This window comes from Achromobacter sp. MYb9 (assembly GCF_002975275.1).
In the GTDB taxonomy this organism is placed as follows: domain Bacteria; phylum Pseudomonadota; class Gammaproteobacteria; order Burkholderiales; family Burkholderiaceae_B; genus Achromobacter.
Genome location: NZ_PCOQ01000012.1, coordinates 1 through 57,142 on the forward strand (window position 1 = coordinate 1; position 57,142 = coordinate 57,142).

Here is a 57,142-nt window from a genome sequence, read left to right on the forward strand (position 1 = left end):
TTGCTCCAGCATGCGCTTGACCGGCGGCGTGGCCTCGGCCGCGCCCGCGCCGATCAGCAGCGAAATGACGATGAAGCGATCACGCCCCGCGGCCCAGGGCCAGGCCTATGCCGACGCCGCCATGCCCGAACCGGTGGCCGAGGCCATGGAGGTGTCTACGGCGCAGATGCAAAACGACGCCACCAGTGCATCGTTCCAGATCAAGAATCCGGCTACCGTTGCATCGGACAATTCGTCGCAGCGCGTGGCGATCACCACCGCCAAGCTGCCGGCCACGCTGCAATACCAGTCCACGCCCGCGCTGCGCGAAGCGGCCTTCCTGACGGCGCTGGCCAGCAACAACACCGATTTTCCGTTCCTGGCCGGGTCGTTGAATACCTTCCTGGACGACGCGTTCGTGGCCTCGAGCCGCATCAAGGCGGTCATGCCGGGCGAAAAGGTCGAACTGGCCATGGGCGCCGACGATGGCATTTCGATCAAACGCCAGCTAGTGAACCGCTTTACGGAAAGCACCGGCTTTTCGGGCAGCGGCAAACGCGTGACCTATGAATACAAGATCACGGTAAAGAACAACAAGGCCACCAAAGAGCAGATCGTGTTCAAGGACCGCCTGCCGGTTTCGCGCAATGAAAAGATCGTAGTCAAGCTGTTGTCGCCGGCCGACCGCGAAGTCAAGCGCGAAGAAGACGGCAAGCTGGCCTGGGAATGGGAACTTGAGCCAGGCAAATCGCGCGAGACGGTGCTGAAGTTCTCGGTGGATTATCCGGGCGACATCGACGTATCCGGTATCTGAATTCCCGAAAAGGCGCCCTAGCGCATCTGGAACGCTTCCTGGTGAAACAACTGGCGCACCGGCATTCCCTGCCGGTGCAGTCCGTCTTTCAGCGAATCGGCGAAGCCTGTCGGTCCGCAAAACCAGACACCGGGCCAAGGCGTTCCCGCCGTGCGTCCTGCGAGCAGGCCCGCTGCCGTCAGCGGCCCTTTCTCGTCGCTGTACCACACACGCAGCGTCACGCGCGGAACCCGCGCGCAAAGGGTTTCCAGCGTTTGGGCAAACGGCGCCTCGGCCGCATTGCGCGCGCAGTAGTACAAGGTGGCCTGCGGCGCGCGGTCTGGTTCGGCCTGCAACGACTCCAGCCACGAGATGAACGGCGTCACGCCGATGCCGGCGGCCACCCATATCTGCGGGCGGCCGTCATCGCGCAGCAAGTCGAAGCAGCCATACGGCCCTTCCACCGTCACCGCCTGCCCCTCCTTCAGGCTGGTTTGCAGGCGGCGGGTGTAATCGCCCAGCGCCTTGATCGAAAACCGTACGCGCCCCGTGCCGTCGTCGGCGCCCGATACCGTGAAGGGATGCGCGCCTTCAAGGCGGTTTGCCGTCAGAAAGGCGAACTGGCCGGCGCGATGGCGCCAATCGCCTTCGACCTTACAGGTGAGCGACAGGATATCCTCCGACAGCGGATCAACGTACAGTACCGTCGCCCTGTGGCGCCGGGCCCGGCCGATGTTTCCGGTCAACGCCCAGAGCGCGCACGCACTGCCCACGGCCGTCGCTAAGGCGACGAGCCATCCCGCGGGTTGCGCCCACCACGCGGCGGGCGTCAGCACCACGCCATGAAACGCCGTCACCAGGAACACGACGGCCGCTATGCGATGGATGTGGCGCCACAGGTGATAGGGAAACCGTCGCCATAGCGTAAGCGCCACCACGATCACCAGGATCCAGACCGCCCATTCCCCGATGTCCTTGGCGGAGCCGCGGAACACGTCCAGCCAGGCGGCTTCGCGCGGCGTCTTGGCGACCGGATTGAACGCCATGAGCAGCAGCGGCTTGCCAATTTTGATCAGATAATGCGCCGCGGCAAGCGCGGTCGCCAGGATGCCGCTCCATTTGTGCAGCCGGTACATCTTGTCCAGGCCGCCCAAGCGGGACTCGATCCACTGCGGGCGCACCGCCAGCAGCATGATCAGCGCCATCAACGCGTATGCGCCGAGGCCCGTCAACAGGATGAGTTGGTCGCGTGCGGTCCAGATCGTGATGCCAGCCGGCGGATGGGTCCAAAGCGTGCCTGCCCAGGCCAATAGGGACAACAGCAGGACGGCGCCAAGCGTGCGTCGCATCGATTCAATTCTCCAGGGAAAGCCCGAGCACAGCGCCCATGGTAGCCCCGTATGCACCCCGTATGCACCCGAATTCGACGCGGCGCGCCCGGGCATTGATCGTCATCAATGCCCGGGCGCGCCGGTGAGCCGGCGACCCGCCTTCCGCTTCAGTGCCGGCGGCAGAATTCGACGAACGCGTCGGTGTCCAGCGGAACCGACAGGCCGTAACCCTGCGCGACGTCGCAGCCCAGCTCGCGCAGCAACTGCACGTCGCGGTCTTGCTCGACCCCTTCGGCCACCACGCGCCGCCCCAACACGCGGCCCATCTCGATCGCCGCCGCCACCACCGCGCGTGACGCCGCTTCCCGGTGCATGTGCACGATGAAGTCGCGGTCGATCTTAAGCTCGGTAAACGGCATGGCCGAAAACAGCCGCATCGACGCAATGCCCGCGCCGAAATCGTCCATCGCCAATTCAAAGCCCCGTACCCGCAGCAGGTTCAGCACCGATGACAGCGCCAGCCAATCATTGACGGGCTCGTCCTCGGTCAGTTCGATCTTCACCAGCCGTGCCGGCAATCCCGCCTGCGCCACACGCTTTTCCAGCAGCGTGGGCAGGTCCCGCGTGCACAACGTGGACGACGACGCATTGATGGCAATCGGCACCGCGATGCCCTCGGCATGCATCCGCTGCAAGACCTCGATGACGCGGTCCACCACCCGCAAGAACAGCATCCGATCCATGCCCAGGCGGTGCGCGGCGGGCACGAAGTCGACAGCGGAAATCGGCCCCAATTCGGGGTGTTCCCAGCGGGACAGCGCTTCAGCCGCCAGCACTTCACCGGTGGCCAGGCTCATCTGCGGTTGCAGCACGACGCTCATGCCCACGCCGGTGATCAGGGCGCGCCCCAGTTCGGCCTCGATCACTTCCCGCCGGACCGATTGCAGCCGAGGCAAGCTCACGTCTTCGGCCGACAGCAGCGTGGTTTTGATCGCCTGCTGCATCGACGCGCGCGATACGGGTTTGGACAGGGCCTGCGCCGACGGGCAGCCCGCCTGCAACGCCAGCCGCACATGCGACTGCAGCAACTCGTCGCTCAGGCTGCTGATCCAGATGATGGGCGGCATGGCTTTGAGCCGCCCGACGTCGACCAGCCGCCGCAGCTCATTGGGCAAATGGGTGCCGTCGCCATCGCCCATGACGATGTCGCTGATCACCAGGTCGTAGAACTGGCGGCCCAGCGCGCCGACGGCTTCGGTGCTGCTTCCCACGCCAGCGACCCGGCGATGGCCCAACGCCAGCAGCATGTTCTGCAAGTAGGCGCGCTCGACCGGGTGGTCTTCGACCAAGAGAATCCGTCGAGCGGCTCCGGCGTCGGTTTTAGGCATCACGTTCCGTCCTAGCTTATAGGGCGGGCCTTTGCAGGCGGCCGCTTGAAATCCCTAGACTCCATCCTACGGCATCTAACGGCGATCTGTCGTCATTGGCAACGGGTTAGTGCCATTTCGGTGCCGATAGACGTAGGTTTTAGGGCGTCTACCGCCGATAGGTCCGGCCCGTTGCCGTCCGGCGTGCCCGCCATCGGCCAGACGGACGCCACCGCCCGGCGCACCTGCCCGCCGCCAGTGCGATAATGGCCGTCTTTACGCATCTACGGCACGGAGCATCCCCTTGACCCGCATTGACGACCCCCAGCACGACCGCGAGGTCGGCACGGCCGACTCGACCCAGGACAACACGCGCACCGACGACACGCGCATCAGCGCCGTGCGTCCGCTGATCTCGCCCGCGTTGCTGCAGGACGAACTGCCCGTTTCCCCCGCCATCCAGACGCTGGTGGAGGCAAGCCGCGCGCAAATCGCCGACGTCCTGCACGGCCGCGACGACCGGCTGCTGATCGTGGTCGGTCCCTGCTCGATCCATGATCATGGCCAGGCCATGGAGTACGCCCGTCAATTGCGTGCCGCCGTGGACCAGCACCAGAAAGACCTGCTGATCGTCATGCGGGTCTACTTCGAAAAGCCCCGCACCACCGTCGGCTGGAAAGGCTATATCAATGACCCGCGGCTTGACGGCAGCTTCCGCATCAATGAAGGCCTGCGCCGCGCCCGCGAACTGCTGCTGGACATCAGCGGCCTGGGCCTGCCCATTGCCACTGAATTCCTGGATTTGCTCAGCCCGCAGTACATCGCTGACCTGATCGCCTGGGGCGCCATCGGCGCGCGCACCACCGAAAGCCCCAGCCACCGGCAACTGAGTTCGGGTTTGAGCTGCCCGCTGGGCTTCAAGAACGGCACCGACGGCGGCGTGCAGATCGCGGCGGACGCCATGGTGGCCGCCAGCGCCAAACATGCCTTCATGGGCATGACCAAGATGGGCATGGCCGCCATTTTCGAAACGCGGGGCAACCAGGATACGCACGTGATCCTGCGCGGCGGCAAGCAAGGCCCCAATTACGACGCGGCCAGCGTGGACGCCTGTTGCGCCGCGCTGCGCGCCGCCGGCCAACGCGAACAGGTCATGATCGACTGCTCGCATGCCAATTCCAACAAATCGCACCTGCGCCAGATCGACGTGGCCAATGACATCGCCGCGCAACTGGCCCAAGGCGACACGCGCATCACCGGCGTCATGATCGAGAGCCATCTTGAAGAAGGCCGCCAGGACTTGAAGCCGGGCCAGCCGCTGCGTCGCGGCGTGTCGATCACCGACGCCTGCCTGGGCTGGACCCAGACGGAACCGGTGCTGGAAACCCTGGCACTGGCCGTGCGCAAGCGCCGCGAAAAAAATCTGGCTTAAGCCCCCGGGTCAACGGCGCAAGCCGTAAAGCGCCGGGTCCATCTCCGGCGCCTGTCCCGTCATCAGGCTGGCCAGCAGCTTGCCGGTCACCGGACCCAGCGTAAAGCCGTGATGCGCATGGCCAAACGCCATCCACAATCCGGCATGCCGGGGCGCTGCCCCGATCACCGGGCGCATGTCCGGCATGCAGGGGCGGCACCCCATCCACGGTTCACGCTCGACCGCGGCGCCCAAGGGCAGCAACTGGCCCGCCAGCGCTCGCGTGCGCTGGATCTGGACAGGAGACGGCGGCGCATCGCGTGCGGCGAACTCGGCGCCCGTGGTCAGCCGCACGCCGAGCGTCATCGGCGTCACCACGAAACCGCTGTCGATATCCGCCACCGGGTGCGACAACGCCGCCCCCTCTTCCAGCGCGAAGTGCTGGTGGTAGCCTCGCTTGACCGCCATCGGAATGCGATAGCCCAGTGGACGCAGCACATCCGGCGACCACGGCCCAAGCGCCACGACCACATCCCGGGCTTCGATCAACCCGTCCTCGCCCTGCACTTGCCAGCCCTTGTCCGGCGCCGGCTTCAGACTGCGTGCGTCGCCGCGCGCAAAGTGCCCGCCGCGCTGCTGGAACAGCGCCGCATATCCCTTCGTCACGGCGCCCGGATCAGACACGTTGACCGGGTCCAGCCAATGCACCGCACCCACCATCCGTGCCGACAGCGAAGGCTCCAACGCCGTCAGCGCCTGGCGGTCCAGCACCCGGTAATTCAGTCCATAGGATGCCAGCGCGTCGGCTTCGGCGACGGCGCGCGCAAGGCCTGCTTCGGTGCGCACGCCATCGATCCAGCCATTGCGGCGGAACAGGTGCGAGACCTGTGCGTCGTCCCTCAATGCATCGTGCTCGATCACGCTGCGCTCGATCAGCGGCAGCATCGCGTCGGCCGCGCTGGCCAGCCGCGCCGGCGACGAATGCCACCAATAGCGCAGTAACCACGGCGCCACGCGCGGCAGGAAACGCGGGTGATAACTGACGTCGGGCGTGTTGTTTCGCGCATAGCGCCACACGCTGCGCCAATCGCGCGGAAAGGCGTAGGGAATGACGCTGGCGCGCTCGATCAGGCCGGCATTGCCATAGCTGGTTTCTTCACCCGGGCCGCGTCGGTCCAGCAGCGTCACGGAACGCCCGCGCGCCACCAGATGCAGCGCGGTGCAGACGCCGATGATGCCTGCCCCAAGAACCACAACGTCTGTTTTCATCGCCCGGATTCTGCGCCTGCCGGACGTGTTCGGCAAGCCTCGGCAGGCGTAGAATCCCACGCGGCACTTGGCCGCTCCAGGACACTGACATGCCCCTTCCCTTGCTGCAACCCGTCACCCTTGAAGGCGACGTCGTACGCCTGGAACCGCTTACCGCCGGCCATGCCGACGCGCTGGCCGCCGTCGGCCTGCATCCGGAACTCTGGCGTCTGCAACCCGAACCGGTCGCCACGGCCGAGGACATGCGCCGCTACGTCGACCGCGCCCTGATCGCCCAGCGCGAAGGCGCCTGCCTGCCGTTCGCCATCGTGCAACAACGTTCAGGGGAAGTCATCGGGGCCACGCGTTATATGGATATTGCGCTGCCGCACAAGCGCCTGGAAATCGGCGCCACCTGGCTGACGCCTGCCGCCCAACGATCCGGCGCCAACACCGAAGCGAAATTTCTCTTATTGCAGCACGCCTTTGAAACAATTGGTATCATACGCGTAGTGTTCAAGACGGAGCTTGGCAATGCGCAGTCGCGGCAAGCCATTCTCCGTCTCGGCGGCGTCGAAGAAGGTGTGTTCCGCAAGCACCTGATCACGCAGTCGGGCCGCACCCGCGACATGGTCTATTACGCCATCCTCGACGAGGACTGGCCGACGGTCAAAGCGCGCCTGCTGGCGCGCATGCGCCGCCCGCAATAGCGTTGCGCGTTACGTTCTTTTCGCAGCCGGCCCCATGTCCCGCAAGGACCGGGGCCGTTACCGCAGGACCGGCGGGCCGATGGCGCCCTTTCCTTCCCCGCCTTTTTCAAGTCAGGTATGGACCCCTCTCCCCTCGTCCCGGCCGCATCCTCCCAGACGCGCCCAACTATTTTTCTCTACACCGAAGAACAGCGAGGCAACCAGTTGGTCGAATCGCCTGTCATCGGCATGCTGTCCGATGTCTCGGGCTCGGATAAGCTCGTGGTGGTGCAAGATCCGCACAGCGGCTTGAAGTTCATCTACCGTGTCGACCACGAAAGCAGCAACCTGGATGCCGCCGCCATTACCGAGCAGGAGGCGGCTTCGTTCAACGGCAAGACATCCGTGCAGATCAATGCCATGTCGTATCGGTTGGGCACCGTCGAGAACGCCATGAAACTGCTGCGCGGCAAAACGCAATGGATCCAGGACAAAGGCGCCGTGCTGTCGGTGTTGCTGCAGAACGCCGCCGCCCGCAAGACCCGGTTCTCGTCGGTACGCATCGAGCGCGACCGCATGCGCAAGGTGCCGCAAGGCGTGCCTGTGGAATATTTGCCTACATAAATCGGATGGCGCCAGCCGGGCGAGGTTTATCCACAATTTCTGTGGATAAACCTGCGTGCGATGCACGACAGGCGGCCATTCAGGCGATGGCGCACGGCCTGCGCATTTTTTGACCAATCCAGATTCCTGCCGCACGCGGATGTCATCCCACGAGTTTGGCGCGCCGCAGCAATCGGCGATGATGATATTCTCCGCAAGCGCGACGATACAAAACGTATCGCGCCCCGTCCGGACGTGCGCTCGCGCACCGCGGACTCCCCAAAGAAGATGCCGTAGCACATGACAAGAGCGAAAAGCGTGCTTGCCCTTGGAGCGCCTCGCGTGCAAGCGCGGGGGGATGCCGCGCCGTGACAATCATCATCGTCGATGACCACGGAGACTGGCGCGACACCATCGCCGAGTACATCCACGATCTCGGGGTGGATAAAGCGATCCTCACCGCCGGCTCGCTGGCCGAGCTGGACCAACTGCTGCTGACGGTCACGCCGGGCATTCTGGTGCTGGACGCCATGCTTCCCGACGGCGATGCGCTGACCCGCGTTTCGCATCTGCGCACGACCTACCCATCGATGGGCATCATCATGCTGACCGGCCGGCTGCTCAGCGAAGACAAGGTGTCGGGACTGAGCCTTGGCGCCGACCACTATCTGACCAAGCCCGTCAATCTGGCCGAGTTGGGCGCGACGCTTGTCGCGCTGTCGCGCCGGCTGCGCGTCGTGCCGCCCGCGGCGGGCAACGGCCCGCAACCCGACGCCTGGCGTTTCGATCCTTCGCGCCGGACGCTGGTGTCGCCCGCGCAAGTCTGCGTCGACATCACCGATACCGAAAGCCGCCTGATCGGCGCACTGATCCAGGCCGCGCCGCTGCCGCTATCGCGCACCCGGTTGGTCGAAGCACTGGGCGCCAGCGCCGACGCCTACGACACCCACCGGCTTGACGCGCACATGCACCGGCTGCGCCGCAAGCTGCGTGCGCAGGCCGGCGGCGACATGGGCATTCGCACCGTGTATGGCGTAGGCTACGTCTGCACGACACCGGTACAGATCGTCGACACCCTCAAGCCCTGACCAACCGCTTATGACGCTACCTATCCGCCCCCGCCGCTCTGTCCTCTATATGCCGGGCGCCAACGTGCGCGCGCTGGAAAAAGCCCGGCATCTGGACGCCGACGCGCTGATCCTGGACCTTGAAGACGCCGTCGCGCCCGACGCCAAGGCGCAAGCCCGCGAACAAGTCGCGCATGCGCTTCGCACGGGCGGCTATGGCCGGCGCGAGTGCATCGTGCGCATCAACGCGCTGGACACGCCATGGGGCCTCGACGACGTCAACGCCATCGCGCAGGCCGGCGCCGACGCGGTGCTGCTGCCCAAAGTGCAGGCGCCCAGCCAGCTGGCCGCGCTGGCGCAGGCGCTGGACGCCGCCGGCGCGCCGCCGGATCTGCCCTTGTGGGCCATGGCGGAAACCCCGTTGGGCTTCCTGCGGCTGGACGCGATCGCGGGCGGCCATCCGCGATTGGCCGCCATCGTGGTGGGCACGTCGGACCTGGTCAAGGACCTGCACGCCCGTCATACGCCGGCGCGTGAAGAAACGCTGCTGGCGCGTTCCCTTGCCGTGATGGCTGCCCGCGCGCACGGCCTGGCCGTACTGGATGGCGTCCATCTGGACCTGCAGGACGACGCCGGCCTGGTCACGGCCTGCCGCCAGGGCCGCGATCAGGGTTTTGACGGCAAGACGCTGATCCACCCCAGGCAGATCGCGGCGGCGAATGACGCGTTCGCCCCCACTGAAGCGGAATTGGCCAGCGCCCGCAAGCGTCTGGACGCCTGGCGGGCCGCGCAAGCCTTGGGCCAGGGCGTGGCCGTGGTCGACGGCGCCCTGGTGGAAAACCTGCACGCACAGGACGCCGAACGTTTACTGGCGCTGGCTGCGGCGATCGCTGGCGAGTAGCCCCGCCGCCACGGAGCGCTATCAGGCGCGGTATCAGCGCCTGGCGTCAATGCAAAATCGGCGCAAAATCGGCGCAAAATCGGGGGCAAAGACCACAGCTGCCCGGCCCGATATGCCCGGGCGGCTGCGCCGATGCGCGCGGCCCGGTACAATAATGCCCACGACTGGATGGCGGCCCGTATCGGCCGCCCGTCTTTTTCGCCTTTCGCGCCCGACTGCATCCATCAGTTCGCCAGCTTCGCGCGCGATCCCGCCCCGGTTCCCTTTTTTGCGCCGCGCCTTGTGGCGGGAGCCTTGCCGCGCGCCTGCCGCGCCACCCCCAGCCACACGATTCATGATCCGCTTCCAACAAGTTTCACTCATGCGCGGCGTCAAGCCCTTGCTAGACAAGGTCGACCTGCTGTTGAACCCGGGCGACAAGATCGGCCTGATCGGCGCCAACGGCGCCGGCAAGTCGAGCCTGTTCGGCCTGCTGCGCGGCACGCTGCACGCCGACCAGGGCGATCTGGACTACCCCTCCAGCTGGCGCATGGCGTATGTCGCACAGGAAACCCCCGCGCTGGACCGTCCGGCCATCGAATACGCGATCGACGGCGACGTCACGCTGCGTAAACTCGAAGCCGAACTGGCGGCGCTGGAAGCCGAGCCTGAAAGCGCCGAGAACGGCTTGCGCATGGGCGACATCTACGCCGCCTTGGCCGATGCTGACGCCTACACCGTGCATTCGCGCGCCGAACAGTTGCTGACCGGCCTGGGCTTCACGCAAGCCCAGATGCACTTGCCGCTGACCAGCTTCTCCGGCGGCTGGCGCATGCGCCTGAACCTGGCGCAAGCACTGATGTGCCCGTCCGACCTGCTGCTGCTGGACGAGCCCACCAACCACTTGGACCTGGACGCCATCATCTGGCTGGAAGATTGGCTCAAGCGCTATCCGGGCACGCTCATCGTCATCTCGCACGACCGCGATTTCCTCGACGGCGTGGTCAACGTCATCGTCCACATCGACGAACGCAAACTCAAGCGCTACTCGGGCAACTATTCGTCTTTCGAACGCCAACGCGCCGCTCAGCTGGAACTGGCGCAAGGCATGATGGAAAAGCAGATGCGCCAACGCTCGCACCTGCAGTCCTTCATCGACCGCTTCAAGGCCCAGGCCAGCAAGGCGCGGCAAGCACAAAGCCGCATCAAGGCGCTGGCCCGCATGGAAGAAATGGCGCCACTGCGCGCAGCCGCCGAGTTTTCGTTCGAATTCCGCGAACCGCTGCGCGCGCCGAATCCGCTGTTGACGATGGACAAGGTCAGCGCTGGCTATCGCGTCGAAGACGAAGACACGCAGGACGTGTCGGACAAGATCATCGTGTCGGGCATCAACTTCTCGCTGCAGGCCGGGCAGCGGATCGGGCTGCTGGGCATCAACGGCGCGGGCAAGTCCACCTTCATCAAGACCATCGCGGGCGACCTCGAATCCCTGGCGGGCGACACGCAGTTCAACAAGGGCCTGTCGATCGGCTACTTCGCCCAGCATCAGGTCGAGATGCTGCGCCACGACGAATCGCCGCTGTGGCACATGATGAAGATCGCGCCCACCGTGCGCGAGCAGGAGCTGCGCAACTTCCTGGGCAGCTTCAACTTCAACGGCAACATGGCCACCAGCTCCATCGCCCCGTTCTCCGGCGGCGAAAAGGCCCGCCTGGCGCTGGCGCTGATCGTCTGGCAGCGCCCCAACCTGCTGCTGCTGGACGAGCCCACCAACCACCTGGACCTGGAAACGCGCGAAGCGCTGACCACGGCGCTTGCGCAATTCGAAGGCACGCTGATGCTGGTGTCGCACGACCGCCATTTGCTGCGCGCGACCACCGACGAATTCATCATCGTGGCCGATGGCGCCGTCAGCCCGTTCGACGGTGACCTGGACGACTATAAAGACTGGCTCTACAAGACCAAATTGGCCGCCAAAGCCGCCTGATCGCGTTACAATCCCGCGAATTGCCCGCACCGGTCATCCCCTGACGTGTGCGGGCAACCTTCAACCACGTCCCGCTGTCTGCGGGACGCGTTTTTTCAGCGCTCGTAGATGACGATCAAAGACCAAGTATTCCTCGCCAGCCAGTATCTTGCGCCCCACCATCTGGTGTCGCGCTTTTTCGGATACGCCTCAGACTGCCGGGAACCCGCGGTCAAGAATTGGATGATCTCGCGCTTCGTCCGCAAATACGGCGTGGACATGCGCGAAGCCGTGCAGGAAGACCCGCTGGCCTTCGACTGCTTCAACGACTTCTTCACGCGCGCGCTGAAAGACGATGCGCGGCCCCTGGACGACCAGCCCGGCTCGGTGCTTTGCCCCGCCGACGGCGCCATCAGCCAAATGGGCCCCATCGCACAGGGCCGAATCTTCCAGGCCAAAGGCCACAGCTACGGCCTGGTCGACCTGCTGGGCGGCGACACGGAGCGCGCCGCGCCATTCCAGGGCGGCGAATTCGCCACCATCTATCTGTCGCCGAAGGACTATCACCGCGTGCACATGCCCGTTGCTGGCACGCTGCGCGAGATGGTCCACGTGCCCGGCCGCCTGTTCTCGGTGAGCCCGCTGACCGCCCGCAATGTGCCGCGCCTGTTCGCCCGCAACGAACGCGTCGTGTGCCTGTTCGACACCGAACACGGCCCGATGGCCGTCATACTGGTCGGCGCGATGATCGTTGCGTCCATCGAAACGGTCTGGGCCGGGCTGGTCACGCCTTACAAGCGCCGCGTCAAATCCGTGCGCTACGACGACGTGGCGCGCGCGCCGATCCACCTTGAGAAAGGCGCCGAAATGGGCCGCTTCAAGCTCGGCTCCACCGCCATTGTGCTGTTCGGCCCGAACAAGATCCGCTGGGCCGACACGCCGTCGGTGCTGGGCCCCGTCCGCATGGGTGAACTGCTGGCGTTGCCGGTCGGCGCCTGACGCAAAGGCGTCAACCCCTGCGGGCGACTTCTCAATTTCGATTTTTTCGAAATTGCGATTCAATATTTATTCGCTTTATGCGATAAAGCGGCGTTGCTAGATTACGGGTTTTTATCGGCCCGCCATGACAACCACCGCCCTGCCCGCTGCCGCGCCCGACCGCGACGCCCTCAGCCAGCCCCTGCCCCGCGCGCTCGCACGCCTGCTGTCGCTGGACGACTTCGAAGCGGCGGCGCGGCGGCGACTGCCCCGGCCCATCTTCGGTTACGTCGCGGGCGCCGCCGAAGACAATCAATCCCTGCAGGACAACCGGCGCGCCTTCAGCGAATACGCCTTCACGCCGCGCGTGCTGGTCGATGTGTCCCGGCGCACGCAGCAAACCGAACTGTTCGGCCGTCGATACGCCTCCCCGTTCGGCATTGCCCCGATGGGCATCAGCGCGTTGTCGGCGTACCGCGGCGACGTCGTGCTTGCCCGCGCGGCGCTCCAGCAGAATATCCCGGCCATCCTGAGCGGCACCTCGCTCATACCGCTGGAGGACGTCATCCGCGAAGCCCCGGGCACGTGGTTCCAGGCGTATCTGCCTGGCGACCCCGCGAAGATCGACGCCCTGGTCACGCGGGCTCGCCGTGCAGGCTATGAAACGCTGGTGCTGACCGTGGACATCCCCGTTTCGGCGAACCGCGAGAACAATGTGCGCACCGGCTTCTCGACGCCGCTCAAGCCCAGCCTGCGCATGGCCTGGGACGGGCTGACCCGGCCGCGATGGCTGGCCGGCACCTTCTTGCGCACGCTGATGGCGCAAGGCATGCCGCACTTCGAAAACTCTTTCGCCACGCGCGGCGCGCCGATTGTGTCCGCTTCCGTACTGCGCGACTTCACGGCCCGCGACCATCTCAACTGGGAACATGTGGCGCGCATCCGCCGGCAATGGCCCGGAACCCTGATCATCAAGGGCATCCTGCATCCCCAGGACGCAGCGATGGCCCGCCAACAGGGCGCCGACGGCGTCATCGTATCCAACCACGGCGGCCGCCAGCTGGACGGGGCGATCTCGCCGCTGCGCGCGTTGCCCGGCGTGGTTGCCGCTGCCGGCGGCATGACGGTCATGATGGACAGCGGCGTGCGCCGAGGCGGCGACGTGCTGAAGGCGCTGGCATTGGGCGCCCGCTTCGTTTTCGTGGGGCGCCCATTCAACTACGCCGCCGCCGTGGCGGGACAGGCGGGCGTCGCCCACGCCATCGGCCTGCTGCGCGCCGAAGTCGACCGCAACATGGCGATGCTGGGCATCAATAGCGTGAGCGAGATGGACGCCAGCCTGCTATGGCGTGAGGGTCCCGCCAGGGACTGAAAAAACAGGGGCGAACCCTGCCGCCCGGCGGCATAGAATGGCGGTTCCTTCGCCACCCGCGCGCCGCCCAGAAAGCGGCGCGCTCCCCCGTTCCTGCCCCGTGTCCCTACGCCAATCCTCATTTTTCCTGCGCTTCCTGACGCTTGGGGCGCTTGCCCACGTCTATGTTGGCGCCCGGCTGATTCCCGACGCATTGCTCGGCAACGCCGGCACCGCCGCCGCCACGATCGCCCTCATCCTCTCGTGCATCCTGATCCCGCTGGGGATGCTGGGCCGTTCGTCCGTGCATCCGCCCTGGGGCGACCGCATCGCGTGGGTCGGCCTGATCGCGATGGGGCTGTTTTCATCCTTGTTCGTCTTGACGGTGCTTCGCGACGCGGCGCTGCTGCTGGCCTGGCTTGCCGACCTGGCAACCGGCGCCGCCTTGCCCTGGATGCGGCTGCGCAGCGTCAGCGCCTGGGGCGTGGCCGCCCTGGCGGCTGCCGGCACGTTGGTCGGGTTCTATAACGCGCGTCGACGGGCCCAGGTGGTCGATGTGGACGTGCCCATCCCAGGCCTGCCGCAAGCGCTGGACGGCTTCACGATCGTGCAGATCAGCGACATCCACGTCGGCCCCACCATCAAGAAACACTACGTGCAGGCCATCGTCGATGCGGTCAACGCGTTGCAACCCGGCATGATCGCCATCACCGGCGACGTGGTCGACGGCAGTGTCGAGCACCTGTCCGCGCAGGCCAGCCCGCTGGGCATGTTGCGTGCGCCTTATGGCGTCTATCTGGTCACCGGCAATCATGAATACTATTCAGGCGCTGCGCCCTGGGTCGCGGAGTTCCGCCGCTTGGGGCTGCGCGTACTGATGAACGAGCACGCGGTCATCCACCCTTCGGGGATGCCGGTGGTCGTGGCTGGCGTGACCGACTACAGCGCGGGCGCGTTCGATCCGCAGCAGCGCAGCAACCCGAAGGCCGCGCTGGCGGGCGCGCCGGCGGACGCCCACGCCAGGATCCTGCTGGCGCATCAGCCTCGCAGCGCCGCTGCCGCTGAACCGCTGGGCTATCACCTGCAGCTGTCCGGCCACACCCATGGCGGACAGTTCTTTCCCTGGGGATTTTTCGTGCGCTTTCAGCAACCGTTCACGGCCGGCCTGCATCGGTTGGGCGAAATGTGGGTGTACACCAGCCGGGGCACCGGATACTGGGGGCCGCCAAAGCGGCTGGGCGCGCCGTCGGAAATCACGCGGCTGCGCCTGCGCGCCGCGCCGACGCGCGGCTAGCGCCCTACGCCGCCTCCGGCGTGGTGTCCGGCAGCGGCCCACGTTCCAGATAGCTGGTCAGCGCGATATCGCTGGTGGTGTTCGTGATGCCGTCGATCTTGTGGATGCGAGCCAGCAACAGCTCCAGTGCCTGGGTGTCGCGCACACGCACCTTCAGCAGCATGGCGCTTTTGCCGGTGATCGTGTGAATCTCTTCCACTTCGGTCAGTTCCGCCAGCCCCAGCACCTGTTGCGTGATGCTCCAGTTGTTGGTGTCCACGTGCACGAAGGCCAGCAGTGGCCGGCCGATCCGGGCGCCGTCCAGCTTGGCGGCGATGCCCTTGATCAAGCCGTCGCGCTTAAGCCGCTTGACCCGTTCGTGCACCGCAGGCGCGGAAAGGTTCAGCATTTTGCCTAATTCGGCATAACTCGGCGTGGCGTCGTCGGCCAGCAGCGTTAATAGTTTTCGGTCGCGGTCGTCCAGGTCTGGCATCGGAATCAGGTTCTGCCTTACGGCATTCGAACTTTTATGGAATAAGGAAAAATCAGCGTTAACCCTTATTTTATTCCAATAAAATTCCCGGCATGCAGAACCGTAGCAATCGCAGCTCCCGCACGCCCTCTTCCGTCCCCGCATTGATGTTCGCCGTCAGCGTCGTCGGCTCCAATGGTCTGGCGCTTAGCCCCATTTTGAGCGATGTCGCGCGTTCCTTCTCGACGTCGGCGCTCACCATCAGCACCGCGATCTCGGCCTACGGCGCGGCCACCGCCGCCAGCGCGTTCTTCCTGGCCGCGCGGATTGACCGCATCGGCATCCGCCGCAGCCTGCTTGGCGCGATGGTGGCGTTGATCGCCGCCCTTGCCCTGTCCGCCAGCGCGCCACACTGGATCGTGCTGACCTTGGCGCAAGCGTTGGCGGGCGCCGCCGCCGGCGTCATTCTGCCAGCGGCCTATGGCTCGGCCTCGTTGGTTGCGCCGCCCGGCCAGGAGGCCCGCACGCTTGGCCGCGTCATCGCCGGCTGGTCGGTATCGCTGGTGGCGGGCGTGCCGCTGTCCGCGCTGATTTCCGATGCCGTGGGGTGGCGCGCCACCTATGGCGTCCTGGCCCTGTGCGCCGCGATTGCGTTGATGGGCCTGCGCAAGCTGCCGGAACGCCGCGCGCTAAACCCGGCGCCGCTACGCCTGTCGCGCTTGCTGGCGCCCTTGTCGTATCGCGACGTGCCCATTCTGCTGCTGGGCTGCCTGGCGTTCTCGTCGGCCTTCTACGGCGTGTACGCCTTCCTTGCGGATCATGTCCGCACCTTGCTGGGGCTGTCCGCAGGCCAGGTCGGCTTCATCGCGTTCGCCTATGGCGCCGGGTTTCTGGTGGCCGGGATCGTGGGCGCGCCGCTGATCGAGCGGGTGGGACCGCGCCGCGCCTTGCCGCTGGCGCTGGGCGTGATCGCGCTAGTCTATCTGGCGTTGCTGCCTGCCGCGCACGCGCTGGCCGCCGTGCTGGCCATCGCGGCATTGTGGGGCGCCGCGTCGCAATTGAGCCTGAACCTGCTGGTGCTGCTGCTGGCGCGCGCGCGCCCCGAAGAACGCGGCGCGGTGCTGGGCCTGAACACCTGCACCACCTATCTGGGCGCCAGCGTGGGCACGGCCGTCGCCGGCACGCTGTATACGCACGCGGGCTTCGACACCTTGGGGCTATGCGCCTCGGCGGCCGTCGGCACGGCCGCGCTCGGCCTGCACTGGCGCTTGAATGGCCGCCGCGCCACGCGCGGCGAAGCCACGGCCTGACACATCGCGCCGGATTACCAGGGGAAGCTGATCAGGTCGCCGTACAGGCGCTTCAGCGTGCTTTTGACTTCCGGCGAATTCTGATAGATGGCAATGAACTTCAGCAGCCGCGGGTCCTGTGCCTTGTCGGGCGTCGTCACCCAGCGGATCGCGTAGCGGCGGATGCTGGCGGAGTCGGTGTTGTCGAACGCCAAGCCGTCCTTCTCGTTCAGCCCGGCCTGCTTGGCGAACGTGGTGTAGGTCACCGAGGCCGTCACATCGTCGAACGTGCGTGCCGACTGCGAGCCTTCGATCGGTACGAACTTCAACTTCTTGGGGTTGTGCACCACATCTTCCAGCGTTGCCTGATGCGCCACGCCGGACTTCAGCTGGATCAACCCGATCGACTCCAGCAGCAACAAGGCTCGCCCGGTGTTCACGGGATCGTTGGGCACGGCGATCGTCGCCCCATCCGGTACCGCCTCGCCCTTCTTCAGCTTTTTCGAGAACAAGCCGATCGTGGTGGAATAACCATAAGCAATGGGCGTCAGATTCGCGCCACGCCGCTGGTTGAACAGTTGCAGGAAGGGCTCGTGCTGGAAGAAATTGGCGTCGACCGAGCCGTCAGCCACCGCGATGTTGGGCAGCACCCAGTCGTTGAATTCCACCAGCTTCACGTCCAGACCTTCTTTCTTCGCCTGCGCAATCGCCAATTCGGTTGCTTCGTTCGCCACGCTGGGAATCACGCCGATACGCAGGGGTTTGTCCTGTGCGACGGCGGTGGCGGACGCCGCCACGCCGAGGGCCGCCACGGCCGCGCCGCGCGCCAGTTTGAAGAGCAGGTGCTTGAGAAGCATGAAGAGTGTCCAGGTGTCTTGAAAAACCGGCCCCGCGCCGGCGCAGGCGATATTGTGCAGCACCTTGCACGCCGATCCCCGAAAAGCCTTTGTCACGCAATGGCAATGCCGGGACGCCGGGACAAGCGCTAAGATGGTCGCAATCCGTCCCTCCCGGAGGTCCACATGAATGCCGTGCTGACCACCCTGCCCGGCGCGCGGTCCGCCGCCCGCCGCCGCGACCAGATCGAAGACCAGTTGGGCGCGCACAACTACCATCCCCTTGATGTGGTGATTGCCCGCGGCAAGGGCGTCTGGGTCCATGACGTCGATGGCCGCAAATACCTGGATTGCCTTTCGGCCTATTCCGCCGTCAACCAGGGCCACTGCCATCCGCGCATCCTGGCCGCCATGGTCGAGCAGGCGCAAAAGCTCACGTTGACCTCGCGCGCGTTCCGCCACGACCAGATGGCGCCGTTCTATGAAGATCTGGCACGGTTGACCGGCGCGCACAAGATCCTGCCGATGAATAGCGGCGCGGAGGCCGTGGAAACCGCCATCAAGGCCGTGCGCAAGTGGGGCTATGAAGTCCGGGGGGTGCCCCCGGATCAGGCCGAAATCATTGTCTGCGCCAATAACTTCCATGGCCGCACGCTCGGTATCGTGGGCTTTTCCACCGACCCCGACGCCTACGGCAGCTACGGGCCCTTCGCTCCCGGCTTCAACGTCGTGCCCTTTGGCGATTTCGAGGCATTCGACGCGGCCATCACGCCCAACACCGTTGCCTTCCTGGTGGAACCCATCCAGGGCGAAGCGGGCGTGGTGGTGCCGCCCGCCGGATACTTCAGCCGGGTGCGTCAGCGCTGCACCGAGCGCGGCATCACGCTGATCCTTGACGAGATCCAGACCGGGCTGGGCCGTACGGGCAAACTGCTGGCCGAAGAACACGAGGGCATCGAGGCCGATGTCACCCTGATCGGCAAGGCGCTGTCGGGTGGCTTCTACCCGGTGTCCGCCGTCCTGTCCAACGCCGACGTGCTGGGCGTGTTCCAGCCGGGCCAGCATGGCAGCACCTTCGGCGGCAATCCGCTGGCGTGCGCCGTGGCCCGCGCCGCCCTGCAGGTGCTGACCGACGAAGGCATGATCGACAACGCGGCGTCTGTCGGCGCTTATTTCCTTGAGCGCCTGCGCGCGTTGCCAGGCCCAGTGCGCGAGGTGCGCGGACGCGGCCTGATGCTGGCGGTGGAATTGGCGCCCGACGCTGGCGGCGCGCGCCGCTTCAGCGAACGCCTGCAGGCACGGGGCGTGCTGGCCAAGGACACCCACGGCCATACGCTGCGCCTGTCGCCACCGCTGATCATCACGCGTGAACAAGTCGACTGGGCCTGCGACCAGCTTGCCGCGGTACTATCCGCCCCTTGACGCATTTACCGGAGCCGCCCGTGCAAAACACCGCCACCTTGCCCAGCCAAATCACCCTGATCGGCGCGCCGACGGATATCGGCGCGGGCGCGCGCGGCGCATCGATGGGACCCGAAGCGTTGCGCGTGGCCGACCTGGGCCCCGTCATCGAAGCGCAAGGCTTCCAGGTGACGGACCGCGGCAATCTATACGGTCCCGCCAACCCGTGGCTGCCACCGGTTGACGGCTACCGTCATCTGGAAGAAGTCACGGCGTGGAACCAGGCCGTGCACGATGCCGTCTATGCCGAACTGGCCCAAGGCCGCCTGCCGGTCCTGCTGGGCGGCGACCACTGCCTGGGTATCGGGTCGATCAGCGCGGTGGCACGCCATTGCCGCGAAACGGGCAAAAAGCTGCGCGTGCTGTGGCTGGACGCCCATGCGGATTTCAATACGAACGCGCTGACGCCCACCGGCAATGTCCATGGCATGCCGGTCGCTTGCCTGTGTGGTTATGGCCCGTCGCAGATCACGGGCATGTCCGGCCAGACGCCCGACATTGAGCCGGGCTGGGTCCGCCAGATCGGCATCCGCAGCGTGGACCAAGGCGAAAAGCAATTGGTCCACGAGGCCGGGCTGGAAGTGTTCGACATGCGCTATCTGGACGAAATGGGAATGCGCGCAACGATGGACGCCGCGCTGGCCGGACTGGACGCCGATACGCATCTGCACGTGAGCTTCGACGTGGATTTCCTGGACCCCGAGATCGCGCCCGGCGTGGGCACGACCGTGCCCGGCGGCCCCACCTATCGCGAAGCGCAGCTATGCATGGAAATGATCGCCGACACCGGCCTGATGCGATCGCTGGACGTCGTGGAATTGAACCCCGCCTTCGACGTGCGCAACAAGACGGCGGAACTGGCGGTGGACCTGATCGAAAGCCTGTTCGGCAAGTCCACGTTGATGCGGCGCGGCACGTGATCCGTGGCGCGCCCGCGCGCCACCCCTAGCCTGCCCGCGCGCGGCGGATCGCCTCTGCCGCCGCATGCAGGTGGCGCACATTCTGTTCACGCTGTTCCCACACACGCTGCGTCGGCCCCGCCATGCACAGCGCATACCATTCCCCGCCCAGATCCAGCGCCACCGCCAACCCGGTCAGGTCGGCCACGCTTTCCCCTACGTTCGCCGCCCATCCCTGCGCGTCGGTCCGTTCCACCTCGGCGCGCAGGGCGTCGCGCGTAACCAGCGTGCGTTCGGTATGGCGCGCATAGTCGGCTACCGCCAGCATGCTTTCCCGATCCGCTGGCCCCAGCCGCGCCAGGATGGCGCGAGCGACCGCGCTGGTATGGATCGGGCGGCGTTCTCCCGGGCGGGCCGCATAGTGCACGGGATGGGTCGATTCCACCACATCCAGGAATACCGCGGCGCCGTCCTGGATTTTGCCCAGCATCACCGTTTCATTGGCCGCGTCGCGCAAGGCGGCCAGATGCGGCCGCACATGCTCCAGCCACGGATCGCCCGTCTGGATCTGCGTGCTTAGCGCGTGCAGTCTGGCAGTGGGGTAATACCCGCCGCGGCGGCGGACTTCGTACAGATAGCCACGTGCGACCAGCGTGCGCACAAGCGCCAGGCAACTGGACATCGGGGCGCCCAAACCCTGCGCCAATTCGGTCAGCGGCATCGGCCGCCGCGTCTGCGCGAACAGCTCGATCAGCTCCAGCGTTCGCACGACTAGTTTCACTTCCATGGTGTCGCCCCTGTTCGCGCCTGGTCGGCCCTGCCCTCAGAAAACACGTAAATCTGCTAGGTAATTCACTATGTTGACTTTTCATATGTGCGAACCTAAATTCTTGCACAGGAATTTTTATTTACCAATAAGAAATAGATTTCATCCCGCTGCAAAACAAGTGCCCCGAAACGTCGTACCGCGTCATCACCACAATTCCAATATTCGGCCCGTATCGGGGCTGGGAGACAGACAGATGCGTATCAAACCCCTGCTGGCGGCCATCGCCGCCGTGATGGCCGCGTCCGCGGCCCAAGCGCAATCAGATGTGGTTCGCCTGGGCGTGTCCAACGACCGTTCCGGCATTTATTCGGACCTGGGCGGACAAGGCTCCGAGATGGCGGTGCGGATGGCCGTCGAGGACTTTGGCGGCAAAGTCGCGGGCAAGACGGTCGAAGTGATCGGGGCCGACAACCAGAACAAGGCCGATGTGGCCTCGGCCCTGGTCCGCCGTTGGTTTGATACCCAAGGTCTCGTCGCGGTGGTGGACGGCGGCGCCAGTTCAGCCGGCCTGGCCGCCCAGGGCGTGGCGCGCGAAAAAGGCGGCACGGCGCTGATCAGCGGCGGCTTCGCCGGCGACTTCAGCGGCAAGCAATGCAGCAACCTCAGCACCCAGTGGGCGCCCGACACGTACGCGCTGGCCAATGCGGTCGTGAAGAGCGTGGTGGAAAGCGGCGGCAAGTCCTGGTATTTCATCACCACCGACTACGTCTTCGGAAAATCGCTGGAAAGCAACGCCAGCCGCTTCGTGCAGAACGCGGGCGGCAAGGTCGTAGGCAGCACGCGCCACCCGCTGGGCGCCATGGATTTCGCATCGTTCCTGGTGCAGGCGCAATCTTCCAAGGCCGACGTCGTGGGCCTGGCCAGCGCGGGCGGAGACCTCGTCAACCTGATCAAGCAGGCCCAGGAATTCGGCTTGACCGGCGGCAAGCAGCGCCTGCTGACCTTCCTGACCTTCATCAACGACGTGCAAGCGATGGGCCTGCCGGTCGCCCAGGGCCTGACCTTCCCCACCGGCTTCTACTGGGATGCAGACGAAGACACCCGCGCCTGGACGCAACGCTGGCAGAAAAAGATGGGCGTCACGCGTCCGCCTTCCATCGTGCAGGCGCTTAGCTACGTCGCCACCACCCACTACCTTCAAGCTGCCCAGGCGGCCGGCACGTTCGAGGGCGCCGCGGTCAATCAGAAGATGCGCGAGTTGCCCATCACCACCAAACTGATCAAGAATGCCCGGATCCGTCCCGAGGACGGCCGCGTCATCATGGACCTGTATCTGGTTGAAGTGAAGAAGCCCGCCGAGTCCAAGTACCCCGGCGACTTCTACCGTATCCTGTCAACCGTGCCTGGCGAAAAGGTGTTCGTGTCGCTTGCCGATAGCGAATGTCCATTGGTCAAGAAGTAATGCCCCACGCAGTGCCCCGGCCATAAGAATCACTAAAGGAGACATCCCATGAAGTGCTATTGCGTCGTCAACTTCCGCGAACCCTTGCAGGAAATGAACCAGCCCACGCCTACCCCGCAAGGGACGCAGGTGCTGCTCAAGGTCCGCGCAGCGGGGGTGTGCCACAGCGATATCCACTTGTGGGAAGGCGGCTACGACCTGGGCCAGGGCCGCACGCTGGCACTGAAAGATCGCGGCGTGTCGTTGCCGCTGACGATGGGCCACGAAACCGTGGGCACCGTCGTCGCGGCCGGCCCGGAGGCCTCGGGGCTTTCGGACGACCGCAATTACCTGGTCTATCCGTGGATCGGCTGCGGCAAATGCCCGTCTTGCGTGGCGGGCATGGAAAACCACTGCAGCGCCCCCGCCTGCCTGGGCGTGCACCGCGCCGGCGGCTATGCCGATCACATCGTGGTGCCGCATCCGAAATACCTGATCGATATCGGCGACCTGGATCCGGCGCAGATCGCGCCCTACGCGTGCTCGGGGCTGACCACCTATTCCGCCCTCAAGAAAATCGGCGCGGACATCTACCGCGCGCACCCGGTGGTGATTTTTGGCGCCGGCGGCCTGGGGCTGATGAGCCTGACCCTGATCAAGGCGCTGGGCGGCGCGGGCGCCATCGTCGTCGACATCGACGCCGCCAAACGCCAGGCCGCGCTGGAGGCCGGCGCGCTGGCCGCCATCGACGGCGCCGCGCCGGATGCCGCGCAGCAGATCATCAAGGCGGCGGGCGGCAAACCTGTCCAGGCGGCGATCGATCTGGTCGGCGCGCCCGCCACCACCTCGCTCGCCTTCGATTTCCTGACCAAGGGCGGCAAACTCATCATCGTGGGCCTGTTTGGCGGGGCCTCGTCGTGGCCCATCGCGCTGATCCCCATGAAGGCCATGTCCATCATCGGCAGCTACGTTGGCAATCTGACCGAGCTGCAAGAATTGATGGAGCTGGTGCAGGCGGGCAAGGTGCCGCCGATGCCGGTACACCGCCACGCGCTGGCCGAAGCCGACAGCGTGCTGTCCGCGCTGCGCGCCGGCAAGGTGGTTGGCCGGGCCGTGCTGACGGTCGATTGACGTCCTGGCCCGCAATGGCAAGGCGCCGCGCTTGGCGCCGGGCGGGCTCAGCCCGGCCGCAAGCGCGGATCGTAGATGAACCGTTCGCGCCGGACCACGACAATATGCTCGGCGTCCGGATGCGCAGGATTGATCAGCAGATTGCAGTCGGGCACGCCGCGATACGGCACGATGGCGCTGGGCAGTTCCAGCAGCGCCGATACGCCCGACGCCACCCAGTTATCGCCCACGGCCTGCGAGGCCTCGGCGAACGGCACCGCCTCCCAGAACGGATAGTCTTCCTGCAGTTGGCCCAGCGTCAGGGCCTGGCGGGCCTCATGGATGGCGCGCGGCACGGCAAGCTCAATCAGATAGCGGTTGGCCTGCTCGGATGCGCGGGCCGCGAAATGCACCACGGTCTCGAGCACGGCCAGCGCGACGCTGGACGAGGTATACACCACCGCCGTGCCCGGGCTGTTGTAACGCCCGCCCACCGCGGCGGCGCCGGCGCCGCTCAGGTCGTCGGCCCGGTATTTGCCGGCCGTCGTGCCGATGCGCCACAGCGACACGAACTCCGTCATGCGTAGACGCCGGCGGCCGCGCGCGCCAGGGTGTCTTCGACGATGCGGCTGCTGGCGTCAGAGGTCAGCAACGACAAGGGCTTGACGTTCCCCAAGGCGGGCACCGGCGTGTTCAGCCACAACACCGCTTCTTCGTCGCTGCCCAGCACCTGGCGGGCGACCCGCGCCACACGCGCAACGCGCGCCAAGCGGTCGGATTCGCCCAGGGGCAGCATCTGCCCCTCGCGCGTCCACCGTGACAACGATGCCGCCTTGACCTCGGTGATGGCCATGATTTCCGATTTGGGGACCTGCAGGAAGTCAGCGGCGTCGTCTACCATCTGCGCCGGCAACCCTCGGCGCACATCGCGCGCGATGTCACTCAGCGGGCTGTCCACCAGTTCCTGGAACAGTTGCTTGGCCCGGACCGCCGTGTGACGCGGCGGACGCTTGACGGAAGCGCCGCGTTTGTCAGCCGCTTTTCCAACGATGGCGATAGTCATGAGCGCCCCAAGAAGTTCCAAACAGAATTTATGATATCCCATTTGGAATGCCATTTCCAGGCCGGTTGCCGTCGGCGCGCGGTCCGCCCCGGCATGCACCGAATTTGGGCATATCATAGGCGGCGTTACACACGATCACAGACAAGGAAAAGGACAAGCAATGACGGACCGGCAGCTCACGATACTCGCAGCGTTGAACCTCATGGTGGCAGTGGGCGCCGGCGCCTTCGGCGCCCATGGATTAAAGCGCATGCTGACGCCGGAATTGCTGTCCGTCTGGCAGACGGGGGTGCTGTACCACCTGATCCACGCCATGGGCCTGTTCATCATCGCCCTGCTGGGCGCCCGGTTCGGCTCGCCGCTGCTGTCGGCGGCCGGCGTGGTCATGTTCGTGGGCATCGTGCTGTTTTCAGGCAGCCTGTACCTTCTGTCGCTGACCGGCACGCACTGGCTCGGCGCCGTCACGCCCCTGGGCGGCGCGGCCTTCCTGGCCGCCTGGGCGATGGTGGCGCTGGCCGCCTACCGCGCCCAGGGCTGACCCTCCGCGCTACGCACATACGTCCCTTATTCGCCACGGCGGCAGGAACCGCCGCTCTTGCAGGTTTCAGATGTCTTCCTCGACCGTACTACCCGCCGCCCGGGACCACTCCGCCGCAGCAGGCATTGCCTGCGTGGTGGGCGGCATCTTCTTCCTGACGCTCAGCGACGCCAACGCCAAGTGGCTGGGCGCGCACTACAACCCGTTGCAGATCCTGTTCCTGCGCGCCTTGATCGCCTTGCCCTTCGTCATGACGCTTGCCTTGTGGCTGGGAGGCCGCCGGGTGCTGCGCACCACGCACCCGGGCCTGCACCTGACACGCGGCGCGATCAACGTGGTGTCCGCCTGTTGCTTCTACCTGGGCCTGCGCGCGTTGCCGCTGGCCGAGGCCACCGCGATCGCGTTCGCCGCCCCCCTGTTCGTGACGGCGCTGTCGGTGTTGATCCTGAAAGAACGCGTGGACGGCAAGCGCTGGCTCGCCGTGCTGGCGGGCTTCGTCGGGGTGTTGATCGTCGTGCGCCCGGGGTCGTCCGCTTTCCAGCCCGCCACCCTGCTGCCGCTGACGACGGCCTTCCTGTATGCCGTCATGATGATCACGGCGCGTGGCATCAGCCGCGGCGAAGGCATGCTGACGACCACGTTCTACATCGTGCTGGGGCAACTGGTCTGCAGCGCCGTCGGCTTGCCTTGGGTGTGGCAGACCCCGGCGATGGAAGACCTGCCTTACTTCGGCGGCGTGGCGTTGTTCAGCACGCTGGGGCTGGCCCTGATCACACAGGGCTTTCGCATCGGCCCGGCCTCCGTCGTCGCGCCGTTCGACTACACCGGTCTGATCTGGGCCACGATCCTGGGCTGGATTTTCTGGCGCGAAGCGCCGGATGCCTATGCCTACCTGGGCGCACTGATCATCGCCGGCAGCGGCGTCTACATCGCGGTGCGCGAGGCGCGAGCCAAAGGCAAACGGCGCGCCAAGGCATAACGGCGGGCCTTCGCGGCTATTCGGTGGGCGGCGGAAAATTCCGCTGCAACACCCGCGCCACGTTCGGTTCCAGGGCCGCTTCGCGCGCCACGGCCGTCAACGCCGGACAGACAGCGCCGAACCACGCTTGCCCGGGCCGCCAATGCGTCATGACGGTCACATACAGGTCCAGCGCCGAGAATCGGCGGCCCAGCATATGGGGCGCGCCCGCCTGGCGTTCAAGCTCCAGCCATAGTTCCGCCCGGCGCGTATGCACGCGTTCCCGCAGCAGGTCCGCCGCCGCGCCCTCCGTGGTCCATTGCGGTGGGTCGTCGCCATACGTGAAGGTCGGATAGATGGCGGCGACCAGCCGCAGCAACAGATTCAGGAAGTGCACGCGCTCCGGCTTGTCGGGCGGTGGCGCCAGGCCCGCTTGTGGCGCCACGTCATGCAGGTGCAGGATCATCGCCGCGCTTTCGGTCATGACCTCGCCGTCGGGCGTGATCAGCGTCGGCACCTGCCCCAGCGGGTTCAGAGCCAGCAGCCTGTCGCGTTCCGGGCCAGGTTTCAGGTACGGCACGTCCGTCAGCGTATGCGGCACGTTGGCCAGCGCCAGCGCCATCTCGACGATGGCCGAGCCGCAGCCCGCGGATCCGATCAGTTCATACGTCTTCATCGCTCACTCTCCCGATTCGGCCGGCGCGATCCGCAGCAATTGCCCGGGAGATGCGTCGGTCAGCACATAGACATATCCATCCGGCCCCTGCCGGACATCGCGTATCCGGCTTTTGCGGTCCACCAGCAACCACTCCTGCCCCACGACCCGATTGCCGTCCAGCGTCAGGCGGATCAGATTCTGATTGGCCAGCGCGCCGATGAACAACGAGTTCCGCCACGCCGGAAAGCGGTCGGCGCTATAGAAGGCCATGCCGCTGATCGCGGGAGACTTGGCCCACCAGAACAGCGGCGGCTCGGTCCCGGGGGCGGTTTCGCCCTTGGCCTCGGGTATCGGCTGGCCCGAATAATTGATGCCGTAGGTCGCCAACGGCCAACCGTAGTTCTTGCCCGGCTTGACTACGTTGATCTCGTCGCCGCCGCGCGGGCCGTGCTCGTTCTCCCAAAGGTCGCCGGACCACGGGTTCAACGCCATTCCCTGCGGGTTGCGGTGTCCGTAAGACCAGATCTCGGGCCGTGCGCCAGCCTTGCCGGCAAAGGGATTGTCGGGCGGCACCGAGCCGTCGGTTTTCAGCCGCACCACCTTGCCTTGCAGCTTGTCGAGGTCCTGCGCGGTCGGACGCTGGTTGTTTTCGCCCAGTGCGATAAACAGATATCCCTTGCCGTCGAATACCAGGCGCGATCCGAAATGCTGACCCGACGACAGCTTGGGGGCCTGGCGGAACAACACCTTGAAATCCTGCAGGTCCGTGGCGTCGTCGGCCAGGCGTCCGCGTCCGACGACCGTGCCGCTTTTATTGCCGTCGGACTCGGCGTAAGACAAATACACATAACGATCGATGGCGAAGTCCGGCGACAGCGCCACGTCCAGCAAGCCGCCCTGCCCCGAGGCTGCCACTTTAGGCACCCCCGAGAGCGGCTTCGACAGCCCGCCCGGCGTGCGGAGCAAGCGCAGATTGCCGGGTCGTTCGGTGATCAACACACCGCCGTCGGGCAGAAAGGCCATTGCCCAAGGATGATCCAATCCGCCCACGACAGGCGTGACGCGGGAGGCCACTGCGGGCGGTTCCTGGGCGGCGCGCGCAGGCGACGCGGCGTGAAAGGCGCCCGCGACGGCCAGCAACGAGGATACGAACAGGGGGATCGCGCGCGTGCTCGCGGCGGTGCGTGACTGCATGGACATCTCCGGCGGCAACTGGGTTGAATGCGGGCACGGATGGCATGGCAGGAAGGCGCGGCCTCGGCCTTGGTTGGCGTACCATAGCGCCCAGGGACGGTGCCTCCCGTCCTTCCTCTCAGGAGACCCCATCACATGAAACTGTACTACATGCCCGGCGCGTGCTCGCTCGCTTCCCACATCGTCCTGGAGTGGGTCGGCAAACCATACGAGACGCACAAGCTCAGCCGCGAGGAGCTCAAGGGCGCTGACTTTCTGAAGGTGAATCCGCTGGGCGCCGTACCCGCGTTGACCGACGGTGACTGGACCGCGACGCAGAACGCCTCGATCCTGGAATACATCGCCGAACAGGCCCCGCAGAGCAAGCTGCTGGGCGACGGCAGCGCGCGTTCACGCGCGGATGTGCGCCGCTGGGTGGGCTTCATCAACTCCGACATCCACAAGACGTTCTCGATGATCTTCGGTGCGTCCCGCTTCCTGAGCGACGAAGGCGCGCAGAAAGAACTGGCCGAATCGGCTTCGAAGCTGCTGACCAAGCTGTTCTCGCAGCTGGACGCGCAACTGGCCGGCAAGCCGTACCTGACGGGCGACGCGCCCTCCATCGCCGACGCCTACCTGTACGTCGTGCTGCGCTGGGCGCATGCCAAGGGCGTGGACCTGTCCGGTCAGGACAATCTGGCGGCATTCTTCAAGCGCATGGAAGCCGACAAGGGCGTCCAGGCCGCGCTGAAGGCCGAAGGGCTGTAACGCGAAGGCTGCCGGCAGGCGGCTTTCCCCTGCCCCGCTGCCCTTCCGAATCAGCTTTTGTCCGGCGCGCCTGGCGGCCCCGAGAACGCTGCGCCCTCCAGCGTTTTCTTCACCGCCGCCAGGAAGCGCCGAGCCAATAACGGCGGCGCGCTCAGATTCGAATGCGTGGCCCAGATCTCGACGCAGGCCGCGGGCTCGATGGGCCGCAGCACCGTCTGCGCCGCCAGGTCGGGCGCCACGCACCACGCGTCCACCAGCGCCGGCCCCAACCCCTGCTGCACAAACGAACAGGCCGTCACCGGCGAGTGCACTTCGACCGCGGCGGCGCATCGCGGCCCCTCCCCGAAGAACGGCTGCAACGCCCGCCCCAGCGGCGTGTCTCGCGGGTAACCGATCCATGCGGCCGACGCGAAATCCTCCGGGCGCACCACATCATGGCGGGCCAGCGGATGCGATTTCGGCATCACGCAGACCACCGGCACCTGCGCCAGCCGAACCGATGTCAGGTTGGGATGATCGGGCGGCTGCATCGAAATGCCGATGTCCGCCTGCCCGGACAGGAAGTACGCCGCAAGTTCGTCGAACGTGACACTGCGGTAGTCCACGCGGGCATCCGCATTGCGCCCCCGAAACCGCTCCAACGCCATCGGAACCAACCGTTGGCCGAAGCTGGCGCTGGCCACGATCTTCAGCATGCCCGCGCCCGACTGTCCCAAACTGGCCGCCAGATCGTTCACGCGCTGGATACCGCCATAGACCTGCTCGACTTCGGCGTACAGCCGGCGCGCCTCGGCCGTGGGCGACAAGCGGCTCTTCACGCGTTCGAACAGACGATATCCCAGCCGGCTCTCGGTCAGCGCCAGCACCCGGCTGACGGCAGGTTGCGATACGTGCAGCATCCGCCCCGCCCCGCTGATCGAACCGGACATCATGATGGCCCGGAATACCTCGATCTGACGCAGGTTCAACGGCCGTCCGGCACTGGGGCCGACCTCGTCGGCATAGGCATCCGCATCCAAATTTCTTCCCCTTGATCGATAACGGCGGATTATAGGATTGCCACATTTTTCGATGATGCGGCGCCGCAGCGCAGGTGTAATCTGCGCCGGTCTACACAACAAAACAAGGGGAATACCACCATGTACCGCACCATTTTCCGCAGCCTTTCCGCGATAGCCCTGAGCACCTCGCTGATCGGCGCCGCCGTCGCCGGCCCGTATCCCGACAAGCCCATCACGTTCATCGTGCCGTCCGCCGCGGGCGGATCGCCCGACGTGCTGTCGCGCCTGATCACAACGCAACTGGCCCGCGACACCGGCGCCACGATGGTCGTCGAAAACCGCCCGGGCGCCGCAGGCAACATCGGCATCGCGCTGGTCAAGCGTGCCGCGGCCGATGGCTACACCGTGGGCTACGGCAACATCAATACGCTTGCCGTGAACCGCTCGCTGTTCAAGCGCCTGCCCTACGACGTGGACCAGGACCTGACGCCGGTCGCCCACCTGTTCGACCTGTACAACGCATTGATCGTGCCGGCCGATTCCCCGGTCAAGAGCGTGCAGGACCTGATTGACCTGGCCCGCAAGCAACCCGGCCGCCTGTCCTACGGCGCCTCGGGCGTCGGCACCACCGGCCACATGGGCGGCGAACTCTTCAAGAGCATGGCCAAGCTGGACGTGATGTTCATCCCGTACAACGGCGGCCCCGCCGCCATCCAGGACCTGCTGGGCGGCCGCCTGGACTACCTGTTCGTGAACACCTCGGAAGCCACCCCCCTGGTCAAGAGCGGCAAGGTCCGCGCCATCGGCGTCAGCAGCCTGAAACGCCTGCCCTTGATGCCCGACGTGCCGACGCTGGACGAATCCGGTCTGAAGGGCTATGAAACGGTCGCGTGGGGCGGCGTCGTGGCGCCCAAGGGCACCCCCGCCGAGGTGGTGGCCACGCTGAACACCGCCATCCAGAAAGCCCTTCAGGCGCCCGAGGTGCGCACCGGTCTGGCCACGCTGGGCGCGGTGCCGGCCGCGGGTTCGCCCGACGACTTCAAGCAGCTGATCGATCGTGAAACGGTCAAGTGGCAGAAGATCATCGACAACGCCGGCATCGAAAAACTGGACTAAGCAGCCTCATGACGGATTGCACTTTGCAGGCAGATTTCATCGTCGCGGGCGCCGCGCTTATCGACGGCTCGGGCAGCCCCGCACGTCAGGCAGACCTGGCCGTGCTGGGCGACCGCATCGTCGCAGTGGGCCGCTTCGTCCACCCCGAAGGCGTGCCGGTAGTCGACGGACGGGGCAAGGTCCTGGCCCCGGGCTTCATCGATTCGCACACCCACGACGACGGCTACCTGCTGGCGCATCCGGACATGTTGCCCAAAGTGTCGCAAGGCATCACCACGGTCGTCACCGGCAACTGCGGGATCAGCCTGGCGCCACTTGAGCGCGACGCCGTCCCGCAACCGCTGGACCTGCTGGGCCCGCCCGACCTGTTCCGCTTCGGCACGTTTCGCGCGTGGATGGACGCCCTGCGCGCCACGCCGGCCGCCGTGAACGTGATCCCGCTAGTGGGGCACACCACGCTGCGCGTCGCCGTCATGAACGATACGTCGCGTGCCGCGAACGACGGCGAACGCGCCGCGATGCGCGAGCTGATGCAAGAAGCGCTGGACGCCGGCGCCTTCGGCGTCTCCACCGGCACGTTCTACCCGCCGGCCAGCGCCGCGCCCACCGACGAGATCATCGACGTCTGCCGTCCGCTCAAGGACGCGCGGGAATCCGGCCGGGTCGGTCTGTACGCCACCCACCTGCGCGACGAAGCCGACCACATCGTTCCCGCCATGGAGGAAGCGTTGCTGATCGGCCGCGAACTCGACTGCCGGGTGGTGTTTTCGCACCACAAGCTGGCGGGCGAACGCAATCATGGCCGCACCCGCGAAACCCTGGACCTGATCAGCCGCGCCGCCGCCAGTCAGCCCGTATGCCTGGACTGCCATCCTTATCCGGCCACCTCCACCATGCTGCGCCTGGACCGGGCACGGCTGGCCAGCCGCACGATGATTACCTGGTCCAAGGGCTACCCCGAGGCCACCGGCCGCGATTTCAGCGAGGTCATGCAAGCGCTGGGCCTGGACGACGAGGCCGCCGTCGCGCGCCTGGCCCCCGCCGGCGCGATCTACTTCCTGATGGACCCCGCCGACGTCAACCGCATCTTCGCGCATCCGCTGACGATGGTCGGGTCGGACGGCCTGCCCTTCGATCCGCATCCGCACCCCCGCCAATGGGGCACGTTCACCAATGTCTTGCGCACGATGGTGCGCGAACAACAGCTGCTGTCGCTAGAGGCCGCCATTCACAAGATGACGGGCCTGGCGGCGGGCCAATATGGAATCGCCAAGCGTGGACTGCTGCGCGAGGGTTATCATGCTGACCTGGTGCTGTTCGATCCCGCCACGGTGACAGATGTGGCCACTTTTTCAGCTCCCATTCAGGCAAGCCAGGGCATCCACGCGGTGTGGGTCAACGGCAAGCAGGTGTGGGACGGGGAACGAACTGGCGCTGAACGCCCGGGACAGGTCCTGACGCCCGGCGACGCATTACCTCGGAGTTTATAAAGTGAAGACCTTTTCCCAGGGCTGCTACCTGGGTGTATTGGGCGGCATGGGCCCGATGGCCGGCGCGGCCTTTGCCCTACGCCTGGCGGCGCTGACGCCCGCCGCGATTGACCAGCAACACATCCCCACCTTGTTGCGCAACGATCCCCGCATTCCCGACCGTTCCAGCGCCTACATGGCGGGCGGCGAAAGCCCCCTGCCCTACATGGTCGACGGCGTGCGTTTCCTGGAAACCTCCGGTGCGCAGTTGATCGCCATCCCGTGCAACACGGCGCACCTCTGGTATGACGAGATCGCGGCGTCCACCGGTGTGCCGGTGCTGCACATCATCCAGGCAGTTATCGACGACCTGCGCCGCCTGGGCCTGCCCCGTGGCCGCATTGGCCTGATGGGCACCGCGGCCACGCTGAAGCTGGGGCTTTACCAGAAGCGTCTCGAGGCCCAAGGCTACGAGTGCATCGTGCCGGACGACGACGAGGTCGAACGCTACTGCATGGGCTCGATCCGCGCCGTCAAAGGCAATCAACTGGAAGCCGCGTTCGCGCCGGCCGCCGAGTGCATCGCGCGTCTGAAGGCCCGCGGCGCCGATGCCGTGGTGCTCGGTTGCACCGAACTGCCGCTAGCCGTGCCGCATGCGCTGCGCCCCGGCCTGGGCGTGATGCTGACGGATTCAATCGATGCACTGGCCCGCGCCGCCATTGCGCACTATGAAGCCGACTTGGCCAGGCAGCTTATCGCGGCGTGATGGTTGCGCGCGCGCATCACCGCTTTCCACGAAAAAAAAGGCGCATCTTCCGATGCGCCCAATTTCCCTTCGCGGGGAATGTCGATCCAATCGTCAACCGCCCAGGTAAGCCTTGCGCACCTGATCGTTGACCAGCAAATTGGCGCCCGTGTCCTGCAGCACGACGCGGCCGTTCTCCAGCACATAGCCGCGATCGGCCACGCCCAGCGCCTTGTTCGCGTTCTGCTCCACCAGGAACACCGTCACGCCTTGTTCGCGGATCTCGCGGATGATGTCGAAGATCTGCGCGATCACCAGCGGCGCCAGGCCCAGCGTCGGCTCGTCCAGCAGCAACAGGCGCGGACGCGTCATCAGGGCCCGGCCGATGGCCAGCATTTGCTGTTCGCCGCCCGACATCAGGCCGGCGCGCTGCGCGGAGCGTTCTTTCAAACGCGGGAACAAACCGTAGACGTGCTCGATGCCCGCCTCGATTTCCGACCGCTTCGAAAAAAAGCCGCCCATCATCAGGTTCTCGGCAACCGTCAAATCCTTGAAGACACGACGCCCTTCCGGCGAAATGGCGATGCCATTGCGCATGATGTGGTGCGTGTCCTTGTGGGTGATGTCCTCGCCTTCAAACGTGATCTTGCCTTCGCGCGCCCTGGGGTTTCCGCAGACCGTCATCAGCAGCGTCGTCTTGCCGGCGCCGTTGGCCCCGATCAACGTCACGATTTCGCCTTTGTTGACGTCCACCGACACCCCGTTCAACGCCTGAATCGCGCCGTAGTAGGTGTGTATGTTTTCCAGCTTAAGCATCATTCCTCCCCCAGGTACGCCTTAATGACGCGCTCGTCGTTGCGCACCTGCTCGGGGGTGCCGGTAGTAATGGGCTTGCCGTGCTCCATGACGAGAATACGGTCGGAAATGCCCATGATCAGGCTCATGTCGTGCTCGATCAGCAGCACCGCAACGCCGAACTCGCGCCGCAGTTGATCGATGAGCGACTGCAGATCGCGCTTTTCCTGGGGATTCAGGCCAGCGGCCGGCTCGTCCAGCATCAGCAGGCGCGGCTTGGTGATCATGCATCGCGCGATCTCCAGGCGGCGCTGGTGGCCATATGCCAGGTTGCCGGCTTCGCGGTTGGCGAATTCTCGCAGCCCCATGAAGTCCAGCCATTGCGCCGCACGCGACAGCGCGTCGGCTTCGGACTGGCGATAGCCCTTCAGCTTCAACAACCCCGGCAGCAGCCGCGATTCCACCTGGATGTGTTGCGCCACCAGCAGGTTCTCAAGCACGGTCAGCTGCTTGAACAGCCGCACGTTCTGGAACGTGCGCACCAGCCCATGACGGGCGACCTTATGGCTGGGCAGTCCGGTGATCGGCTTGCCGTCCATGATGATGTCGCCCGCGGTCGGCGCATAAAAACCGCCGACGCAATTGAACACGGTGGTCTTGCCGGCGCCGTTGGGGCCGATGATGGCAAACACCTCGTCGGATTTGACTTCGAACGCCACGCTGTCGACGGCAAGCAGGCCGCCAAACCGCATGGTGAGCCCGGATACTTTCAGCAATGCCTCGCTCATTTAGACAGCTCCACGTGGGGACGCTTCATGGGCAACAACCCCTGCGGACGCCACATCATCATCAACACCATCACCAGACCGAACATCAGCATCCGGTATTCGGCGAATTCCCGCGCCAGTTCCGGCAAGACCGTCAACAGCACGGCCGCCAGGATCACCCCCACCTGCGAGCCCATGCCGCCCAGCACCACAATGGCAAGGATCAGCGCCGATTCGATGAAGGTGAAGGACTCCGGGTTCACCATGCCCTGGCGCGCCGCGAAGAATGCGCCGCCGAAGCCGGCGAAGGTGGCGCCCAGCGTGAACGCGGACAACTTGATGCGCGTGGGGTTCAGCCCCAGCGACCGGCACGCGATCTCGTCCTCGCGCAACGCTTCCCAGGCGCGGCCGACCGGCATGCGGATCAGGCGCGTCGAGACAAACAGCGTGATCAGCGCCAGCAACAGCGCCATCATGTACAGGTAGATCACCATGTGCTGATTCTGGAACGTCAGCCCGAAGAAGTCATGGAACGTCGTGCCGCCTTCCGTGCTGGCGCGGCGGGTCATTTCCAGGCCAAAGACCGTGGGCTTCGGAATTCCCGAGATGCCGTCCGGCCCGCCGGTCAGCGTGTTCAGGTTGATCAGCAGCAGACGGATCATTTCACCGAACCCCAGCGTCACAATGGCCAGGTAGTCGCCCCGCAGGCGCAACACGGGAAAGCCCAGCACGAAGCCGAACAACGCCGCCATCGCGCCCGAGAACGGCAGCGCTTCCCAGAAGCTCCAGCCGCCCCAGTGGTACAGCAAGGCATAGGTGTAGGCGCCGACGGCGTAGAAGCCGACGAAACCCAGGTCCAGCAGGCCCGCGAACCCCACGACGATATTCAGGCCCAGGCCCAACATCACATAGATCAGCACCAGCGTGGCGATGTCGACCGAGCTGCGGCCCGCGAAGAATGGCCAGACGACCGCGATCGCAAGCAGCAGCAGCGCCAGCCCCTTGTGGCTCTTGGCGGGTGCGGACGGCAAGGTCGGCAGCGACGTCTTCAGCTTCTTGAATGGCGCGGCGATCCACGGACGCAGCATCTGGAACAGGAACACGACGGCCGCGGCAAGCGCCACCAGCCCCCAGTGCGATTCCATCGAGGTGCGCGCGCCCTGGCGGATCAGTTGCAGGCCAAACACCGGCGTGACGATGACCGCCGTCAGCACGGCCGCCATCGTGGCGTTTTTAAGATTATTTTTCGACATCAGACTTTTTCCACCTCAGGTTTGCCCAGCAGCCCGGTGGGACGGAACAGCAGAATCAGGACCAGCAGCGAAAACGCCACGATGTCCTTGTACTGTGACGAGATATACGCGGCCGCGAAGGTCTCGGCCAGGCCCAGCAGCACGCCGCCCAGCATGGCGCCAGGAATGCTGCCGATGCCGCCCAGCACCGCCGCCGTGAAGGCCTTGATGCCGGCCAGGAAGCCGATGAAGGGATTCAGTTTGCCGATGGTGATGGCGATCAACACGCCCCCCACCGCCGCCAGGATCGCGCCCATCACGAACGTGAAAGAGATCACGCGGTTGGTATCGATGCCCAGCAGATTGGCCATGTGCATATCCTGCGAGCAGGCGCGCGAGGCGCGGCCCATGCGGGAATACTTGATGAACAGCGTCAGTCCGATCATCAGCACGACCGTCACGACAATGATCATGATGCGCGAATACGGCACCGTCACGTCAAAATCGGATCCCATGTGGAACTGCACGGCGCCCGATACCAGCGAGGGCACGGCCATGTCGCGCGCGCCTTGGCCAAGCGCGACCCAGTTCTGCAGGAAGATCGACATGCCGATCGCCGAGATCAGCGCCACCAGCCGGGGGCTGCCTCGTACGGGCCGGTAGGCCACGCGTTCGACGGAAAAGCCGTAGATACCGGTCACGGTGATCGCAACAAGCAGCATGGCCGCGATAATGAACGGCATCGGCAGACCGCTATTGGTGCCGATGGACGTCAGGGTGACCAGGCCGACATAGGCGCCGATCATATAGATTTCGCCGTGGGCGAAGTTGATCATACCGATGATGCCGTAGACCATTGTGTAGCCGATGGCAATCAACGCATAGATCGCGCCCAGAGACAATCCATTGAAGAATTGCTGGGTAAGTTGGGGTATGAGGTCGGACATATTTCTCTTGCTCCAAATGGTTCCGGCCCCGGTAGCGAGACCCGGAGCCGGAAACCTGGGCGTATTTTATAAGGGCCTGTAGTCAGCTTATGCCGGCCGCACAGCGCTTTTGGCGCATCGCTACGCGGATTACGGCACAACGAGGACGACAGGCCCTACACGCCGGCACCGTGCCGGCGGGATCGCGAGTTTACAGCTGGGTCTTCTTTCCGTTCTTGTCCCATTTGTAAACGGCGAATTCGAAGTTCTTCAAATCGCCCTTGGCATCGTACTCAACCTTGCCGATACCGGTATTGAAGGTGGTCTTGTGCATGTAGTCCGCGACCTTGGCGGGGTCTTCGCCCACGGCGTTGATGCTGTCGGCCAGAATCTGCACGGCGGCGTACGCCGGCATCTGGAAGGCGCCGTCCGGATCGCGCTTGGCGTCCTTGAAGGCCTTCACGATGCCCTCGTTGCCGGGCAACTTGGTGAAGTCGGCGGGCAACGTCACCAGCAAGCCGTCGATGGCCGGACCGGCAATGGCCACCAGATCCTGGTTGGCCGTTCCTTCGGGGCCCATGAACTGGACCTTCAGGCCCTGCTCACGCGCCTGGCGCAACAGCAGGCCCAGTTCGGGGTGATAGCCGCCGAAATAGACCAGGTCCACGCCTGCGGACTTCAGCTTGGTGATGATGGCCGAATAGTCGCTGTCGCCAACGTTGATGCCTTCGAACAGGGCCACGTTGACGTTCTGCTTGGCCAGCGCGTCCTTGACCTGCGTGGCCACGCCCGAACCGTAGGTCTGCTTGTCGTGCAGCACGGCGACCTTCTGCGGCTTCAGCGTCTTGGCGATGTAGGACGCGGCATACGGGCCTTGCTGGTCATCGCGGCCGATCGTGCGGAAGAAATAATGCGGCTTGATGGTGTCGGTCACCAGCGGCGACGTGGCGCCCGGGGTGATGCCGACAATGCCCTCTTCCTCGTAAACCTTCACGGCGGCGACCGTTACGCCGGAGCACGCATGGGCCACGGCGAATTTGGCGCCGGAGTTGACCACGCGGTTGGCGGCCGGCACGGCCTGCTTGGGTTCGCAGCCGTCGTCGATCAGGATCGGTTCAAGCTTCTTGCCCTTCACGCCGCCCTTGGCGTTGATGGTTTCGATGGCGGTCAAGGCGCCGGCCTGGATCTGGTCGCCGTATTGCGTATTGGGACCGGTCATGGGCTGGGGAATGCCGATCTTGATCGTGTCGGCGGCGTGCGCGGCGCCAGCCAAGGCAAGTGCCCCAAGCGCCATGGCAACCGGGGTAAGGCGATTCAGAAACTTCATGCGGAGTTCTCCAGCGAGGTTTTGAGCGGCTCTGATCGAAACGGTTTATCGGGTGGGTACCCCGCAATCCGTTTCGCGCGTCGCCGGCTTCTTGGGCAAAAACACGGTGTGGGCGGTATTCTGGAAGCAAGCCGCCATACTGTCACTGCGTGTAATCCCCAATATTTTCCAGCCAACCTTTAATCGTGACGGATCATCGCGGCAAGGCCATGAATTCGCTGGAGAAATCGCAAATCTGCCTTAGTTATCCCTTGGCATTCAACAAGGATTTGTGCTTGGCGTTTATATGAAAAATCATTAATACGCTGTTCGAAATCGCATTTATATACAGTACTTACGCAGGTCTTACGGATAATGCCGATCGCGTTAATAAAAATGCGCGCATGAAGGCGGGGTATCCGCCGTCATGCGCGCAGTCTTTTGCGCCGTTGCCGCGTGTGGATCAGGCGTTGGCTGGCCGGGCCAGGTTCCACATCAGCGCCCTGAACGGCGCCAGCATGCTGATATTGACCGCCAACTTGATTGCCAGGTCGCCCAGCATCCATGTCGTCCACGGTGCGCCGGTGGCGGCGAACGCCACGCTGAAGAACACCGCCGTATCCAGGATTGCGCCCAGCACGCCCGACACCAACGGCGCACGCCACCAACGCTGGTCGCGCAAACGGTCGAATACCTGGATGTCGACCAATTGGGCGCAGATGTAGGCCAGGCCCGATGCCAGCGCGATGCGCGGCGACGCCACCCAGAACGACACCACCAGCGCGGCGGCGAAACCGAACCAGACCACGCGCCGCGCGGCGGCCGGGCCAAAGCGGCGGTTCAGCACGTCGGTCACCAGGAAGGCCACCGGATACGACAGGCCGCCCCAGGTCAACCAGTCGTTTAGCGGCACCTGGACCAGGATGTTGGAACCCACCACCACCAGCAGCATGCACAGCACGGCGATGCCGAACTGCAGGCGGCTCATGGCGGGAAAGCCCCGGCTTGCCACGTTCATTTGCCGAACTCCTCGGCCAGCTCGCGCGAACGGCGTGCCGCGGCGGCCATGGCGTCTTCGACAATGCCGGCGAATCCGGCCTCGCCGAACGCGGCCAGGGCCGCGGCCGTGGTCCCCCCCTTGGAGGTGACTCGCTCGCGCAGCACCGACAGCGGCTCGGTGGACTCGGCCGCCAGCTTCGTGGCGCCCGCCAACGTTCCCAGCGCCAATTGCTTGGCCTGTGCTTCGGTCAGTCCAACCTTCAAGCCGCCGGCCACCAGCGCTTCAAGGAAAAGAAACACGTAAGCCGGGCCGCTGCCCGACAGCGCGGTCACGCCGTCCAGCGCGGCGTCATCCGCCACCCAGACCACCTGCCCGACGCTTGTCAGCAACGTCGCCGCCAGTTCGCGGTCGGCCTCGCCCACGCCGTCCAGCGCAGCCAGGCCGGTGATGCCCGCGCCCACCAGGGCCGGCGTGTTCGGCATGCAGCGCACCAGGCGGTTGAACGGCGCGCCGGGCGTGCCCAGCCATTCCGCCAGCGTCTCGGCACGGATTCCCGCCGCCACGCTTACCACCAAGGTGTCATCCCGCAACCACTGACGCGTAGAAGCCACAACGGCTTTCATGTTCTGTGGCTTGACTGCGAACACCCACACGCGGCACCGACCAAGGGCCTCGTCGGGGGCCGTCGCGGTGGTCATGCCGCGCGCCTGCCAGGCGGCGTGGCCGTCCTGGTTTATGTCAATGACATGGATGTTCCCGGCGGGGCATACTTTGCCAGCCAGTCCGGATGCCAGCGCAGCCGCCATATTGCCGCCGCCAATGAACGCAATCGAAAGTTCGTTTTTCATAGCCCGGCATTGTAAACGGTCGGCTTCGTTGGGGAAAAAAAAGAAAATGTTCGTTCGCGCCTGAAACGCGCAATTTGACAGGCGTTTAGAGTGATGTGAAAGTCACGGTTTTGTCACAAACAATTCATAAGGTGTCGTGTTTTCTGCGCCCGGACAACCTGGCCGCAACACGCCCAACTGGAGGAAACCTCACCATGCGATCCCATCGTATTGCTTTAACCTTCGCCGCCATCATGACGGCATTCGCAGGCGCCTCCGCGCATGCCGCCACCGAGATCCAGTTCTGGCACTCGATGGAAGGCGCCCTGGGCGACCGCGTCAACGGTCTGGTGGACGAATTCAACAAGAAGAATCCTGACTACCAGGTCAAGGCAATCTACAAGGGCAACTACGGTGAGTCCATGAACGCCGGCATCGCCGCGTTCCGCGCCGGCAATGCCCCGGACATCCTCCAGGTGTTTGAAGTCGGCACCGCCACCATGATGTACGCCAAGGGCGCCATCAAGCCGGTGCAGCAGATGTCCGAAGAAGTTGGCAACCCGATCGATCCGAAGGAATTCATCGGCGCGGTCGCGGGCTACTACTCGTCGGCCGACGGCAAGCTGGTGTCGATGCCCTTCAACAGCTCGACCGTTGTCTTCTACTACAACAAGGACGCCTTCAAGAAGGCCGGCCTTGACGCCGACAAGCCGCCCAAGACCTGGGAAGAACTGGCCGCCGCCGGCCAGAAGCTGAAGGCCGCCGGCCAGGAATGTGGCTACACCACGTCGTGGCCGTCGTGGGTCCAGCTGGAAACGTTCTCGGCCTGGCATAACGTGCCGTACGCCACCAAGGACAACGGTTTCGGTGGTCTGGACGCCCGTATCGCCATCAACACCCCTCTGCACGTGCGCCACCTGGAAAACCTGGCCAAGCTGGGCAAGGAAGGCATCTTCATGTACGGCGGCCGCGGCGACGAGCCGAACTCGCTGTTCATCAGCGGCAAGTGCGCCATGATCACCGGTTCGTCGGGCCTGCGCGCCAACATCGCCAAGAACGCCAAGTTCGAATTCGGCACGTCCACCGTGCCCTACTACGCCGACGTGCAAGGCGCCCCGCAGAACACCATCATCGGCGGCGCTTCGCTGTGGGTCTTCGCCAACAAGAAGCCGGAAACCTACAAGGGCGTGACCGCGTTCTTCAAGTTCCTGGCCAGCCCGGAAATCGCCGCTCGCTGGCACCAGCAGACGGGCTACGTGCCGGTCACCAAGGCTGCCTACGAACTGACCAAGAAAGACGGCTTCTATGAGAAGAACCCGGGCACCGAAGTTGGCGTGAAGCAACTGAACGTGGAAACCACCGCGCAATCCCGCGGCCTGCGCCTGGGCTTCCTGCCGCAGATCCGTGAAATCGAAGATGCTGAAATCGAACGCATCGTGTCGGGCAAGGTCGCGGCCAAGGATGGCGCCGAGAACATCGTCAAGCGCGGCAACGAGTTGCTGGAGAAGTTCGAGAAGAGTGTAAAGTAGCGCCCTTTCCGGGACGCCGCCCGATGCTTGTCACCCAGCATTTTCCGCGCGGTGACAAGCACTTAGCGGCACGATCGGTTGCAAGCGCAAGGCTTAAAGCCCTGGTTTTTTTAGGGCTTTAAGCCTATCGTATTTTTATGAAAGCGGTTTCAAGCGGCGGTTATCCAACCGCCGCTTTTCTGTACCTTGGGTTCCCCCTATGGAAAAACGCGTTGTATTCGGGCACAAGACCTTGCCCTATCTGCTGCTGCTACCGCAGCTGATCATTACCGTGGTCTTCTTTTTCCTGCCTGCCGGACAAGCCATGTGGCAATCCATGCGGCTGGAAGACGCCTTCGGTTTGTCGTCCGAGTTCGTCGGGCTCGACAACTTCATGGAACTGTTCTCGCAACAGGCCTACCTTGATTCCTTCCGCGTCACCGCCGTTTTCTCGGTGCTGGTGGCGGCTGTCGGTCTGGGCGTGTCCTTGCTGCTGGCCGTCATGGCCGACCGCGTGATTCGTGGCGCGGGACTCTACAAGACCCTTCTGATCTGGCCCTACGCCGTGGCGCCCGCCGTCGTCGGCGTGCTGTGGCTGTTCATGTTTTCGCCTTCCGTGGGCATCCTGGCCGTCGCGCTGCGCAAATCCGGCGTGGACTGGAACCCCCGCCTGGATGGCAACCAGGCCATGATGCTGGTGCTGGTCGCCGCCGTCTGGAAGCAGATCTCGTACAACTTCCTGTTCTTCCTGGCCGGGCTGCAATCGATTCCCCGCTCGCTCATCGAAGCCGCTGCGATTGACGGCGCAAGCCCGGCGCGCCGCTTCTGGAGCATCGTGTTCCCGCTGCTGTCGCCCACCACGTTCTTCCTGCTGGTGGTCAATATCATCTATGCCTTCTTCGACACCTTCGCCGTTGTGGACACCACGACGCAGGGCGGTCCGGGCACGTCGACCTCGATCCTGGTCTACAAGGTGTACAGCGACGGCTTCCGCGGTCTGGACCTGGGTTCGTCCGCGGCCCAGTCGGTCATTTTGATGTTCATTGTGGTTGCCTTGACGGTCGTACAGTTCCGGTACGTCGACCGCAAAGTGCAGTATTGATTTTGTTCGAGGCTAATAACAATGGTTGAACGCCGTCCCTGGCTGGATATTCTGGCCCACGTCATTCTGCTCTGCGGCGTGGCGATGGTGGCATTTCCGCTTTACATCACTTTCGTCGCGTCTACCCAGACCGCTCAGGAAGTGGCGCAAGCGCCGATGTCGCTGATTCCCGGTCCGCACTTTGTCGATAACTACATGCAGGCGCTGTTTGGCGGCTCGTCCGGCGGTTCGTCGGGCGCGCCGGTAGGCCGCATGATGTACGTCAGCCTGATCATGGCGCTGTCGATTTCCATCGGCAAGATCGCGATCTCGCTGCTGTCGGCTTTCGCGGTCGTGTACTTCCGCTTTCCCGGCCGCATGTTCTTTTTCTGGATGATCTTCGTCACGCTGATGCTGCCCGTCGAAGTCCGCATCGCCCCCACCTACAAAGTGGTGGCCGACCTGGGCCTGCTGAATAGCTACGCCGGTCTGACGCTGCCGCTGATCGCCTCGGCCACCGCCACCTTCCTGTTCCGCCAGTTTTTCCTGACGGTACCGGACGAACTCATCGAGGCCGCGCGCATCGACGGCGCGGGCCCCGTGCGGTTCTTCTTCGACGTCCTGCTGCCGCTGTCCAAGACCAGCATCGCCGCCCTGTTCGTGATCCAGTTCATCTACGGCTGGAACCAATACCTGTGGCCGCTGCTCATCACCACGCAGGAAGACATGTACCCCGTCGTCATCGGCATCAAGCGGATGATCAGCGGCGGCGACAGCGTGACCGAATGGAACATCACCATGGCCACCGCCATGCTGGCCATGATTCCGCCGGCGCTCGTCGTCATCCTGATGCAGAAATGGTTCGTCAAGGGTCTGGTCGACACTGAAAAATGACCCCCACGCCGCGCCTTCGGCTTGCTGCCCCCCCGGGGGGCGTTTTCATCTTGAGGCGGCTCGGCGATGAAAAGTGACGCTTGCCCGCCTAGCCCACCCGAACACGACTCCGAACACGAATAAACATGGCTACTCTCAGCTTCCGTAACGTCAAGAAAACCTATGCCGGCAACGTGCCGGTCATCCATGGCATCGACATGGATGTCAAAGACGGTGAATTCATCGTCATCGTCGGCCCGTCCGGCTGCGGCAAGTCCACGCTGATGCGCATGGTCGCCGGCCTGGAATCCGTCACCAGCGGCGACATCGTGATTGACGACAAAGTCGTCAACACCCTGGAACCCGCCGAACGCGACATCGCGATGGTGTTCCAGAACTACGCGCTCTACCCGCACATGACCGTGTTCGAGAACATGGCCTATGGCTTGAAGATCCGTAAGTTCTCCAAGGACGAAATCAAGAAGCGCGTGGACATCGCCGCGCAGATTCTTGAACTGGGCCACCTGCTGGACCGCCGCCCCCGCGCGCTGTCCGGCGGCCAGCGCCAACGCGTCGCCATGGGCCGCGCCATCGTGCGAGAGCCCAAGGTGTTCCTGTTCGACGAACCGCTGTCGAACCTGGATGCCAAGCTGCGCGTGGCGATGCGCCTTGAAATCATGAAGCTGCACCGGCGCCTGGGCACCACCAGCCTGTACGTCACGCACGACCAGGTCGAGGCCATGACGCTGGCCCACCGCATGATCGTCATGTACCAGGGCGTGCCCGAGCAGATCGGCACCCCGATGGAAGTCTTTGAAAAGCCCGCCTCGACCTTCGTGGCCGGCTTCATTGGCTCGCCCCCGATGAACCTGATGGAAGTGCAGGTGGCCGGCGACGGCACCGTGCAGACCACCGACGGCATGGCGCTGGAAATCTCGCCGCTGCAGGTGCCGTCCCAGGTTCGCGGCCGCAAGATCATCATGGGCATGCGTCCCGAACACATGCTGCTGAACACGCAGGGCGTGCCGGCCGAAGTCGAAATGGTCGAAACGCTGGGCTCCGAGCAACTGGTCCATTGCCGCTGCGGCAAGACCACGCTGGTCGTCCGCTGCACCACCCGCCAGTTGTCCGAGTCTTCCGCCAAGGTGGGCGACCGCGTCAACGTGGGTCCGGATGGCCGCCACCCGCTGCACTGGTTCGAAGCCGACACCGGCCGCCGCGTCCAGGGCCTGTAAGCCGCGCCAGCCCCGGGAAAGGGGCGGCGAATCTACGCCGCTTCCCCACGCCGGCTGCCCTGCCCCGTTGCCAGAATTCGCCCCCGCTTGGGGGCGAATCTTTTTTTGCGCTAGTACGTGTACGTCACCATCGTTCCGATGGTGTACTGGTTGCGCGCTTTGACGATGGGGCTGTCGGCCGCATCGCCGAACAGACGCCGCGCCTCGGCGGCGACCGACCAGGACCAGGATTCGCTGACTGGCAGCGTCCACGTCGCGCCCAAGGCGGCGCTTTCCAGGCCGCCCTTGGGGTTGTAGCGGCGATAGCCGGATTTCGCCGATTGGCGATCACTGACGCCATACCAGGTGCGCATGTAGTTACCGTCGCCCAGCGTGCCGCTCAAGGCCAGCGACACCGAACCTGCCGAACCTTCATACACCGTCGTGCTCGCACCCAGATTGAACATCGTGTAGGCGCTGCCCACGTCACGGTCATCGCCCTTCTTGAAAGCGTGCGCCACCGTCGCCGACAGCACGACGGGCCCAAGCGCCGTTTCCGCATCCATGCCAATCTGCGCACGGCTTTTGATGTCGCCCATGCCGCGCAGCTTGTCCGAACCCTGGAAGCCCTTCTTGTGGTCCTTGCGCGACGCGCTGGGCGCCACATAGAAGCGGAAAGTGCTGTCCAGCGCCTGCGTCTCCCAGCCTAGGCCGTGGTCGGTTCCCAGGAAAAAACCGTGGGGGCTGCGCACGCCCAGCCCCACGATGGGAACGGCAGAACTCTCGTCGCTACCGCTGTAGCGCGGCGCATAACCCACGCCTGCCGTGCCGTAGAACGTCCATTGCCCTTCCGGCCGATCGCTGCCCGTCACCACCGTCAAGCCCCGGGAACTTGCGCCCCGCTGCCCGTAAACCGAACCACCGTCCGCCACCGAAAGATCGGCGGCGACCGCGGCAAGGTTCGGCGCGGCGGCCAGCAGACTGGCGACAGCCACGCGGCGCGGAACGAAAGACAAAGGGAAAAATCGCTTCATAACAGCATCCAGGAAACGAGGTTGATGAACGGAGGGGCAGACGCGGCGCGCCTGCCAGACAAAACTCAGTCGGCGTTGGCGCCTTGCTTGGCTTGCCGCATCAAGCGCATGGCCAGCGTCGACACCGAGGCCACCAAGGGCTCGCCCGTGTCGGAATTGCTCATCACCAGAACGGCAAGCTTGTCTTGCGGCGCAAGCAGGTAGCGCGAGTGGAAGGCTTCCGTGGCGCCACTGTGCTCATACAGGGAGACCCTTCCAACCAGATCGTCGCCGCAGGGCGCCGCCAGCCAGGACAGCGCCAGCCGGCAACTCAGGTCCAGGCTGGCGCCAGAGACCGTTTCCAGGTTCAGGACGGCCAGGGCTGATTCGTCCTTCAGGACGCGTTCGCCGCGGAATACGCCGCCCGCGAACAACATGCTGGAAAAGCGCGCCATTTCAGAGGTGCTCATCCACAAGCCGTCGGCAGCCTCGTTGGGCTGTGCCGTTTCGACCCACGGCACGCCACGCCGGAATCCCGCCGCACGCAACTCCAGCATGCGGGCGTTCGCCTGGTAGCCTGCGCGTGGCATGTTCAAAGGGTGCAGGAGCGTGCGCCGCACATAAGCGTCTAGCGGCTCTTGAGTGGCATGCGCCACCATGTCTCCCAGCAGGGCGTAAGCCATGTCGGCGCGGGCCCGGCCCATCGTGTCTTCCAGGGTGGCCGGGTGCAAGGTCAACAGGTTGCGCGCGGTGTAAGGGGCCGCCCCCATCCATTGCATTGCGTTGCGGCGCGGCTCGACGTGCCAATCGGGCAGGGTCTGACCCGCCGGCGCATCAAGCGGCAAGCTGCCGTCGTCCGCCGCGCGGAACACGCCGGCCGCCGTGACGATCTTGCTGATGGCGCCTACGCGATAGAGCGTATCGCTGGTCGCCGTCCGATGCCGTGCGGGGTCCGCATAGCCAAAGCCCGTGCTCCAGACAACGCGCTGGTCGTCCACGATCGTGATCGACAGGCCAGGCACCTTGTGCTTGCCCATGTCATAGGGAATCCGCTGCTCCAGATAGCCAAGAACCGCGTCGTAATCGCCTTTGGCAATGGCGGGCGGCGCGGCGGGCGGCAGATGCTGGCACCCGCCGGCGGCGGCCAGCAACGTCCCGATGGCGACCAGGCGGCTAAGGGAAAACATGGCTTGCGGCAAACCCTCTTCAACGAGAATGCCGTCATGCTATCCACCGGCCAGGTCCGGATCTTTCCCGCTTTGTATGGAGTTTGTGAAGATTCGGCGGGCGCTTTGTGAAGTTTCTTTACGCCTGCATCCGCCAGGCGTCAGACGGCCTTCCAGCTGATGACGAAACGCGCCCCGCCCAACGGGCTGTCCGTGGCCAGCGCCGTGCCGTTATGCCACCTTGCCACCCGGCTGACGATGGCCAGCCCCAGGCCCGTGCCGCCCGTGCCGCGGTCGCGGCTTTCATCCAGGCGGATAAAGGGCTCGAAGATGCGTTCGCGGTCGGCGGGCGGCACGCCCGGACCGTCGTCGTCCACCATCAGCACATATTCCTGCGGGGCCGGACTGGTCAGGCTCACCTGCACTCGGTCGCCCGCATGACGGATCGCGTTCTGCAGCAGGTTCAACAGCGCCCGCGTCATGTAGCGCTGGTGCAGCCGCACCTGCGGCACGCCGCATTCAGACACGACGCAATGCACGCCGGACACTCCGGCCTCGTAAGCGGCGTGTTGCACGACGGAATCCAGCCACCCGCGCGCATCCTGCGCCCGCAGGGCGACGTCATCGCTCTTGTGCTCAAGGCGGGCATACATCAGCAACTCGGACGCCATGCCGTCCAATTCCGCCACATCGCTTTTCATTTCTTCGACCAGGCGCTTGCGAGCATCCGGATCCGCCTCACGGTCAATCATGTCCAGCTCGAAAGACAAGCGGGCGATCGGCGTGCGCAGTTCATGCGACACGGCGTTGGTCAGGTCGCGCTGATTGCTGATCAGTGCACCGATGCGGTCAGACATCTGGTTGAAGGTATCGCCCAGATTGCGAATGCTGGAATGCCGCGACAACCCCGCCCGCGCCTGGAGATCCCCCTGCCCCATACGCTGCGCCGCAGTCTTCAGCGCTTCCAGGTCGCGCCAGATGGGTAGCGCCCACACCAGCATGAACGCGCACAGCAGCAGCCCCAGCGCGGAATAGATCCCGGCGATCACCCACGGGCCGATGGACGGCTCGGGCGGCAGCTTGACTTCAATCCACTGCGCGCCGGGCCCCGGAATGGCGGCCACGAACGTCATCAGCTTGTCACGCTGAAAGAACCCGCCCTCCGCGATGGTCTTGCGCTCTTCGTCCGTCAATTGATAGCCGTCTGCTTCATAGTCCGCAGGAGCCAGCACCTTCAACCCAAGGCCGTAATGCGGCGCCAACGCATCGCGCACGTAGGCAGCCCGCTCCTCGGGCGCGACCCGGCCGATTTCCTGCGTCAGGCTGTGAAGCTGCCCTCGCACTGCTTCGCGCACATAGGAATCATTGACCGGCTCGAAGAAGTAATTGGCGGTTCGGTCGACCACTTCGTTGGAAATGACGAAACCGATGGCCAGCACCACGAAAAGCCGCAGGACAAACTTAAGCATCACCACCCTCGTGTGCCTTGGGCGAGAACAGATAGCCCTTGCCCCACACGGTCTTGATGCGCGCGGGATCGCGCGGGTCGTCATCGAGCTTGCGGCGCAGCTTGCTGACGCAGACGTCGACGCTGCGGTCCAACCCGTTGAACTCGATACCGCGCACGGCGTTCAGCAAGTCGTCGCGCGTAAGCACCTGGCCGGCCTGGCTAGCCAGCGCCCACAGCATTTCGAATTCCATCGTCGTCAGGTCGACTTCGACGCCGGCGTGGACGACGGCCCGCGTGCGCCGGTCAATGGCGAGCGGCCCGAACTCCAGGTGCTCCGGCGGCTCGTCCAATTGGTTGTGGCGCCGCATCAGCGCCCGGATCCGCGCCAGCAGCACGCGGGGCTCGACGGGTTTGATGACGTAATCGTCAGCGCCGGACTCCAGCCCCAGAATCTGGTCCAGGTCGTCCTCGCGCGCGGTCAACATCAGAATGGGCGCGGACGAAAACGCGCGCAGGTCGCGGCACACCTGCAGCCCGTCGCGGCCGGGCAGCATCAGGTCCAGGATGGTGATCGCCGGTTCGTGGCGGCGAAACGCCTCTACGGCATGATCGCCACGGTAGGCCTGGGCGACGTTGAACCCGTGTTGTTCCAAAAACTGCGCGATCAGACGCGACAGCTTGGGATCGTCTTCGACTAGCAAGGCCTTGGTCATAGTTCTGACAAGAGTAGGTCTAGGGGCCGCAACGCCTTCGCGTGCGGAGAGCCGGGCGTTCGACACCGCTGTTGCGGTCCAGTTCCCGGCAGGCGTCGCGCCAATGCAAAAACCGGGCCGGAAGTCTATGGCTTCCGGCCCGGTGGTCATGCGGACGCTTTCGCGTCTGCATCCGATGCCGCGGGCCGTGGGGCTATTGCCTCCCGGCCCGCCAGGGCATCACTTATAGACGGTCTTGGAACCATCCTTGTGCCAGGTGAACACGTCGAACGAGAAGTTCGTCAGGTCGCCTTGCTTGTTCCAGGACACCTTGCCGATCGGCGTGTCGAAGGAATTGGCGTGCAGGTACTTGGCGACCTTGGTGGGGTCGTCCGAGCCCGCGCCCTTGATGCCGTCCGCGATGACTTGAGTGGCCGTGTAGGCCGTCATCTGGAACGCGCCGCCGGCGTTGCGCTTCTTGGCTTCGAAAGACTTGACGATGTCGGCGTTGGCGGCGTTCTGGGTAAAGTCGGCCGGCAGGGTCAGCAACATGCCTTCGACGGCGTCGCCGGCAATGGCGTTGATGTCCGGATTGCCCGCGCCTTCCGGACCCATCCACTTGGCCTTCACGCCTTGCTCGGCTGCCTGACGCAGCAGCAGGCCCATTTCCGGGTGGTAGCCGCCGTAGTAGACAAAGTCGACGCCTTGGCTCTTCAGCTTGGTGATCACGGCCGAATAGTCGCTGTCACCGGCGTTGATGCCTTCAAACACGGCAACCGGCACGCCGCCCTTCTCGAGGTCGTTCTTGACCGCCGTGGCGATGCCCTGGCCATACGACTGCTTGTCGTGCAGCACGGCGGCTTTCTTCGGCTTGATCTTTTCCAGCACGAACTTGGCGGCGGCGGGACCTTGCTGGTCGTCGCGGCCGATCGTGCGGAAGATGAACTCGTAGTTCTTGCCGTCCGTGAGGGCCGGCGCCGTGGCCGAAGGCGTCACCATGACGACGCCTTCATTGTTATAGATGTCGGCGGCGGCGATGGTCGCGCCCGAGCACACGTGGCCCACCACGAATCCGATCTTGCTGTTGACGACGCGGTTGGCGGCGACGGGGCCCTGCTTGGGTTCGCAGCCATCGTCGATCACAACGGTTTCCAGCTTCTTGCCATTCACGCCACCCGCGGCGTTGATGCGTTCGACAGCCGTGTCGACGCCTTCACGGACCATATCGCCATACTGAGTCACCGCGCCGGTGGTGGGGCCCACCACGCCGATCTTGATGGTTTGCGCTTGCGCTCCCGCCGCAAACGTCAGGCCAGCGGCGACGCCCAGCGCCGCAATGACCGGGGTCAGACGAAATACTGGCTTCATGAGTGGACTCCTCTAATCGCTTGTAATCGTTGGTTTTTGAACCGGGCGGACGCCGGAAAACGATGTGGTCACGCCCCGTTACTGTGCATGTGCACGGCAAGCATACACTGAAAAAACCCTGTATTTGGAGCCCATCCGGCACGACTTCCGGCGTCCTCCGGGCACGTGGGTGCCGCATCGCGCACAGGCCCCGCTTTATACCCGGCGCCATATATGCAAAAGACGATTTATTCGTTTGAGTTACTAGGGCCGCGCGGCATGATGGCCGCCATGAGACTCCAACCGATCATCGTCCCCGGATGGAAAAACTCCGGACCGGACCACTGGCAATCACGCTGGGCGACCCTGCTGCCCCATGCGGTGCGCATCCAGCAGCGCGACTGGGAAAACCCGGCGGCGCCCGAATGGATCGCGACCCTGGCGGCGGAAGTCGACCAGGCCCGCAGCCCGGTGCTGCTGATCGCCCATAGCCTGGGCTGCCTGATCAGCGCCGCGCTGCCCGTCCCCTTGCGGGCAAAGGTCGCCGGTGCGCTGCTGGTGGCGCCGGCGGACGTGGAATCCGCTGACGCGCCAGCCTGCTTACGCGGGTTCTTGCCGATTCCGCGCCAGCCCCTGCCATTCCAAAGCGTCGTGGTCGCCAGCGACAACGACCCCTATTGCCGCCTGGAGCGCGCCCGCGCCTTCGCGCAGGACTGGGGTAGCCGGGTCATCGTGCTGCCAGGGGCCGGGCACATCAATGCCGACAGTGGCCTGGCGGATTGGCCCCAGGGCCTGAAGATATTCGGCGCGCTGCGCCGCCGCGCCTCCTGGCGTATCCCGACCCCGGCCAAACGGATTCCACCGGTGCCGGTTTGCGGCGTGTCCTGATTGGACCTTAGCCGCAAGTTACACCTACCCTGCCTGCGAAAGCACGCCGCCCGGCGTGCTTTTTTGCCACAGATTCGCGAGCATCCCCGCGCATTGCCACCCAATTTGCCCTCTTTGTCATGTGATTCTTGCAAACCTTGCAAGTCATGACAAAAAAAGGCCCGCCTTTCATCGCGTCTGAATCGTTTTGATTAATCTTGCCCAATACAAGTTACAAATGATTGATATCCTACGGCCCCGGAAGCTTAACGACAGCGAAACGTAAGGATCGTTCCACGGGTTGCCTGTGTGCCCGTGGTTACCTGCGCGGGCTCAAACAGCTGAATCCTCGGTATACAGTAAAATCAATCTGTTTAAATCAATTTGTTTCTGCGCGTGCACCGCACAAATGCCCCGCCCTTGCCCAAGCGAGCGGAAGAGAAGGCATTGGTCAGACTGGAAAACAGAACATTCAAGTAATGAGCATAACGAGCATTCTCAAGGCGCTCCGGCAGCAGCGCCCACGCAGTGTCCAGGACAAGGGGGCCATCCGCGCGATGGCAGCAACAGGGAGAACCGCCATATCGGGCCGCATCGGCCGCGCTTGATCGTCAGGCACAGACTCAGTCTTGGTCTGATTGACAAGGCGTCCGGCCATTCCGGCACCCAGGCCGTTACCGGCTCCCATTCCCCCTGCGGCTTGACCGCACTCTCATATTCCGCGTCGCGATACGACGCGGTTGGAAGGACACTGCATGGCTAAGCGCGTTGCCGTCATCGGATTATCATTCCGATTCCCCAGCACCACTGTAGACAACTACTGGCCAGCGCTGCTGGAAGGCCGTGACCTAGTCTCCCGCGTTGCCGAAGACCGCTGGTCCGCCGACGCTTACCTGCACCCCGCCAAGGACCACCCGGGCACGGCTTACACCTTTGCCGCCGGCTCCATTGGCGACATCGCCGGTTTCGATGCCGGCTTTTTCGGCATTTCCCCGCGCGAAGCCGCCCTCATGGACCCGCAGCAACGCCTGCTGCTGGAAATGAGCTGGGAAGCCATGGAACAGGCGGGTGTACGTCCGTCCGCCCTGCGCGGCACGAATTGCGGTGTCTATATTGGCATCGCCAGCTCTGATTACGCCTATCGTCTGGCTGAAGACCTGAACGCCGTCGACGCATCGATGGCCACGGGCAATACCGCCAGCATCGCCGCCAACCGCCTGTCGTATTTCTTCGACCTGCGCGGCCCCAGCATCGCCATGGACACGGCGTGTTCGTCATCCCTGGTGGCTTTCCACCAGGCATGCCGCGCCATTGTTTCGGGCGAATGCAGCCAGGCTCTCGCCGGAGGCGTGAGTCTGCACCTTCACCCTTACGGTTTCATTACATTTTCCAAGGCATCGATGTTGTCGCCCCGTGGGCGCTGCAACGTCTTCGATGCGGCAGGCGATGGCTATGTCCGTTCAGAAGGCGGCGGCATTTTCCTGCTGAAGGACTACGACCAGGCCGTGGCGGATGGCGACAACATCCTGGCCGTCGTGGCCGGGTCGGCCGTCAACACCGATGGCCGCAAGTCAGGGCTGACGGTGCCCAGCGCCGACGCCCAGGCCACGCTGATGCGCCAGGCCTACGAGCAAGCGGGTATTTCGCCCGCGGACATCGACTACCTTGAAGCGCACGGGACGGGCACCGCAGTCGGCGACCCGATCGAAACGCGCGCCATCGGGGCCGCCCTGGCCCAGCGGCGCGGCAAAGACGCGCCGCTGCCCATCGGTTCGGTCAAGAGCAACCTGGGCCACCTCGAAGCCGCCTCCGGCGTCGCCGGCCTGGTCAAGGCGATGTATGTGTTACAGCATCGCGTGGTGCCGGCCACCATCGGCATCAAGACGCTCAACCCCAAGATCGAGTTCCAGAACTGGAACCTGGACGTCGTCACCCAGAATCGCAAGCTGCGCCAAACAGGCAAGCTGGTCGTCGGCGTGAACTCGTTCGGTTTCGGCGGCGCCAATGCGCACGTAATCCTGGAAAGCGCGCCCCAGCGCAGCCCGGCGGCCGAAGGCAAGATGGCCAAGACCGCTCCGATTCCGGTGCTGGTGTCCGGCAAGACGCCCCAGGCGCTGAAAGCCGCGGCGCGGCAGATGGCGGAGGTCTTGCGCGGCAAGCCTGCCAAATTCCTGTACAACGCGGCCTATCACGCCGCAATGCGGCGCGACTGGCACGCCGAGCGTGCCGTCGTCTTCGGCACCCACTGCAACACCGTCGCCGACCTGCTCCAGCAGTTCGCCGACGACGCAGAGTCCCATCCGGAAGTAACGGTCGGCACGGCCTTGAAATTGGCACGCGGCCCCGTCATGGTCTATTCGGGCAATGGTTCGCAATGGGCCAAAATGGGCCGCCGCTTGTTGGCGGACCCGGTTTTCGCCACCGCCATCGACGAGGTTGACGCGCTGTTCTCGCAGTACGCCGATTTCTCGCTGCACAAGGAATTGGCAGGCGAAAACGGCGACGACCGCTACGAACGCACCGAAATCGCCCAGCCTGCGCTCTTTGCGCTGCAAGTCGGCATTACGCGCATGCTGGCGCAACGTGGCGTCGTGCCCTCGGCCGTTATCGGCCACAGCGTCGGGGAAGTCGCCGCCGCCTGGGCCTGCGGCGCCCTGAGCCTGCCCGATGCCGTTTGCGTCATCTTCCAACGCAGCCGCCTGCAAGGCGAAACCAAGGGCCAAGGCCGCATGACGGCCGTTGGCATCAGCGGGGAAGAAACACTGGCGCTGATCGCCCAGCACAATCTGGGCGACAGAGTCTGCGTGGCCGGCTTCAACAGCAGCCGAGGCGCGACCATCGCCGGTTCGCCCGAGGCGTTGACCGTGCTGGAAGCGGCGCTGGCCGAGCAAGCGCTCTTCTTCCGGCGCCTGGATCTTGACTACGCGTTCCATAGCCCTGCCATGGACGGCATCGAAGCAGGCATCCGCGAATCGCTCGCGGGTATCCAGCCGCGCACGAACGATATTCCGTTCTACTCCACCGTCACCGGCGCCTTGCTGGACGGCGCCTCGCTGACCGCCGACTACTGGTGGCATAACGTACGCCAACCTGTGCGCTTCGAGCAGGCGGCCAACGCGTTGGCCGCCGAAGGCAACAACATTTTTGTCGAGGTCGGCCCGCATCCGCTATTGCGCTCGTACCTGAACGACACGCTGAAAACGGCCGACATGCAGGGCCGCGTGCTCAGCACCGCCACACGCGGCGGCGACGATCCCGAGAAAATCTGGACCGCTGCCGGACAAGTCATTGCCAGCGGCGGCCAACTGGATCTGCAATCGCTCTTCCCGTGGGTCGGGTCGGCCGTGGAGCTACCGGCCTACCCCTGGCAGCGCGAGCGCCATTGGCATCCCACCACCGCCGAATCGCTTGGCCTGCTGTCTCGCCGTCATGTGCATCCGCTGTTGGGGTACCCCTTGCAGCAGCATGAGCACACCTGGCAGAACCAGCTTGACACGCAATCCCATCCCGCGCTGGCCGACCACGTCGTCGGCGATGCCGTGGTATTTCCGGGCACCGGTTTCGCCGAAATCGCGCTGGCGGCCGCGCTGCAGTGGCAGGATGGCGACTACGCCGAGCTGGAAGAACTGGAAATCCACGCCCCGTTGCTGCTGAACGCGTCGCCCAGTAAATTGACGCGCTTCTTGCTGGATGACGCCGACGGCCGCTTCCGCATCAACGCCAAGGACAGCAACAGCACGGAACCGTGGGTCAAACACGCCAGCGGCCGCCTGCTGCGCGAAGCCGGCTCGGCCCGCCTCACGCAAGCCAAACTGGCCTTGCCGAATCGCACGCCCGACTTTACGGGCGACACCCATGAAGTCCTGACGCGCGCCGTCGGCCTGGATTACGGGACCGCCTTCCGCGCCGTGTCGCACGGCTGGATGGAATCGGACACCAGTGTCGTGGCCGTCCTTCAAGCTGATCCCGTCATCCAAAGCGAGCTGGCCGCCACGCATCTGCACCCCGCGCTGCTGGATTGCGCTTTCCAATTGATCATCCAATTGCTGCGCAATGATCCGGCCATGGGTCAAGGCATTGCGTTCGTGCCCGCCAAGATCGGGCGCCTGAGCCTGCGCGCGAAGGCGGGCCAGCCTGCCGCCGCGCGCGTGCGGCTGGAACGCCGGGCGCCACACTCGCTGACCGCCAGTTTCGAACTCTACAACGCCGCCGGCGAGCAGATTGCCGTCGTCGAACAGGCGCGATTCCGCAGCATCCGGCTGCGCAAGCCGGCCGCGGACCATCTCAACTTCCTGGACATCGTCGCCACACCGCGCCCCTACGCGCCGTTTGGCCGCACTGCGTTGGACCACGAAGCACTGCGCGCCGCCGTGGCCAGCGCGGTAGCCGAGTGCGTTGAAGACGGCGCGCACGCGCGCTACGCCGAAGAAGTCGACCCCCTCCTGGAAAGCCTGTGCTATGGCTTTTCGGTGGACGCGCTGCGCCAGCTTGCGCCCGACGGCCAGCTCGTGCCCTACGCATTGATCACCGAGCTGAGCCGCTATGCGCCGGACTCCGCGCTATTGCTGCAACACACCATTGCTCGCGTGACCGCCGCGGGCTACGCGGAAGCCACCCCTGCGGGCGTCCGCCTGCCCGCCTCCGACGACAACGACAGCGGCACCGCGGACATCTGGAACACACTGCTGCGCGAGTATCCGGACTATGCGCAGATCGTCCACGCAGTCGGCCGCATCGGGCTGCATCTGGCCGCCCTGCTGCGAGGCGAAGCCACGCTGGACGCCGTCTGCCCGCGCGCGAGCACACCCGCCTCCATCGGCCGTAGCGCCCTGGGCGCCGCCAGCGGCCAGCGCCTGGGCACCGCATTGCGCGCCGTCCTGGCGCAGGCACAGTCCAATCGCCTTCCGGGCCAGCGCCTGGCCGTGATCGAAGTCGGCCAGGCCGCTCCCCTCTTTGCCTTCAGCTGCTGCGATGCGCTCGATTTCAACGTGGCGGACTACTGCTACGCGTCGAATAGTCCGGATGTGCTGGACCACGTCATCCACCAGCAAGCCGAGCGCTACCCCAACGCCCGAACCGAGCTTATCGGCGAAGGCGGCGTCGCCCCGACGGCCCAGTGCGACCTGGCGATCTTTCACTGCGAGTTCGACACGCTGGAAGCCGCGCGCGCCGCATTGCGACATGCGCGCGCCAGCCTGCGGGCGGATGGCGTGCTGCTGGTTTGCGGCGCCCACCCCGCCGCCTGGGGGGACTTCGTTTTCGGCGGACGCCGTAACTGGTGGCAGACAAGCGAGGAAGGCGCGCAGTTGTCCACGCAACAACCCGCCGATTTCTGGCTGGACGAACTCCGTACGCTCGGCTTCCTGTGCGACAGTCCGCTTGAATTCTCCGCGTCGTTCACCAGCGGCGCCTATCTGCTGACGGCCCGGCTTGAAGGCGTTCAAGCGCCGACGGCCCTGGTCGACGCCGAAGCCGCGAACACGCCCGCAAACTGGCTGATCCTGGGGGATCGCAACCCCGAGCATGGCGCCGGCTTGGCGCAGTCGCTGGAAACCAGGCTCAAGGCCGCCGGCCACCACGTTCGCGTGGCCATTCAAGCCGCGCCTGAAGAACTGGACGACCTGTTGCGCAACGGCGCGACCGGCCCGGTCAACCACGTCATCCATCTGGACGGACTGGCCTGGACGGACGTCCATCAGTCGCCAGAAGAGCTGCTCGCCCTGCAGACTCGCCGCTGCGCGACCGCAGCCGCCGTCATTCAAGCTTGCGAACGCACGCAAACGGCCGCCACCGTGTGGCTGGTCACCGCGGATGCCGTGCAGTATCTGCGCCATGCGCCGCAAGCGCCCGCAGCCATGCACGCGTTGAATGACGCGGCGCTGTGGGGCTACGGCCGCACGCTGGCCAACGAAGCTTCCAATTACCGCATCCGCATGGTGGACCTGCCGTTGGCGCATGCCGGCGACCTGACCGACGCCCTGATTCGCGAATTGACCTGCGTGGACAGCGAAGACGAAGTCATCTTCGACGAAAGCGGCGCGCGCTACGCCCCGCGCCTGCGCCATACGCCACGTCCCGCGCAAGCCGCCGCCGACGATGCCGCATCGCACGCCGTGCGCCTGGACTTTGAATTTCCCGGCCAACTGCGCAACCTGCGATGGGAATCCTGCCCGGCGCCGGCACCGGCCGATGACGAACTTGAAGTTCGCATCGAAGCTACCGGCCTGAACTTCCGCGACGTCATGTACGCCTTGGGCCTGCTGTCCGACGAAGCCATCGAAAACGGCTTTGCCGGTCCGACGCTCGGCCTGGAGTTCTCGGGCACGGTCACTCGCGTCGGTTCGGACGTGGACGGCTACGCCGTGGGCGACGCCGT

The 57,142-nt window shown here is 65.0% G+C and carries 50 protein-coding genes and 1 tRNA gene (1 of these 51 cut by a window edge); 28 read left to right on the plus strand and 23 right to left on the minus strand.

All coding sequences use genetic code 11. The features are described 5' to 3' along the window. Positions 1-793, plus strand: a 793-nt coding sequence (locus CQ050_RS17775) for a DUF4139 domain-containing protein (protein WP_146121052.1), incomplete at its 5' end; no start/stop codon positions are given. A 17-nt stretch (positions 794-810) separates the two neighbouring features. On the opposite strand, the gene CQ050_RS17780 is transcribed toward CQ050_RS17775, so the two are convergent. After that, entirely contained in the window at positions 811-2,121 is a 1,311-nt protein-coding gene (locus CQ050_RS17780) for a ferric reductase-like transmembrane domain-containing protein (RefSeq protein ID WP_105558163.1), read from the minus strand. 149 nt (positions 2,122-2,270) lie between these two features. After that, complete coding sequence (locus CQ050_RS17785; protein ID WP_105558164.1) at positions 2,271-3,491, minus strand: EAL domain-containing protein; 1,221 nt, start codon at positions 3,489-3,491, stop codon at positions 2,271-2,273. A gap of 283 nt (positions 3,492-3,774) precedes the next feature. Here CQ050_RS17785 and CQ050_RS17790 point away from each other — a divergent pair, with 283 nt between their 5' ends. Further along, entirely contained in the window at positions 3,775-4,902 is a 1,128-nt protein-coding gene (locus tag CQ050_RS17790) for a 3-deoxy-7-phosphoheptulonate synthase (protein ID WP_105558165.1), read from the plus strand. 9 nt (positions 4,903-4,911) lie between these two features. Here the strand turns inward: CQ050_RS17790 and CQ050_RS17795 are convergent, their stop codons facing one another. Further along, entirely contained in the window at positions 4,912-6,150 is a 1,239-nt protein-coding gene (locus tag CQ050_RS17795) for an FAD-binding oxidoreductase (RefSeq protein WP_105558166.1), read from the minus strand. 89 nt (positions 6,151-6,239) lie between these two features. Between CQ050_RS17795 and CQ050_RS17800 the strand changes: the two genes are divergently transcribed. The 8 genes from CQ050_RS17800 to CQ050_RS17835 all read left to right on the plus strand — a co-directional run bounded on the left by CQ050_RS17800 (position 6,240) and on the right by CQ050_RS17835 (position 14,957). Next, positions 6,240-6,839: a GNAT family N-acetyltransferase gene (locus CQ050_RS17800; RefSeq protein ID WP_105558167.1), complete on the plus strand. Its 600-nt coding sequence runs from the start codon at positions 6,240-6,242 to the stop codon at positions 6,837-6,839. 117 nt (positions 6,840-6,956) lie between these two features. Beyond that, on the plus strand, positions 6,957-7,442 hold the full coding sequence (locus tag CQ050_RS17805; protein WP_105558168.1) for a hypothetical protein: 486 nt from the start codon (positions 6,957-6,959) through the stop codon (positions 7,440-7,442). 347 nt (positions 7,443-7,789) lie between these two features. Continuing rightward, the gene (locus CQ050_RS17810; RefSeq protein WP_105558169.1) at positions 7,790-8,509 is read left to right on the plus strand and encodes a response regulator transcription factor; all 720 of its coding nucleotides are present in this window, start codon (positions 7,790-7,792) and stop codon (positions 8,507-8,509) included. A gap of 10 nt (positions 8,510-8,519) precedes the next feature. Beyond that, positions 8,520-9,389, plus strand: coding sequence for a CoA ester lyase (locus tag CQ050_RS17815; RefSeq protein WP_105558170.1), 870 nt, complete (start codon positions 8,520-8,522; stop codon positions 9,387-9,389). A 334-nt stretch (positions 9,390-9,723) separates the two neighbouring features. Further along, the gene (locus tag CQ050_RS17820) at positions 9,724-11,355 is read left to right on the plus strand and encodes an ATP-binding cassette domain-containing protein (protein ID WP_105558171.1); all 1,632 of its coding nucleotides are present in this window, start codon (positions 9,724-9,726) and stop codon (positions 11,353-11,355) included. Positions 11,356-11,463: 108 nt separating this feature from the next. After that, the gene (gene asd, locus CQ050_RS17825; RefSeq protein WP_105558172.1) at positions 11,464-12,333 is read left to right on the plus strand and encodes an archaetidylserine decarboxylase; all 870 of its coding nucleotides are present in this window, start codon (positions 11,464-11,466) and stop codon (positions 12,331-12,333) included. Positions 12,334-12,457: 124 nt separating this feature from the next. Next, positions 12,458-13,684, plus strand: coding sequence for an alpha-hydroxy acid oxidase (locus CQ050_RS17830; RefSeq protein WP_105558173.1), 1,227 nt, complete (start codon positions 12,458-12,460; stop codon positions 13,682-13,684). A gap of 100 nt (positions 13,685-13,784) precedes the next feature. Continuing rightward, entirely contained in the window at positions 13,785-14,957 is a 1,173-nt protein-coding gene (locus tag CQ050_RS17835; RefSeq protein ID WP_105558174.1) for a metallophosphoesterase, read from the plus strand. A gap of 4 nt (positions 14,958-14,961) precedes the next feature. Here CQ050_RS17835 and CQ050_RS17840 read toward each other — a convergent pair whose 3' ends face one another. Next, entirely contained in the window at positions 14,962-15,429 is a 468-nt protein-coding gene (locus tag CQ050_RS17840; protein ID WP_105558175.1) for an Lrp/AsnC family transcriptional regulator, read from the minus strand. 92 nt (positions 15,430-15,521) lie between these two features. Here CQ050_RS17840 and CQ050_RS17845 point away from each other — a divergent pair, with 92 nt between their 5' ends. Further along, positions 15,522-16,718, plus strand: a complete 1,197-nt coding sequence (locus tag CQ050_RS17845; protein ID WP_105558176.1) for an MFS transporter — start codon at positions 15,522-15,524, stop codon at positions 16,716-16,718. A 14-nt stretch (positions 16,719-16,732) separates the two neighbouring features. On the opposite strand, the gene CQ050_RS17850 is transcribed toward CQ050_RS17845, so the two are convergent. Then, a complete protein-coding gene (locus tag CQ050_RS17850) occupies positions 16,733-17,554 on the minus strand; it encodes a MetQ/NlpA family ABC transporter substrate-binding protein (protein ID WP_105558284.1) in 822 nt (273 codons plus the stop codon). 165 nt (positions 17,555-17,719) lie between these two features. On the opposite strand from CQ050_RS17850, the gene rocD reads away from it, so the two are divergent. Beyond that, positions 17,720-18,955: an ornithine--oxo-acid transaminase gene (gene rocD, locus CQ050_RS17855; RefSeq protein WP_105558177.1), complete on the plus strand. Its 1,236-nt coding sequence runs from the start codon at positions 17,720-17,722 to the stop codon at positions 18,953-18,955. A 20-nt stretch (positions 18,956-18,975) separates the two neighbouring features. Next, complete coding sequence (gene rocF, locus CQ050_RS17860) at positions 18,976-19,914, plus strand: arginase (protein WP_105558178.1); 939 nt, start codon at positions 18,976-18,978, stop codon at positions 19,912-19,914. 25 nt (positions 19,915-19,939) lie between these two features. Here the strand turns inward: rocF and CQ050_RS17865 are convergent, their stop codons facing one another. Further along, positions 19,940-20,680, minus strand: a complete 741-nt coding sequence (locus CQ050_RS17865) for an IclR family transcriptional regulator (protein WP_105558179.1) — start codon at positions 20,678-20,680, stop codon at positions 19,940-19,942. Positions 20,681-20,915: 235 nt separating this feature from the next. On the opposite strand from CQ050_RS17865, the gene CQ050_RS17870 reads away from it, so the two are divergent. Then, entirely contained in the window at positions 20,916-22,124 is a 1,209-nt protein-coding gene (locus tag CQ050_RS17870) for an ABC transporter substrate-binding protein (RefSeq protein ID WP_105558180.1), read from the plus strand. Positions 22,125-22,172: 48 nt separating this feature from the next. Next, positions 22,173-23,234, plus strand: a complete 1,062-nt coding sequence (locus CQ050_RS17875) for an alcohol dehydrogenase (RefSeq protein WP_105558181.1) — start codon at positions 22,173-22,175, stop codon at positions 23,232-23,234. 47 nt (positions 23,235-23,281) lie between these two features. On the opposite strand, the gene CQ050_RS17880 is transcribed toward CQ050_RS17875, so the two are convergent. Further along, positions 23,282-23,794, minus strand: coding sequence for an RES family NAD+ phosphorylase (locus tag CQ050_RS17880; RefSeq protein WP_105558182.1), 513 nt, complete (start codon positions 23,792-23,794; stop codon positions 23,282-23,284). Further along, complete coding sequence (locus CQ050_RS17885; protein ID WP_105558183.1) at positions 23,791-24,276, minus strand: antitoxin Xre/MbcA/ParS toxin-binding domain-containing protein; 486 nt, start codon at positions 24,274-24,276, stop codon at positions 23,791-23,793. The genes CQ050_RS17880 and CQ050_RS17885 overlap by 4 nt, the downstream gene beginning before the upstream one ends. A 160-nt stretch (positions 24,277-24,436) precedes the next feature. Here CQ050_RS17885 and CQ050_RS17890 point away from each other — a divergent pair, with 160 nt between their 5' ends. Further along, the gene (locus CQ050_RS17890) at positions 24,437-24,814 is read left to right on the plus strand and encodes a DUF423 domain-containing protein (protein ID WP_105558184.1); all 378 of its coding nucleotides are present in this window, start codon (positions 24,437-24,439) and stop codon (positions 24,812-24,814) included. Between the two features lie 70 nt (positions 24,815-24,884). Continuing rightward, positions 24,885-25,793 carry a DMT family transporter gene (locus tag CQ050_RS17895; RefSeq protein WP_105558185.1) on the plus strand — a complete coding sequence of 303 codons (909 nt, stop codon included), beginning with the start codon at positions 24,885-24,887 and terminating at the stop codon, positions 25,791-25,793. Between the two features lie 16 nt (positions 25,794-25,809). Here the strand turns inward: CQ050_RS17895 and CQ050_RS17900 are convergent, their stop codons facing one another. Both CQ050_RS17900 and CQ050_RS17905 read right to left on the minus strand, forming a co-directional pair. Beyond that, the gene (locus tag CQ050_RS17900; protein WP_105558186.1) at positions 25,810-26,448 is read right to left on the minus strand and encodes a glutathione S-transferase family protein; all 639 of its coding nucleotides are present in this window, start codon (positions 26,446-26,448) and stop codon (positions 25,810-25,812) included. A 3-nt stretch (positions 26,449-26,451) separates the two neighbouring features. Continuing rightward, entirely contained in the window at positions 26,452-27,624 is a 1,173-nt protein-coding gene (locus tag CQ050_RS17905) for a PQQ-dependent sugar dehydrogenase (protein ID WP_105558187.1), read from the minus strand. Positions 27,625-27,759: 135 nt separating this feature from the next. Here CQ050_RS17905 and CQ050_RS17910 point away from each other — a divergent pair, with 135 nt between their 5' ends. Next, positions 27,760-28,371: a glutathione S-transferase family protein gene (locus CQ050_RS17910; RefSeq protein ID WP_105558188.1), complete on the plus strand. Its 612-nt coding sequence runs from the start codon at positions 27,760-27,762 to the stop codon at positions 28,369-28,371. A 50-nt stretch (positions 28,372-28,421) separates the two neighbouring features. Here the strand turns inward: CQ050_RS17910 and CQ050_RS17915 are convergent, their stop codons facing one another. After that, positions 28,422-29,390, minus strand: a complete 969-nt coding sequence (locus CQ050_RS17915; RefSeq protein WP_105558189.1) for a LysR family transcriptional regulator — start codon at positions 29,388-29,390, stop codon at positions 28,422-28,424. Between the two features lie 120 nt (positions 29,391-29,510). Here CQ050_RS17915 and CQ050_RS17920 point away from each other — a divergent pair, with 120 nt between their 5' ends. Genes CQ050_RS17920 through CQ050_RS17930 form a run of 3 tightly spaced genes read left to right on the plus strand, consistent with a single transcriptional unit; the run spans position 29,511 to position 32,723 of the window. Then, positions 29,511-30,488: a tripartite tricarboxylate transporter substrate binding protein gene (locus CQ050_RS17920; protein ID WP_105558190.1), complete on the plus strand. Its 978-nt coding sequence runs from the start codon at positions 29,511-29,513 to the stop codon at positions 30,486-30,488. 8 nt (positions 30,489-30,496) lie between these two features. Next, positions 30,497-31,978 (plus strand): amidohydrolase family protein, encoded by a 1,482-nt coding sequence (locus CQ050_RS17925; protein ID WP_105558191.1) that lies wholly within the window; start codon positions 30,497-30,499, stop codon positions 31,976-31,978. 1 nt (position 31,979) lies between these two features. Further along, a complete protein-coding gene (locus tag CQ050_RS17930) occupies positions 31,980-32,723 on the plus strand; it encodes an aspartate/glutamate racemase family protein (RefSeq protein WP_105558192.1) in 744 nt (247 codons plus the stop codon). 93 nt (positions 32,724-32,816) lie between these two features. Here CQ050_RS17930 and CQ050_RS17935 read toward each other — a convergent pair whose 3' ends face one another. From CQ050_RS17935 to proC, 7 genes are all read right to left on the minus strand, one after another. Next, complete coding sequence (locus CQ050_RS17935) at positions 32,817-33,518, minus strand: ABC transporter ATP-binding protein (RefSeq protein ID WP_105558193.1); 702 nt, start codon at positions 33,516-33,518, stop codon at positions 32,817-32,819. Then, complete coding sequence (gene livG / locus CQ050_RS17940) at positions 33,518-34,285, minus strand: high-affinity branched-chain amino acid ABC transporter ATP-binding protein LivG (protein ID WP_105558194.1); 768 nt, start codon at positions 34,283-34,285, stop codon at positions 33,518-33,520. The genes CQ050_RS17935 and livG overlap by 1 nt, the downstream gene beginning before the upstream one ends. Then, positions 34,282-35,517: a high-affinity branched-chain amino acid ABC transporter permease LivM gene (locus tag CQ050_RS17945; RefSeq protein WP_199196857.1), complete on the minus strand. Its 1,236-nt coding sequence runs from the start codon at positions 35,515-35,517 to the stop codon at positions 34,282-34,284. The genes livG and CQ050_RS17945 overlap by 4 nt, the downstream gene beginning before the upstream one ends. Further along, positions 35,517-36,443, minus strand: a complete 927-nt coding sequence (livH, locus tag CQ050_RS17950; protein WP_105558196.1) for a high-affinity branched-chain amino acid ABC transporter permease LivH — start codon at positions 36,441-36,443, stop codon at positions 35,517-35,519. The genes CQ050_RS17945 and livH overlap by 1 nt, the downstream gene beginning before the upstream one ends. A 190-nt stretch (positions 36,444-36,633) precedes the next feature. Next, positions 36,634-37,749 (minus strand): high-affinity branched-chain amino acid ABC transporter substrate-binding protein, encoded by a 1,116-nt coding sequence (locus tag CQ050_RS17955; protein ID WP_105558197.1) that lies wholly within the window; start codon positions 37,747-37,749, stop codon positions 36,634-36,636. A 442-nt stretch (positions 37,750-38,191) separates the two neighbouring features. Beyond that, positions 38,192-38,746, minus strand: coding sequence for a queuosine precursor transporter (locus CQ050_RS17960; protein WP_105558198.1), 555 nt, complete (start codon positions 38,744-38,746; stop codon positions 38,192-38,194). Continuing rightward, positions 38,743-39,576: a pyrroline-5-carboxylate reductase gene (gene proC, locus CQ050_RS17965; protein ID WP_105558199.1), complete on the minus strand. Its 834-nt coding sequence runs from the start codon at positions 39,574-39,576 to the stop codon at positions 38,743-38,745. The genes CQ050_RS17960 and proC overlap by 4 nt, the downstream gene beginning before the upstream one ends. A 194-nt stretch (positions 39,577-39,770) precedes the next feature. On the opposite strand from proC, the gene ugpB reads away from it, so the two are divergent. From ugpB to CQ050_RS17985, 4 genes are all read left to right on the plus strand, one after another. Continuing rightward, entirely contained in the window at positions 39,771-41,084 is a 1,314-nt protein-coding gene (gene ugpB, locus CQ050_RS17970) for a sn-glycerol-3-phosphate ABC transporter substrate-binding protein UgpB (protein WP_105558200.1), read from the plus strand. Between the two features lie 199 nt (positions 41,085-41,283). Further along, positions 41,284-42,165 (plus strand): sn-glycerol-3-phosphate ABC transporter permease UgpA, encoded by an 882-nt coding sequence (gene ugpA, locus CQ050_RS17975; RefSeq protein ID WP_105558201.1) that lies wholly within the window; start codon positions 41,284-41,286, stop codon positions 42,163-42,165. A gap of 21 nt (positions 42,166-42,186) precedes the next feature. Beyond that, complete coding sequence (ugpE, locus tag CQ050_RS17980; protein ID WP_105558202.1) at positions 42,187-43,038, plus strand: sn-glycerol-3-phosphate ABC transporter permease UgpE; 852 nt, start codon at positions 42,187-42,189, stop codon at positions 43,036-43,038. A gap of 125 nt (positions 43,039-43,163) precedes the next feature. Then, positions 43,164-44,252 carry a sn-glycerol-3-phosphate import ATP-binding protein UgpC gene (locus tag CQ050_RS17985; RefSeq protein ID WP_105558203.1) on the plus strand — a complete coding sequence of 363 codons (1,089 nt, stop codon included), beginning with the start codon at positions 43,164-43,166 and terminating at the stop codon, positions 44,250-44,252. A gap of 110 nt (positions 44,253-44,362) precedes the next feature. On the opposite strand, the gene CQ050_RS17990 is transcribed toward CQ050_RS17985, so the two are convergent. From CQ050_RS17990 to CQ050_RS18010, 5 genes are all read right to left on the minus strand, one after another. After that, positions 44,363-45,265 (minus strand): MipA/OmpV family protein, encoded by a 903-nt coding sequence (locus CQ050_RS17990; RefSeq protein WP_233214150.1) that lies wholly within the window; start codon positions 45,263-45,265, stop codon positions 44,363-44,365. Between the two features lie 65 nt (positions 45,266-45,330). Further along, positions 45,331-46,431: a serine hydrolase gene (locus CQ050_RS17995; RefSeq protein WP_105558204.1), complete on the minus strand. Its 1,101-nt coding sequence runs from the start codon at positions 46,429-46,431 to the stop codon at positions 45,331-45,333. 140 nt (positions 46,432-46,571) lie between these two features. Beyond that, complete coding sequence (locus CQ050_RS18000) at positions 46,572-47,879, minus strand: ATP-binding protein (protein ID WP_105558286.1); 1,308 nt, start codon at positions 47,877-47,879, stop codon at positions 46,572-46,574. Continuing rightward, the gene (locus tag CQ050_RS18005) at positions 47,872-48,573 is read right to left on the minus strand and encodes a response regulator (RefSeq protein WP_105558205.1); all 702 of its coding nucleotides are present in this window, start codon (positions 48,571-48,573) and stop codon (positions 47,872-47,874) included. The genes CQ050_RS18000 and CQ050_RS18005 overlap by 8 nt, the downstream gene beginning before the upstream one ends. A gap of 219 nt (positions 48,574-48,792) precedes the next feature. After that, positions 48,793-49,920 (minus strand): branched-chain amino acid ABC transporter substrate-binding protein, encoded by a 1,128-nt coding sequence (locus CQ050_RS18010; protein WP_105558206.1) that lies wholly within the window; start codon positions 49,918-49,920, stop codon positions 48,793-48,795. 517 nt (positions 49,921-50,437) lie between these two features. Between CQ050_RS18010 and CQ050_RS30870 the strand changes: the two genes are divergently transcribed. From CQ050_RS30870 to CQ050_RS18020, 3 genes are all read left to right on the plus strand, one after another. Beyond that, positions 50,438-50,538 (plus strand) — tRNA-Pro (locus CQ050_RS30870). Beyond that, positions 50,512-50,787: an alpha/beta hydrolase gene (locus tag CQ050_RS30875; protein WP_158266064.1), complete on the plus strand. Its 276-nt coding sequence runs from the start codon at positions 50,512-50,514 to the stop codon at positions 50,785-50,787. The genes CQ050_RS30870 and CQ050_RS30875 overlap by 27 nt, the downstream gene beginning before the upstream one ends. Before the next feature lie 734 nt (positions 50,788-51,521). Beyond that, positions 51,522-57,142, plus strand: partial view of a type I polyketide synthase gene (locus CQ050_RS18020; protein WP_105558207.1) — the 5' portion only. It continues 1,999 nt past the right edge of the window; the window shows 5,621 of its 7,620 coding nt (coding positions 1-5,621); it begins with the start codon at positions 51,522-51,524; the stop codon falls past the right edge of the window.

Excerpts from the sequence above, each read along its gene's own strand:
- CQ050_RS17780 (WP_105558163.1), bottom strand. The coding sequence starts at position 2,121 with ATGCGACGCACGCTTGGCGCCGTCCTGCTGTTGTCCCTATTGGCCTGG.
- CQ050_RS17785 (WP_105558164.1), bottom strand. The coding sequence starts at position 3,491 with ATGCCTAAAACCGACGCCGGAGCCGCTCGACGGATTCTCTTGGTCGAA.
- CQ050_RS17795 (WP_105558166.1), bottom strand. The coding sequence starts at position 6,150 with ATGAAAACAGACGTTGTGGTTCTTGGGGCAGGCATCATCGGCGTCTGC.
- CQ050_RS17800 (WP_105558167.1), top strand. The coding sequence starts at position 6,240 with ATGCCCCTTCCCTTGCTGCAACCCGTCACCCTTGAAGGCGACGTCGTA.
- CQ050_RS17805 (WP_105558168.1), top strand. The coding sequence starts at position 6,957 with ATGGACCCCTCTCCCCTCGTCCCGGCCGCATCCTCCCAGACGCGCCCA.
- CQ050_RS17815 (WP_105558170.1), top strand. The coding sequence starts at position 8,520 with ATGACGCTACCTATCCGCCCCCGCCGCTCTGTCCTCTATATGCCGGGC.
- CQ050_RS17820 (WP_105558171.1), top strand. The coding sequence starts at position 9,724 with ATGATCCGCTTCCAACAAGTTTCACTCATGCGCGGCGTCAAGCCCTTG.
- asd (WP_105558172.1), top strand. The coding sequence starts at position 11,464 with ATGACGATCAAAGACCAAGTATTCCTCGCCAGCCAGTATCTTGCGCCC.
- CQ050_RS17830 (WP_105558173.1), top strand. The coding sequence starts at position 12,458 with ATGACAACCACCGCCCTGCCCGCTGCCGCGCCCGACCGCGACGCCCTC.
- CQ050_RS17840 (WP_105558175.1), bottom strand. The coding sequence starts at position 15,429 with ATGCCAGACCTGGACGACCGCGACCGAAAACTATTAACGCTGCTGGCC.
- CQ050_RS17845 (WP_105558176.1), top strand. The coding sequence starts at position 15,522 with ATGCAGAACCGTAGCAATCGCAGCTCCCGCACGCCCTCTTCCGTCCCC.
- CQ050_RS17850 (WP_105558284.1), bottom strand. The coding sequence starts at position 17,554 with ATGCTTCTCAAGCACCTGCTCTTCAAACTGGCGCGCGGCGCGGCCGTG.
- rocD (WP_105558177.1), top strand. The coding sequence starts at position 17,720 with ATGAATGCCGTGCTGACCACCCTGCCCGGCGCGCGGTCCGCCGCCCGC.
- CQ050_RS17865 (WP_105558179.1), bottom strand. The coding sequence starts at position 20,680 with ATGGAAGTGAAACTAGTCGTGCGAACGCTGGAGCTGATCGAGCTGTTC.
- CQ050_RS17870 (WP_105558180.1), top strand. The coding sequence starts at position 20,916 with ATGCGTATCAAACCCCTGCTGGCGGCCATCGCCGCCGTGATGGCCGCG.
- CQ050_RS17875 (WP_105558181.1), top strand. The coding sequence starts at position 22,173 with ATGAAGTGCTATTGCGTCGTCAACTTCCGCGAACCCTTGCAGGAAATG.
- CQ050_RS17880 (WP_105558182.1), bottom strand. The coding sequence starts at position 23,794 with ATGACGGAGTTCGTGTCGCTGTGGCGCATCGGCACGACGGCCGGCAAA.
- CQ050_RS17885 (WP_105558183.1), bottom strand. The coding sequence starts at position 24,276 with ATGACTATCGCCATCGTTGGAAAAGCGGCTGACAAACGCGGCGCTTCC.
- CQ050_RS17890 (WP_105558184.1), top strand. The coding sequence starts at position 24,437 with ATGACGGACCGGCAGCTCACGATACTCGCAGCGTTGAACCTCATGGTG.
- CQ050_RS17895 (WP_105558185.1), top strand. The coding sequence starts at position 24,885 with ATGTCTTCCTCGACCGTACTACCCGCCGCCCGGGACCACTCCGCCGCA.
- CQ050_RS17900 (WP_105558186.1), bottom strand. The coding sequence starts at position 26,448 with ATGAAGACGTATGAACTGATCGGATCCGCGGGCTGCGGCTCGGCCATC.
- CQ050_RS17905 (WP_105558187.1), bottom strand. The coding sequence starts at position 27,624 with ATGCAGTCACGCACCGCCGCGAGCACGCGCGCGATCCCCCTGTTCGTA.
- CQ050_RS17910 (WP_105558188.1), top strand. The coding sequence starts at position 27,760 with ATGAAACTGTACTACATGCCCGGCGCGTGCTCGCTCGCTTCCCACATC.
- CQ050_RS17920 (WP_105558190.1), top strand. The coding sequence starts at position 29,511 with ATGTACCGCACCATTTTCCGCAGCCTTTCCGCGATAGCCCTGAGCACC.
- CQ050_RS17925 (WP_105558191.1), top strand. The coding sequence starts at position 30,497 with ATGACGGATTGCACTTTGCAGGCAGATTTCATCGTCGCGGGCGCCGCG.
- CQ050_RS17935 (WP_105558193.1), bottom strand. The coding sequence starts at position 33,518 with ATGCTTAAGCTGGAAAACATACACACCTACTACGGCGCGATTCAGGCG.
- livG (WP_105558194.1), bottom strand. The coding sequence starts at position 34,285 with ATGAGCGAGGCATTGCTGAAAGTATCCGGGCTCACCATGCGGTTTGGC.
- CQ050_RS17945 (WP_199196857.1), bottom strand. The coding sequence starts at position 35,517 with ATGTCGAAAAATAATCTTAAAAACGCCACGATGGCGGCCGTGCTGACG.
- livH (WP_105558196.1), bottom strand. The coding sequence starts at position 36,443 with ATGTCCGACCTCATACCCCAACTTACCCAGCAATTCTTCAATGGATTG.
- CQ050_RS17955 (WP_105558197.1), bottom strand. The coding sequence starts at position 37,749 with ATGAAGTTTCTGAATCGCCTTACCCCGGTTGCCATGGCGCTTGGGGCA.
- CQ050_RS17960 (WP_105558198.1), bottom strand. The coding sequence starts at position 38,746 with ATGAACGTGGCAAGCCGGGGCTTTCCCGCCATGAGCCGCCTGCAGTTC.
- proC (WP_105558199.1), bottom strand. The coding sequence starts at position 39,576 with ATGAAAAACGAACTTTCGATTGCGTTCATTGGCGGCGGCAATATGGCG.
- ugpB (WP_105558200.1), top strand. The coding sequence starts at position 39,771 with ATGCGATCCCATCGTATTGCTTTAACCTTCGCCGCCATCATGACGGCA.
- ugpA (WP_105558201.1), top strand. The coding sequence starts at position 41,284 with ATGGAAAAACGCGTTGTATTCGGGCACAAGACCTTGCCCTATCTGCTG.
- ugpE (WP_105558202.1), top strand. The coding sequence starts at position 42,187 with ATGGTTGAACGCCGTCCCTGGCTGGATATTCTGGCCCACGTCATTCTG.
- CQ050_RS17985 (WP_105558203.1), top strand. The coding sequence starts at position 43,164 with ATGGCTACTCTCAGCTTCCGTAACGTCAAGAAAACCTATGCCGGCAAC.
- CQ050_RS17990 (WP_233214150.1), bottom strand. The coding sequence starts at position 45,265 with ATGAAGCGATTTTTCCCTTTGTCTTTCGTTCCGCGCCGCGTGGCTGTC.
- CQ050_RS17995 (WP_105558204.1), bottom strand. The coding sequence starts at position 46,431 with ATGTTTTCCCTTAGCCGCCTGGTCGCCATCGGGACGTTGCTGGCCGCC.
- CQ050_RS18000 (WP_105558286.1), bottom strand. The coding sequence starts at position 47,879 with ATGCTTAAGTTTGTCCTGCGGCTTTTCGTGGTGCTGGCCATCGGTTTC.
- CQ050_RS18005 (WP_105558205.1), bottom strand. The coding sequence starts at position 48,573 with ATGACCAAGGCCTTGCTAGTCGAAGACGATCCCAAGCTGTCGCGTCTG.
- CQ050_RS18010 (WP_105558206.1), bottom strand. The coding sequence starts at position 49,920 with ATGAAGCCAGTATTTCGTCTGACCCCGGTCATTGCGGCGCTGGGCGTC.